We start from the raw sequence: 57542 nt of genomic DNA, 5'->3' as shown, positions 1-57542 counted from the left end.
CATTGCCGAGAATGGAATTTCGGCACCGAACGAGGCCCGATATGTTCCTGTGTGGACGCCTGAGGATGGAGGGTCATGTATCGATTTGATTGCTGAAAACATCACTGGAATTGTTTGGTCCGTGGGTTTTGAAAGCTCGTTTGACTGGATCGATTTGCCGATCTTCAACGGCAAAGGTTACCCGAATCATTATCGGGGTGTTAGCCGCGAACCGGGTGTTTATTTTCTCGGTTTGCCGTGGTTGCACACCTGGGGCTCGGGGCGTTTCTCGGGTATTGCGCGTGACTCTGAGTTCCTGCTTGAGCAAATTGAACAGCAGCTTCAAGCTGTGCTTGAAGGCGTCAATTAACCGCCCGATAAGCCTCAACAAACCGGCTCGGTTGCTTTTTGGGGCGGCCGGTTTTCATGTCAATGCACACCCATTGAGTGTGCCCTTGCATCACGGTGGCGTGGTCGCTTTCGCGCACAAACTGGTACTGGCGAGTCATGTCGGCTTTGCCTTCGTTGTGGCTGATCCAGGTGGCAATCCATAGCGTATCGCCTGCAAAGGTGGGGCGTTTGTATTCCAGGTGATGCTGGCGTGCCACACAGCCGTAGCCCGATTCTACAAAGTCTTGAAACGTTAGCCCAAGTTGCCTGGAATGCAGTGCCGCAATGGCCTGCATCCACACCAGGTAAATGGTGTTGTTGGTGTGCTCGAATTCGTCGAGATGTTCGGGTTGTACCGTGAGCTTACCGATGAATTGCGGGGTGCATGGCCACACGCTTTGTGGTGTGTCGCTGGTGGCGATGGTTTGGATATCGCTGGCTTTGAAAATGTTGGAGTTGGTCATAGGTCCTTGATTTTGCAACAATGGGGCGACGCCGCTTGACATTTCATTATTACTTTTGTTGGGCATATCGAAAGCGTATGTCGCTGATGGTGACAGGTCAATGAAACAAATCGCAGTTTTTACAAATTCGCGATACGGAGAATTTTTCAGAAACCCCAGCCCGACCCAATCCCCAACAACGTGGCTACACCAAGCGCCGCAAACATCGCTGCAGCAATTCGGTGCACCAGCTTCATCGGAATTTTTTCAGCCAGCTTGTCGCCAGCAAACACCGCAGGCACGTCGGCAATCAGCATGCCCAATGTAGTACCCGCAACTACCATAAGCACATCGTTGTAGTGTGCTGACATGGCCACGGTGGCTATTTGGGTTTTGTCGCCCATTTCCGCTAAAAAGAAGGTGATGAAGGTGGCACCGAACACACCCAGCTTGGTAGCCAGCTGAGTTTCTTCATCTTCGATTTTGTCAGGAATGAGTGTCCACACTGCCATGGCGATGAAGGATGCGCCAAGCACCCAACGCAGAACGGATTGATCCACATTGGCGGTGATCCAGCTACCCACCACGCCAGCCAGGCCGTGATTGATCAGTGTGGCCAAGGTAATGCCAATGATGATGGGAATTGGTTTTTTGAAACGTGTGGCCAACAGAAATGCGAGTAACTGGGTTTTGTCGCCAATTTCAGCGAGTGCAATTACACCGGTGGATACGAGAAGTGCCGAAGACATGACATAAGTTCCTGGGCCTGGAAAAACCAAATGACCACGCAGCTTCTCCAGGCCGATCTGGAAGCTGAGTAGTCAAAGGTCTTGCCAAGTTCTAGAACCGCTTACGCCATAGCCTGTAAATGATGATAGGCCAAGTGTGTTGACGTAAGCCTTTCCTTGCGGAAAGAGGCTACTCCCCAATGAGTGTCGCAATGATAGGACTTGGCATTTAAAAAATCAAGTCAATCGAGATTGGCCTCAAAGGGAAATCGACAAATCGTTCAAGGGGTGCAGCCCGAGAAATCTTGGTTTCAAGAGATCGTGAATAGTTGCTTCACTCACCTCACTTAACTTGCCTGGGTTCCATTTTGGCGATTTGTCTTTGTCCACCAGCAATGCCCGCACGCCCTCCGGAAAGTCTGGATGTACGCAGCAGCCCACGGAAGCCTGATACTCCAGCCGCAATACATCGGCCAGGTCTGCGCCTGCATGGCGCTTCATCAATTCAAATGAAAGCGCAGCCGAAGTGGGAGAGCCATGCGCATATGCTTGAGCAGCTTTGGCCAGCCAGGCCACCTCGTTCTGTTGCAGCGCGCGCAAGGACACGTCGATTTCAGCCAGTGTGTCATGGTTCATTACGGCATCAATTTCTTTGGCGTGTGTATGTAACAAAGGCGTGGGTGCCTTCACTTCAAACTGTTTCAGCAGGGCAGACAATTTTTCCTTGTCCGATTTCAGCTCACCCTGCCAGCTGGTGTTTTCAATGGCATGCAGTACATTTGAAAACTGCGCATGTTCTAGCACTGCATCGGCCCAATCCCCCATCAATGCATCGCCCGCGTTGACGATTGCGCCGGTCAGGGCCAAAAACAAACCCGTGCGCGCGGGCATGCGATGCAAGAACCAGGTGCCGGCCACATCCGGGTACAAACCAATGTGAATTTCCGGCATGGCAATGCGTGCATTGGGGCTGACTACGCGGTGGGAGGCACCCACCATCAAACCCACGCCACCACCCATCACAATGCCGTGTGCCCAACACAAAATGGGTTTGGGGTAGGTGTGTATGCGGTAGTCCAGCCGGTATTCACATTCGAAAAATGCCTCGGCTTCAGGCGGTACTACGCCTGCCCCTACGCGCTTGCTGGCGTGGTGCAAACTTACCACGTCTCCGCCCGCACAAAAGGCTTTGTCGCCTGCTGCACTCAGCACCACGCCAGCGATTGAATCGTCTTCCGCCCAGCTTTTTAATTGGGGGTCGAGCAGGTCGATCATGGGCAATGTGAGCGCATTCAAGGCTGCGGGGTTATTAAGCACGGCGTGGCCAAAACTGTGGCCGCTTGCGGTTGGGAAAGTGCCGAATGTGACAGGTGCTGACATAATGTGATTGGAATGTAAGGTGTAAACCGACTGCAAACAATACACCGATTCCAGGGACAAATAAAAAAAGCCCGGTGCTTTCACACCGGGCTTTTTCAGCTACCAAGTCAAATTAATGGTGCAGATCAAATCGATCGGCATTCATCACTTTGTTCCAGGCGGCCACGAAGTCGTTCACAAACTTCTTCTCGGCATCTGCACCGGCATACACTTCGCACAGTGCACGCAGTTGCGAGTTGGAACCGAAGCACATGTCGGCCAGGGTACCTGTCCACTTCACTTCGCCTGTCTTGCGATCACGGCCTTCCAAAACACCGTCGGCGCTGGTTGACTTGCTCCACTTGGTGCTCATGTCGAGCAAGTTGGTGAAGAAGTCAGTGGTCAATGCCTCTGGGCGCTTGGTGAACACGCCATGCTTGGCACCGCCCACGTTGGCGTTCATGGCACGCAAGCCACCCACCAACACGGTCATCTCAGGTGCGGTCAAGCCCAGCAAGCTGGCCTTGTCGATCAAACGCTCTGCCGCTGTGCCTTCCAAGCCTTTGCGGGCATAGTTGCGGAAACCATCTGCTGTGGGTTCCAGAACTTCGAAGGAATCGACATCGGTTTGATCTTGCGTTGCATCGGTGCGACCCAGCGCAACTGGCACAGTAATGCTGTGACCTGCTTTCTTCGCAGCCGCTTCAACACCGGCAGCACCTGCAATCACGATGAGGTCGGCAATTGAAATTTTCTTCCCATTGCCTGCATCATTGAATTGCTTTTGAATGCCTTCCAGTTGCTCCAGTACCTTGCTCAGTTCTGCAGGGTTGTTGGCTTCCCAGTTTTTCATGGGGGCCAGGCGAATGCGGGCACCGTTGGCGCCGCCACGCTTGTCGCTGTTGCGGTAAGTGGAAGCAGAAGCCCAAGCTGTACGTACCAATTGAGGAATGCTCAAGCCGCTGGCCAGTACTTTGGCTTTCAGGGCTGCAACATCAGCATCATCTGCATGCTTGTAATCGGCCGCGGGCACTGGGTCTTGCCAAATCAAATCTTCCGCAGGCACCAATGGGCCAATGTAACGGCTCTTTGGACCCATGTCGCGGTGCGTCAGCTTGAACCATGCACGGGCATAGGCGTCCGCAAACTCGTCAGGGTTGTTCAGGAAGTGACGAGAAACTTTCTCGTAATCCGGATCCATGCGAAGCGCCAGGTCGGCTGTGGTCATCATGGGTGCGTGGCTCTTGTTGGGGTCGTGTGCGTCCACAACAGTGCCTGCGCCTGCGCCACCCTTTGGTTTCCACTGGTGTGCACCGGCTGGGCTCTTCGTCAGTTCCCAATCGTATTTGAACAGGGTTTCAAGGTAACCCATGTCCCACTTGGTGGGGTTTGGTTTCCATGCGCCTTCAATACCGCTGGTGGTGGTGTCACCGCCCTTGCCAGAGCCATGCTTATTGATCCAGCCCAAACCTTGCTCTTCAATGGGTGCACCTTCGGGCGCTGGGCCGACCAGGGCCGGGTTGCCTGCACCGTGTGCCTTACCGAATGTGTGACCACCCGCGACCAGTGCCACTGTTTCATAGTCGTTCATGGCCATGCGGCCGAAAGTAGTGCGAATGTCGTGTGCTGAAAGCTTGGGGTCGGGGTTGCCGTCCGGACCTTCCGGGTTCACGTAAATCAAACCCATTTGTACAGCAGCCAAGGGGTTTTCAAGGTCACGCTTGCCGCTGTAGCGGCTGTTGGGCTTGTCGCTGGTGGCCAGCCACTCAGCTTCCGGGCCCCAATACACTTCCTCGGGCTCGTACACGTCTTTGCGGCCAAATGCGAAACCAAAGGTTTTGAAACCCATGGTGTCCATGCAGTAAGTACCGGCCAGGGTAATCAGGTCGGCCCATGACAATTGCTTGCCGTACTTCTGCTTGATTGGCCACAACAGTCGACGTGCCTTGTCCAGGTTGCCGTTGTCAGGCCAGCTGTTCAGTGGCGCAAAACGCTGCATGCCGGTGCCAGCACCGCCACGGCCGTCGGCGATACGGTAAGTACCAGCGGCGTGCCATGTCATGCGAACGAAGAATGGGCCATAGTGGCCATAATCGGCAGGCCACCACTCTTGGGAATTGGTGTACAGCGCTTCCAAGTCCTTCAGAAGGGCAGGCACATCGAGTTTCTTGACTTCTTCCACATAGTCGAAGTCTTCGCCCATGGGGTCAGTCAATGGGGAATTCTGGTTCAACAATTTAATGTTCAGTGCGTTGGGCCACCAGCTTGCGTTAGTGGGTGTGCCGGCAATCGCTGTTTTGGGACCATCGCCCGTGAATGGGCACTTTGCATCATTTGACATACATCTCTCCTTGGTTGCCGTTAATTATTAACTGCTGAATTCAGTGTAGGGTGCTAAATCCTATCAATCAAGTTGTTTTTATAAATTTACCCTATAGGCAGGGGCAATTGATATTTTTGACCTTCAGCATGTCTTTCATATTAATACCGGAAAAAAAGTTGGTCACTCCTCGTCGAAAGAGTCGTACTTCTCGCAAAGAAAGTCGATCAACGCACGCACCGCAGGCAGCATGCCCCGCCTGGAGGGGAATACCACATGAATGATTTCACGACGGGGCGACCAGTCGGGCAATAACTTCACCAGCTCGCCGCTGGCAACTTGCTTGGGCACCATGAGGTTAGGCAACTGAACCACGCCCACACCCGCCATGGCGCTGGCCCGCAAGGCCACCATGTCGGTGGTCACCAGCCGTGGTGAATGGGGTATCACGATTCGCTCACCACTGGCGTGGGTCAGGCACCATTCAAAACTGGTTTGTACCTGACCTTGGGTTTGCCCCAAACCCAGGCTTGGCCAGTCAATCAAATCGTTGGGGTTTGTGGGCAAGCCCTTTTTGTTGATCAAGCAGGGCGATGCCACCAAACACAGGCCACGGTCTGAGAGTACCTTGAGCACCAAGTCACTGCTGTCCAAAGGCAATGGGCGAACCCGTATGGCCAGGTCAACACCCTCGGCCACCACATCCACCCGCCTATTGCTGGCTTCCATGTGCACTGTGACTTGCGGATGTTTCACCAGAAATTCCGCCAGCATGTCGCCAATGTGTGCATGCAGCAATGCGATGGGACAAGTCATGCGGATCAGGCCACGTGGCTCGGAATGATTTTGTTCAATCAATTCCTGCGCACTTTCTGCCTCAATCAACATGGCCTTGCAGTGCTGGTAGTAAGTTTTTCCGATTTCTGTGATGTGCAGCTTGCGGGTGGAGCGATACAGCAGTTGCGTGTTTAGGCGCTTTTCAAGCTCGGCAATTCGGCGGCTAATTTTCGATTTCGGAACACCCAGTGCGCGTGCCGCAGCAGAGAAACCCTGGTGTTCAACCACTTTGGCAAAGTAGTACAGGTCGTTGAGATCCATGTGTATTTGCCCCTTATTGTTCCTCATGCAGAACGATCTGTTGAGTTTTTGCGTGCTTATCAATGATTGTTTGTTTCAATAGCATATTGCCATTATTAACTGTCAATGAGAAGGAAGACACCATGAGCAAGCCCTATGTTCGTCTTGATAAAAACGATGCTGCTGTGCTGTTGGTTGATCACCAGGCCGGTTTGCTGTCGCTGGTGCGGGATATCGATCCCGATCGTTTCAAAAACAATGTGTTGGCCTTGGCCGATTTGGCGAAATATTTCAACTTGCCCACCATTTTGACGACCAGTTTTGAGACTGGCCCAAACGGCCCTTTGGTGCCTGAGCTAAAAGAGATTTTTCCGGATGCGCCTTACATTGCACGCCCCGGACAGATCAATGCTTGGGACAACGAAGAATTCCTGGCTGCCGTGAAAGCAACCGGCAAAAAGCAACTGATTATTGCGGGTGTCGTGACCGAGGTGTGTGTTGCATTTCCAGCCTTGTCGGCCCTTGAAGAAGGTTATGAGGTGTTTGTGGTGACCGATGCATCGGGCACCTTCAATGAACTGACGCGCCATTCTGCCTGGGAAAGAATGAGCAATGCAGGCGCCCAGTTGATGACCTGGTTTGGCGTGGCCTGTGAATTGCACCGCGACTGGCGCAATGACATTGAAGGTTTGGGTGCCTTGTTCTCGAATCACATTCCCGATTATCGCAACCTGATTACCAGCTACACCGCGCTGACGAAATAAGTGCAAGGCGTTATGATTTTGACATGAACAAAATCAAGCGAATTGAACTTCGAAGCGCCGATTTGGGCGAAGGCATGTTGGTGAAACGTGCCTTGCCCAGTCGCCACCAGCGCATGGTGGGGGCATGGTGTTTTCTAGACCATGCTGGGCCTGTTAATTTTGCACCCGGCAAAGGCATGCATGTGGGTGCACACCCGCACACGGCCTTGCAAACCTTCACCTGGCTGATCGACGGCGAAGTGCTTCACAAAGACAGCTTGGGCAATGAACTGATTATTCGCCCAGGGCAGGTGAACCTGATGACCGCGGGGCGTGGCATTGTACACACCGAAGATTCGGTGGTGAATGGTGGCCGCCTGCATGCAGCACAGTTGTGGATCGCCTTGCCGCCAGAACTTGCAGATTGCGAACCCGATTTTGCCCATTATCCGGAACTGCCAATTTGGCATGTTGAGGATGTTCAATGCACCTTGCTGGCGGGCACCTTCAATGCATTCACTGCGCCCACGGCAGTGCGTTCGCCCATGTTGGGCATGGATTTGTTCAGTAAGCAGGGTGGCACAGTGAATCTGAGTTTGAACCGGGATTTTGAGTACGGATTTCTGACTTTGACAGGGCAGGTGAACGTGCAGGGCGAGACTTACACACCCGATGAGTTCGCCTATCTGGAACCTGGTTCAGAGAACCTTGAGATGACCCTGAGCACCGATGCGCGTGTCTTGTTGCTGGGCGGTGTGCCGTTTGAAACACCCGTGCAAATGTGGTGGAATTTTGTTGGCCACAGCAAGGAAGCCATTGCACAAGCTCAAAAAGATTGGGAGCAGGGCGATCCGCGTTTTGGCGACGTACTCGACGAATCAGCAAACACCGGTGTTGCTGCTCGACTGGCTGCACCAGCACTGCCCTGGAAATAGGGTTTTTAAAGCCATTTCAGGGTTATCCATAGGCCACGCTGACAGCTTGCATTTGGGCAGCCGTGTTGAAGTCGATTACAGTAGATGTATCGACTGACACGGAGTGCCCCATGGATTTTTCCCTGACCCCTGCATTGAAGTCACTTCAGGCCGAAGTGCGAACTTTCATCGCAGAACACATTATTCCCCTGGAAAAAGACCCTCGACAAACTGCGCACGGTCCCTCGGAGGAATTGCGGGAGGAATTGGTGGGCCTCGCCAGAAAAGCAGGGTTGCTGACCCCGCATGCCTCCACAGAATTGGGGGGACGTGGCTGGAGTCACATTGAAAAAGCAATCGCTTTTGAAGAGGCTGGTTATTCCACACTGGGTCCCACGGCCATGAACATTCATGCGCCTGATGAAGGCAATATTCACTTGCTGGAAGTGGTTGCCACGCCCGAACAAAAAGAACGCTGGCTCAAACCCATGGTGCAGGGAAAAATTCGCTCGTGTTTCGCCATGACCGAACCTGCACCCGGTGCGGGTGCCGACCCTTCCATGATGCAAACCACGGCTGTGAAAGACCGCGATCATTATGTGATCAATGGTGACAAGTGGTTTATCACTGGCGCTGAAGGGGCAAGTTTTGCAATCATCATGGCAAAAATGGAAGACGGCACAGCCACCATGTTTTTAAGCGACATGGATGCGCCCGGCATTGAGTATGTTCGCACCATGGATGCAATGGATGCGTGCTTCACGGGTGGACATGGCGTGTTGAGGTTCAACAATTTGCGCGTGCATGAAAGCAGTGTGCTGGGTGAAATCGGCAAGGGTTTTCGGTACGCCCAAGTGCGCTTGGCACCGGCGCGTTTAACGCACTGCATGCGCTGGCTGGGCCAGGCGCGCCGCACACACGACATTGCATTGAACTACGCCCGCAAACGGCAGGCCTTTGGTGTGCAGTTGGGTGCGCATGAAGGCGTCAGTTTTATGTTGGCTGACAACGAAATGGATTTGCACACGGCGCGTTTGCACATTTGGCACACCGCCTGGATGCTGGACCAAGGCGAGCGATGTAATTTTGAATCGAGCCGTGCGAAGGTGGTGTGTTCAGAGGCCGAGTGGCGGGTCGTGGATCGCAGCGTGCAAATTCTGGGTGGGCAGGGCGTCACAGGTGAAACCATCGTAAGCCGCATTTTTACCGACATGCGCGCATTTCGAATTTACGATGGCCCCAGTGAAGTGCACCGCTTCAGCATGGGCAAAAAACTGATTGCAGGCCTGGACAAAAAATAAGGAAAAACCATGAGCAACAATGATCTGTTTTCCATGCAAGGCAAATTGGTGCTGGTGACTGGTGCTTCGAGTGGCTTGGGAAAACACTTTGCACAGGTGCTTGCCGGTGCAGGGGCAACCGTGTTGTTGAGTGCGCGCAACGTTGAAAAACTGCAGCAAGTGTTGGATCAAATTCAGGCAGCCGGTGGCAAAGCGTATGCGGTGGCCATGGATGTCAGCAAATCGTCTTCAGTGAACACAGCCATGGCGAATATTGCTCAACAACATGGTGTGCCCGATGTGTTGATCAACAATGCCGGCCAGTCGATTGCCAAACCCATGTTGGAGCAAACCGAAGACGATTGGGACCAAATACTGGATACAAACCTGAAAGGTTGCTGGCTGGTGGGCACTGAATTTGCGCGCGCCTTGGCTGCTGCTGGTAAACCGGGCGCGATTGTGAACATTGCATCCATTTTAGGTGAGCGCGTGGGCGGTGCGGTGGGGCCCTATGCCATTTCAAAGGCCGGGTTGGTGCAGGCCACCAAGGCGATGGCGCTGGAACTGGCGCGGTACAGTATTCGTGTGAATGCAATCTTGCCCGGCTATGTGGCCACCGACATGAACAGCGACTTTCTGGCCAGTGAACTGGGCGACAAATTGCGCAAACGAATTCCGACACGGCAGTTTTGTGAACTCAGCGATTTGACTGGGCCGCTATTGCTGCTGGCCTCGAATGCAGGGGCGGGGATGACTGGCGCTTGCGTTGCAGTGGACCGGGGGCATTTGGTCAGCGCTTTGTAGGGCGCCATGCAATGAACGATATTCAAAAAAAATCTCTGGAAAAATATTTGACGCAGGCATTGCTCGCAGACAAGGTTGAAATCTTGCAAGCAGCATTGCTTTCCGGTGGTGCCGTACAAGAAAACTGGGCACTGGATTTGCAGGTCACTGGTGGTGTTCATGGAAGTACTCAAGGTGGCCGATTGAACACTGTATTGCGTTGCGATTCACCCACTGCAGGTGTGGCCATCAGCCACGGTCGTGCGCAGGAATTCGCTTTGTTGCAAACCGTGTTCAATGCAGGTGTAACCGTACCGCAACCCTTGTGTTTGTGCACCGACACTTCCGTGTTTGGGCGCCCGTTTTTTGTGATGCGCAGAATAGGCGGCACAGCGGCTGGCCATGTATTGGTGAAGAACACCACTTACGCACCTGATCGTGTTGAACTGGCTCATCGTTTGGGCAAAGAATTGGCGCGTATCCATTCGATCAGGCCGCCCCTGGAGGCACTGAGGTTTTTGCATGCTTACGCTGAATCGCCCGCGCAGTATCGGATCAATACCCATCGCGAGTTTCTGGATCAACACCACACCGCTTACCCGGCACTGGAATGGGGTTTGCGCTGGCTTGAGCGCCACGCGCCAGCACGCGACTTGATTACACTGGCTCATGGCGATTTTCGCACCGGCAACTACATGGTGGATGAACATGGGCTGACCGGTATTCTGGACTGGGAGTTTGCAGGTTGGAGCGATCCGCTGGAGGACGTTGGCTGGTTTTGTGCGAAATGCTGGCGCTTTGGGCAAGACGATTTACCGGCAGGCGGCATTGGTCTGCGCGAACATTTTTACCACGGTTATGAGGTCGAATCTGGTCGCACGATTGATCGAGATCAAATTCATTATTGGGAAGTGATGGCCCATGTGCGTTGGGCGGTGGTGGCCATTGAGCAGGCACAACGCTTTTGTTCCGGGCAAGAAAACTCCCTGTTGCTGGCTTTGACTGGCCACATTGTGCCGGAGCTGGAATGGGAAATTTTGAACATGACGGAGCACAACTGATGCGTGAACAACCCACTGGTGAATTGCTTTTGCAGTGCGCGCGCGAGCTGCTTAAGAGCAAAGTGTTGCCTATGTTGCAGGGCGATGCCAAGCGAGATGTGTTGATGGTGATGAATGCCATGTCGATTGCGCAGCGTGAGTTGCAGCAAGGCGCCGCACTTGAGGAAGAAGAGCAACGCGGATTGGCCGAAGTATTAGGTGAACCTGTATTCGATGTGGCCCGGGCAAACTGTGTATTGGCGGCCCGCATTCGTGCTGGTGTTGCAGACCCTCACAACCCAGAGCGTACTGAAGTACTGAGCCACTTGCGTGTTGTGGGTAAAAACCGTTTGCTGGCCAGCAACCCCAAAATACTGACGAGCCACAAAGTATGAGCACCTTGGTGTTGATGCGACATGGTCAGGCCTCGTTTGGGGCCGCGCGTTACGATGCTTTGTCGGAACTGGGACAAGCCCAGGCGCGAGCCACAGGGCTGTGGATGCGCAATCAAGGCATACATCCAAATGCGGTGTTGCACGGACCCCGACAAAGGCAGGCTGACACCGCAAACTTGTTGCTCAAGGAAAGCGGGTATCTAATTTCTGGCAAACAATCTGAGGCATTGGATGAGTTTGCCGAGGGTGAAGAAATTTTCAGTGCAGCAGAGCAATTGCTTGGGCGCAGTATGGCACTCGATTCGGGTCGGTCACGCCTTGAAGTGCTGCGTGATTACGATGCAACCTGCAGGGCCTGGGCCAATGGTGACGTGCGTATCCCGGGGCGATTAAGCCTTGGCGAATTTCGTGAACAGTTGCGCGATTGGTTAAGTTCGCACACACAGGCGCAACATGCCAACGGGCAGATTGAAGTGGTGGTCACATCTGCCGGATCTATTGCAGCACTGGTGTGCGAAGTGATGGGCTTGCCCGATGCAAGCTGGTACAGCCTGCTGCGTGTAATTCGAAATGCATCGCTCACCGAGGTACTGTATTCAAAAGGCAAAGTCAGCTTACTCAGTTTCAATGGTGTGAGTCACCTGCCACCGCAATTAAACACGTCCATGTAATTTAGCGGCAGTAAACACAGATCAGGCAGTTTGCTTGCCTCCTGCGGCATTTCCATGGCTCACCAGTTCCCGTGCAGGGCGCACTTCAATTGAGCCATAACGGGCGGGCGGAATTTTCTCGGCCAGCGCAATCGCTTCATTCAGGTCTTGGGCTTCCAGCATGTAAAAACCTGCGAGCTGTTCTTTGGTCTCTGCAAAGGGGCCATCAGTCGTGTGGGTCTTGCCATTTCGAACCCGCACGGTAGTGGCGGTATTGACCGGCAACAAAGGGCTACCTGTGATGAAGTGCCCCTTGTGGCTTAAATTTTCAACGCAGGCGATACACTCGTTGTTCAGTGCATCCCATTCCTGTTGCGACATGCTGTTCATGATGTTCTCGTCGTAATACACCAAGGCCAGATATTTCATATTCAATCTCCGTAGCGACAATCTTCGCGAAGTGATTCTTCAATCGGACGAATTTCGATCGTACCCAATCGCGCAGAGGGCCATTGCGATGCAATTCGCAAGGCCTCGTTGAAATCATGGGCTTCAATCAGAAAAATACCACCCAGTTGTTCCTTGGTTTCTACAAAGGGCCCGTCGGTTGTTACCAACCTTTGATTGCGCACCCGCACCAGCACACCATGGTTGGCGCTCTGAAGTGCATGGGTGGTAATCAAGTGGCCGCTTGCTTTCAAGGATTCCACATAACTCAATGTTTCCTGCCTCAAAGCCAGCCATTCTTCATGTGGCATGGCTTTGAACAGGGCCTCTTCCTCATGGGCAAGGCAAAGGTATTTCATGGCAGGTTGCCTCTCAAGGTTGGGCATCGAAAATGGCTTTACCGCTTTCAGGGTCGAATGGCGAAGAAAAATGCTCATGCACAATTTTCCATTCATTTTTTTCCTGACGCAGACACACGGTGGCACGCATCCAGCCAACGTTTTCATTGCCAAAGTCTTGAACCGAACCACAACGCGACAGGTAATGGCAGAAGGCCAGTTCGCCGCTGCTTTGAATGTTCAATTGATGAATTTCAAAGATGATGCCGCCACCGCACAACTGCATGCAGTATTTCCAGTGTTCTGCGTAATTGGCTTTGCCGACGATGTGCAGCACTTTGACTGCATCAAACGACACCACATTCTCGCTGTAGTGGCTCATGATTTTTTCCAAGTCTTCGTCGACGACTGCTTGCTGCCAGGTTTCCAGTACTGCCTTGATTGCGTTCATGGTTTCTCCTTTAGTTGGGGGTTTCATGAATTAGTCGAACGGCACTTTCTGAAATCGACATTGTTTGAAATTTTTTTTTAGATTAATTTTTCAGTCTGCCCAAGTCATCCAGACGTTGTTGTAAAAAGCGCTGCTCCGGCCCTTGTCGAGTCAGACGAAGTGCGTCTTGATAGGCATCACGGGCTTCCTTTACGTGGCCCATTCGCCTGTACAGGTCTGCGCGTGTGGCGTGGGCCAAGTGGTAGTCGTGCAGGTGGCCTTGCTCCATCAGCTCGTCGACCAGTGCCAAACCGGCTTGCGGGCCATCGCGCATGGCCACTGCCACGGCACGATTCAACGCAATAACCGGCGAATGGGTGTGCTCCAGCAGCGCATCGTAAAGGCCAACAATTTGTATCCAGTCTGTTTTTTCCGCGCTGGGGGCTTCCGCATGCACAGCACTGATTGCTGCCTGCAGCGTGTATGCGCCAAATCGGCGTGTGGCCAAGGCCTGCAACACCAACTGGCAGCCTTCGCGGATCTGGGCCTGATTCCAGAGTGTGCGGTTCTGGTCTGCCAGCAAGATCAGGTCACCATTGGGTGTGCAACGTGCTGCCTGGCGGGAGTCATTCAATAACATCAAGGCAAGCAGCCCAACAGCTTCGGGTTCTGGCAACAGTTGTACCAGCAGGCGCCCAAGGCGGATAGCTTCGCTGCAGAGTTCTTTGCGAATCAATGCTTCGCCGGTCGAGGCCGAGTAGCCTTCATTGAACACCAGATAGATCACATGCAGTACGGCATGCAGACGTTCTTGAAGCTGATCGGCTTGAGGCACTTCGTAGGGAATTTTGGCATCGCGAATTTTGGTTTTGGCGCGAACAATTCGTTGCGCCATGGTGGGTGTAGTGCTTAAAAATGCGCTGGCGACTTCTTCCGTGGAAAGCCCGCACACCTCCCGCAAGGTGAGCGCCAATTGGGCTTCAGGTGACAGGCTGGGGTGACAACAGGTGAAAATCAACCGCAAGCGATCGTCTTCAATGGTTTCGTCGGCGTAATCGGGTTCATGGTGTAGTTGCTCAGCGAGATCGTCGGCAACGTCTTCAAACGAGGTGTCGAATTTTGCACGGCGGCGGATTTGATCAATGGCTTTGAATCGGGCGGTGGACACCATCCAGGCCCGTGGGTTGGCTGGGATGCCGTCAACTTCCCACTGCTGTAATGCAATTGAAAATGCTTCGTGCATGGCTTCTTCAGCCACATCAAAATCGCCAAGCAGGCGAATGAGTGTAGCCAGAATTCGGCGGGACTCCTGTTGGTAAAAAGTATCTAGCCAAGGTCGCAGGGCAGTTCTCATGTACTTAAATTAACATTCGTTAATACAAATGATAATAGTTATCATTATAATTGGTGGATTGTCCATTCTCCGAAGTTTCTCATGATCTCCCAGAATCCCAAAGTCAGCTTCTTGGCTCTCGCAGTATTTTCAGCCCTGTCATCCAACGCATTCGCCCAAGCCAACGAGTTACCTGCAGTGCAGGTCAATGCCAGTGCCGATGCCTCAGCCGACGGACTTGCACCTGAATACGCAGGGGGCCAAGTGGCCACAGGCGGACGTGTGGGTTTGTTGGGCACGCAATCAAATATGGATTCGCCGTTTAACCTGACCAGCTACACCTCGAAGTTGATTCAAGACCAACAAGCATCCAGCGTTGGCGATGTGTTGTTGAACGATCCGGCAGTTCGCGTGGCGCGTGGTTTCGGTAATTTTCAGCAGGTGTACCTGGTGCGCGGCCTGCCCATTTTCTCGGACGACATGTCGTACAACGGATTGTATGGTCTGCTGCCCAGGCAATATCTGGCCGCAGAATTGATCGAACGCGTTGAAGTGCTGCGTGGCGCGAACGCGTTTTTGAATGGTGCAGCGCCCGGCGGCAGTGGCTTGGGTGGTGCGATCAATGTGGTGCCCAAGCGCGCGCCGAACTACGACATTAACCAGGCCACAGTGGGTGTGCAGAATGGTGGAGAAACTTACCTGGCTGGCGACTTTGCTCGCCGTTTCAACGATGGGTCTACCGGCATGCGGGCAACCATTGCCAGGCGCGATGGCGACACCAATGTTGAAGGAGAGTCGCGTGAACTTTCCTTGTTCGCAGTGGGCGCAGATTTTCGCAGTGACCATCTGCGAATCTCCGCAGATGTGGGCTATCAAGAGCACAAGCTTCAGGCTTCGCAGCCCAATATCACAATCGCCGCAGGCCTCGCCATTCCAACCACACCGCGTGCAGACCGCAGCATTGCGCAGCCCTGGACCTTCTCCAACGCAGAGGACACATTCGGCACTGTACGTGCTGAATATGATTTCAATGACACGGTGACTGGCTGGTTGGCCGGTGGTGCAAGGGAAAGCAACGAGGCCGGGAATTTTTCCAACCCCACCGTGGTGGATGAACAGGGGAATACCAACTCCTTGCGTTTTGCAAATGTTCGTGAAGACTCCGTGCAAACTGCCGAAGCAGGTTTGCGCTTTAAGTTCAACGCGGCTGGGGTAAAGCACACCGTGAGTACCACCGCTTCAGTGTTTGAACTTGAGTCAAAAAATGCTTTCGATTTTTCCAGCTTTACCGGTTTCTCGAACAATATTTACAATCCAACAGCAGTTCCCGAACCCGCATTGGGCGCATTCCCCAGTGGCAATTTCAACAATCCTTTGCTGACCGAGAAAACAGAAACTTCAAGCCTCGCTGTAGCAGACACCATGGCGTTTTTGAGTGAGCGATTGTTGCTGACCGTGGGGGCGCGCCACCAGCAAATTGAAGCCACCAGTTTTAATGGAAACACCGGTGAGCAAACCGCCAATTACTCTGAGAATGCCACCACACCGGTGGCGGGCGTGGTATTCAAACTTAGCCCCAAGTACTCGGTATATGCCAACTACATTGAAGGACTGGTGAAGGGTGACACCTCACCTGCCACTACTGGCGCAGGTGCACCTGTGGCCAATGCAGGAACTGTGTTCAAACCTTACATTACTGAGCAGGTTGAGCTGGGCGTGAAATATGACGGCGGCAGCGTGGGTGGTTCAGTGTCGGTGTTCCAAAGTGAAAAGCCCAACTACGGCATTGACAGTTCCAATACTTTTTCACAAGTAGGCGACCAAACCAATGAAGGCCTGGAACTCATGGCGTTTGGCAAAGCCAGCAAAACAGTCACCGTGCTTGGTGGCGTGAGTATTTTGAACACCGATGCTGATGGCCGCGATGCGATTGGCGCCCCTTCAACACAGGCCAACGTGGGGCTGGAATGGAGCCCGGCGCAGGTGCAGGGGCTTGCATTCGAGACAAGGGCAATTTACACCAGCAGTCAGTACGCTGATGCAGCCAATACACAAGAGGTGCCATCATGGACTCGCCTTGATTTGGGTGTCAGGTATGTGATGCCGGTGGGCAATGCGCAAGCGTTGACACTGCGAGCCCGTTTGGACAATGTGACTGATCGGAATTACTGGGCCTCTGCGGGTGGCTTCCCTGGTTCGGGTTACTTGACGATTGGCAACCCGCGTACCTTGACAGTGTCCGCTTCGCTGGATTTTTAACAGAGCATGTTGCGGCGCATGATTGACCATGCGCCGCGAATGGCTGATGATGTAACCGCTCAGTTACATCTGTGTTGCAGTACTTTTTCCCTTCACTGGAACACCGCCATGCTCACCCGCTTTCTGCTTGCCTCACTGGCCTTTGTTGGAACTGCGGCTTCCACGCCTGCACTTTCACAGGTCAAGGGACCGGAAATTCCGCCCAACCTCATCGGCAATGTCTCTCGCCAGCTTATGAAAGAGATGAAGCCATTGGACAAGCCACTGCACATCAAGATTTGCATTTTCGATATTTTGGGCAAGGCTGGGCCGGTGTTCAGCGTGGCGCAAGACATTGCTTTGGAAGCACGCAAGTGGAATGTGTTCGCCGAGTTGATTCCTCACACCAATGAAACGGTGGCCACCGAGTCCTTCAGGACAGGGCAATGCGAGGCGGTGGGCATTACCACCTTGCGTGCGCGTTTGTTCAATCAGTTCATGGGCAGCTTTGATGCAGTGGGTGCGCTGCCCTCTTACGATCATGTAAAAACTGCTTTGCAGGTTTTGATGGGTAACGACGCTTTGTACGACCTGTCAATTCAAGGCAAGTATCAGGTGGTTGGCATGGCCCCATTGGGTGCAGCGTATGTGATGGTGAACGACCGATCCATCGACTCGATTGAAAAGGCTGCGGGCAAGAAAGTGGCGGTGATGGATTGGGACAAAAGCCAGGCCAAAATGATTCAGCAATTGGGCGCACAGGCTGTGCCCAGCGATATTACCAACTTCGCGCAAAAATTTAATAACGGTGTAGTCGATGTTGTGGCTGCGCCCGCCGTGGCCTTTGCACCGCTCGAGTTGTACCGTGGCTTGGGCACCAAGGGTGGTGTGTACAAAATGCCGCTGTTGAACGTGACAGGTTCGGCCATTATCAACCGCACGCGCTTGGAGAAAGAAATTCCGGACCTCGATGAGCGTTTGAAAAAAATGCGCAAGTTTGGCTTGGGCTTTATTGATCAAGCGCTGGATGCTGTCAGGCTGATTGAGAAGCAGGTGCCTGCCAAATACTGGATGAACGTGACACCAGTGGATCAGGAAAAATACAATGTGATGATGCAGCAGGCGCGTGTGCAGTTGACGCAGGAAGGTGTATACGACAAACGTATGATGAGCCTGCTGAAAAAGGTGCGCTGCCACCACACACCCAGTGCTGCGGAATGCAGCACGAATGTGGAGTAAGGTGGCTTTTTATTGCCTCAGGTAGCTGGCCGCTTGACGCTGTGCAAGCAGCACCAAATTGCCTTGCGCAATTGATACATCAATCAGGTGAAGTCCCCAATTCGATCCGCCAATAAATTCACCGGGATAGTCGTCTGCGCGCGGATCGTCGGGGTCTGCCACGATACTCGCTTCAAGATAACTGACACCATTCGGCCCCACCTTGCATTCTCCTTTCACTTGCCCGGGCATGGAGTAGTAGGGGGTGGGAATGGTGAAGTTGCTGATTGGATTCGCGTAGGGGCCGCCAGGTCCACGTGGAATCAGTAACACACGAAATACCGGTGGCTGCTGGCGAGGCACAATCGGAAACAAATCTGCTTGTCCGCCTGCCAGTGCTGCGGGGTTTGTGCACAGCGCTTGTTGACCTTCTTCAGCGCTTAAACCAAAGCGTGGATCTTCAAGCTGAGGATCGTCTGCGCGGTAGGTCACATAGGCCACTACGCAGCCCAGTTGGTTGGCATTTCGACAAGCGGGTACCGTTTGAAACGATCCGCCCACATCGCGACCAGTGGGCACCAGTACATTGGTACCAGGAATGTGTGCGGAGATAAACCTGCTCAGCAAGGCGGGGCGGGTTTCAATTTCCTCGGCGATCAGCCTGCGCAAAATACCCGATCCCTGGGAGTGTCCTACCAAAATAAAACCGCGTCCATCGCTTTGGTTGGCAATGTATTCCTTGAAGGCATCGAGCACATCGGCATAGGCGACTTCGCCTGCGTTGGGTGCAATGTCAATGCCACCCAGGGCGCCCGTGAATGTAGTCAGTCCCAGTGCAGTCAGGGTGCGTTGGCGGTACACCGGTGCAAACTGGCGGCACACTTCGCCATAACGGCCAAATTGCAGTGCAGTGGTTTGTTGTTCTTGCAAGTCATCATTCAAGTCTGAGTTGCCCATCAGATCGATGCTGGTGGTTGGGTAGACGTAGAAACAATCCACTTGGGGCGCTGTGGCAGGTGCGTAGCTTAGTGTGGTAGCAGTGGCATCTGCAGCCACTGCAGTGCTGTCAAAATTGCCGTTGCACACGTTGCTGGTTCCCATCAAATCGGGGTGACACAACCAATTGCTGGTGCCTGTGTACAAAGTGCTTTGGTAGCCTGGGAACGGGTTGCTGGTATTGGCGGCACTCGCGCCTACTCGTGTGGCAGCACTGCTGGTGCTGCTTGAGTCTCCACCGCATGCGGACAGCAACAGCGATACAGTCGCAACGCTCAATAAAAATGGATGAATCACATTCTTCTCCCGTCACTGCAGGTGGCACCTGTAGCCGTTACATCAAACGCCTCGCTCACACCTTCAAATGGCTCGGGCGACCCCGCTGGTACGGCAACACCCCGGTGCTTGATTCGATATTTACCCGCAGGCGTGTTGGCCGGAATTTTCCATTCCGCCAAGGCGGAGGATACAAAGCCGGGCAATGGAATCGGGCTTAAGTACGGCGTGGGCTCGAAGGGCTGCCAGCGGAAAATCAGTTCGGGCGAACGGTCGTGGGTAAAACTTTCCCATTCACCGTTCGCATTCATTCGCTCCACTTCCACAATCGCCAGCCCACGGGTTTTCATGTTGCGCGGATGAGCGCTTTGAAATTGTGCGGTCACCGTGTTGCCGGCCGTCACCGTGGGTGTGGGTTGGGCCAATACATCGCCAAATGCGGCACTGGGGGCCTGATCAAACGGCACATAGGGTGGGCGGGGAATCGGGTTGCTGGTCACTGTGCGGGGTGGGCCGGCAGGCGGTTGATTTTGCTGGGCCAATGACAGGGCCAGCCTGCGGCTTTCCTGTTGCACGGCGGCCAGCGTCCAGGGTCCAAATTGCGTGGAGGCGCCCTCATATTGCTGAATGGAATATTCTTCACGCGTGGTGAGGTAATTGACAAAATCATTGCTCAGGCCACTGATGATCACTTGGTCAATGCCTTGTGGCTCCAACACTTCCAGCACAGTTTGACGAATGCGCCGCCCGGCCATGGTGGTAATTTCCCAAGGCAAGCCCAACACTGCCACATTGCCAATGGTGAACAACTGAAATGGCAGCACATTGTTGCTGAAGTTCAGGGGCGGGCCGAGTACAAACAGCACGGGTTTTTCAGCTTGGCAACTTAGGCTGGTGCCAGCGGGCACCGCGTCAAATGGAAGGTCATTCAGGTTGCACAGCACGGCGGTGGCCAATATTTCCGGTGGCAGTTTGCCTGCGGCCAGCGCAGCCAGGTCGCGGGTGAGGCGGGCCGGGTCGGTGCGGCCGTTGCAGCTCGCGCCTTCCACTGTGGGGCCAGGGCCGTCTTCAGCGCCTGCACCAAATGACACGCCCATGGCGGCGGTGCAGGTTTTTTTCACGGCGCTGTTCAGTGATTCTGGGTGGCGCAGTGAATTCAGCACCACGGGGTCTGTAATTTCCACTTCGTCCATCTTCACGTGGAATTGTGCAAAATTCACTCCACCACGCACCAACTGGTTGGCATCGCGGTACAGGGTCAGTGCGCGCGCCAGTTGCTTGCTGCCGTTGATTTCCACAGCCTTCAATTCATCGGTAGAGCCACCACGTTCCTCAAAAGGTTTGTCTTTGAAGAAAATATTGGGGCTGCTGTCACCTTCATCGGTTTGTGCAAATGCAGCCACGAAAGTGTCTTTCCCGGCCGGTGCCTCGTATTGTGTGCCCATCAATTTTTCAAAGGCCAATGCAGCCCAACCTTTGTTGTCTGAGGAAATCAATGGATTGGTGTTGCCTGTGGTGGTGGGGTGCACACCAAACCAGTTGATTTGCCCGATCGGTGTGCCATCGGCACGGCGCAGTTTCAGCAGTGCCATTTCCTTGTTCACATTTTGGCTTTCACCACGCTGGTTCAAATACTGATTGCGTTCTTCTTGCGGGTTTTGATCGTAGGCAATCGCAGAGCGATTCACATTGGCATTCAACAGTTCACCATTGTTGACCAACAGGCGACCTGGCTCTGGGTTGGCTTGCAGGTTGGCATGTGCACGTCGAATGGCTTCCACAATGCCGTCTACGATGAAGTTGTAAACCTCCTCGTCATGCCCCAAACGGAACGCGTTGAAGGCAGTGAAGTGCGCATAGCCACCGGGCCCGGCGTGGGTGTGGGTGGCGTTTAGCATGATGTTCTGCTCGTTGTAGAACGGTGCCAATTGAGCATCGGCTGCCACCTTGTTCAAAACCCCTTGGCGCACAGCATGGAAAATCATGCCGAGGTCGTTGACCACATACACCACGCGATTGCCGTTGCATGGTGAACCAATCACATACGCGCGGGAAAACTGGCGGGTGTGCAGGCCAAGGCTGGCGTGGGTGGGGCTTTCATAACCCATCATCACAGAACCCGCTGCGGGGCCAGTGATGTCGACAATGCCGGTGCCCATGGTAAACGCGGTGTTGTTTCTGCAAGTGCCACTGTTCAAGCCTGTGCTGGGTTGAATATTGCTGTTCGGTGTACTGGCTGGGGTCAGGGAGGGGCTGTCTTGCCCTTCACCGATCAACAGGTTTGGATCGCTTAGCGCACATTGCAAACCTGCGGTGTCAACAAACTCAGCGTTGCCGGGGTTTTCATTGGGGTTGGTGCGATTGTCGGTTTGGGTCAGATCGCTGCTTTCGCCAAGGCAGCCTGCCAAAGTGGCTGCGGCCAGCAAAACTGTGACAGCGCGAGTTGTGCGATGCAAATGGATGTTCATTGTGAATACTTGTTGTGTGTGTCTCCTTTGATTCTTACTGCTTCGTTGTTGGCACAGATTCAGGCCAGGGCTCCATGTGACGTACTGTGTCGTGTAACCGACACTAGTCACTTTTGAAGCCCTGAAGCGGGGGCGCTTAAAAAGTGTTGTTCACCAGTACTTCGTCCAGGCTGAGCTGGCCGGGCTTTGGCCAAGGCGCTTTGGTTCCTTTTCCAATGGCCACCATGGGGCCCATCACATGGTCAGCAGGCAAGTTGATCAACTTGGCCACCGCTTCAATGTCAAATCCGATCATCGGGCAGGAATCCAGGCCAATGCCTTTGGCGGCCAGCATCAGCGTTTGCATGGCCATGCCAATGGATCGTTGGGCTTCATCGCGCTGCAACCAATCGCGACCATCGTGGAAAGGTCCCATCCAGCCAACCAGCAAATCTGCGACTTCTTTTGGCGCCTGCACCCAATAGCGTGAAGGGTCTTTCTGCCAGGCTTTCATGTCGGCGGTCATGATGACCAGCAAGGATGAGTCCGTGATTTGGGTTTGGTCGTTGCCTAGTTTGCGCATTTCTGCACGCAGGACCTTGTCGCGTACCACCACGAAACGCCAATGCTGAATGTTGAAACTGGTCGGTGCCTGAATGGCGGCCTCGAACAGTTTTTTCTCATCGTCTGCGGAGATGATGTGCTCGGGATCAAATGCCTTGATGGCCCGGCGTTGATAAATTGCGTCAAATAATTCCATGTACTGCTCCTTGTGGACTGCTGTGCACCGCATAAAAAAAGCCGGAACCCTGGAGGGGGAACCGGCCAATAGTGTACAGGCTAAAAGGGAAAGTCGTTTATTTGGCCAAACGACGTGCCTGTGACACTGCGTAGCTGCCTGCCCGTGCTGCAAGCAAAGGATCATCCGATCCTTCGATACCGGTGGGCAATACCAGTGGGTTGAAGTTGATGCCGTCGCAAGCGGACTTGTCTGTCACTGCGGTTACTTTCAGGCGACCGGCCACTACTTTTTTACGGTCGTCAGGTCAGGCCACAGTGGCGTTGTCTGTGGGGTCTCCAGCTTCAGCCAGTTGCAGCACCATGTCGAATTCAACTGGAATTTGTGACACTCGGCCTTTCAGTTCATCTTCAAGAAACACCTTGGCGTGTGTGGCCAGTTTGTCTTCGGCAATGAATTCCTGGCCTGTCACGGGTACAAACATCCACTTTGCGAACTGGGTTTTGCCTGCTGCATTGGTGAACTTGAATGCGTTTGCGCTCCAGTAGTTCACTGCACCGTAGCTGGCAGGTACGCCAGTTTTGGCAACCCATTCCATTTGCGGTTTGAAGTCAGGGTACTTGGCGGCCGCCGCTGCTATCTTTGCAGGATCCGGTTTTTTAGTTGCAGGGTCTGGCTTGCGTGCCTCCAGGAAAGCAAGGAAACCGTCGGGTGTGGCAGCCGTGAAGAAGGGGGATGAAATGTTGGCCATCAGCCATTGCTCGCCATTCGGCAAGTCAAATTGGGCGGCCAGGCCGCGTACGCCTTTGCCGTTTTCAGGCGCATTGGGATTGCCGCCACCCACGGAGAAGCGCAGGGTAACCGGCACTGGTTTGCCAGAAAAAACAGACGCTTTGGAAACGGCCGAAGCTGCCTTGTTGCCTGTGAATGTGCCCGCTGCGCAAACGCCGCGAGCGCCTGACCGGCGCGAACCCGCATGCGTGCCAAACACACCTTCAAGGCCGTCCACCAAATTCACTGCGTTGGCCGGTTCGCTGGGAATTGCAGTCTGAGCGACCGCTGTTTGTGTGCCAAGGGCGGCCAGTGCCGCAACAACTGCCAAACCAATTGCTGTTCTCATTTCCTGCATCCTTCTTTTGATGGTCATCGATCTCGCAACCCACCCGGTGAGCCGGATGGTCTACGCTATAGATCGCTGACGCGAGAAGGAAGTTACAGTGTCACAAAAATATAATTTATTGGGTAGGCAGCAGGTTCTTGATCACTGACTCGGCTACGCGCTGATTCATGTAACGCGGTACCGCATAAGTAAAGCGGGCTTCTGCGATTGCAGACTTGGCCACAGCGGGAATGTCAGTTGCTTTCAAGGCAGCCAGCTGGGTTGGAATGCCAAACTTTTCATTCATGGTGCGAATACGGGCAATAAAGGCCCTGGCCAGGTGTACGTCGTCGGCACCTTTGTCACCAATGCCGCACGCGCGGGCCAGAATGGCCAGGCGGTCGGCACAGTTGGGCAGGGAATAGTCCAGCACATGGGGCATCACTATGGCATTGGCCAGGCCATGGGGCGTGTGGTACAAGGCACCAAATTTGTGAGCAATGCCATGCACATAACCCACTCCGGCTTGTGTGAAAGCAATGCCAGCCAGGTGCGATGCCCGAGCCATTTTCTGGCGAGCTTCCAGGTTGCTGCCGTCTGCAACAGCAGTTTCCAGGTGCTTCATGATCAGCTGGGTTGCTTCCAGGGCTTTTTCATTGGTTTTTCGGGTGGCATTGCGTGATACAAAGGCTTCCACAGCGTGGGTCAAGGCGTCCATGCCCGTGGCCGAGGTGATGTGCGCAGGCAAGCCGGTCATGAGCGATCCATCCAGCGCGGCGGCCGTGGGCAACAAGCGAATGTCCATGGCGGCTACTTTGCGTTTGTTTTCTGTGTCGCTGACCACGGCCGCAATGGTGACTTCTGCACCGGTACCAGCGGTAGTGGGTACGGCAAACAAGGGAATCATGCCCTTGTGCACCCGCAGCAAGCCGGTCAGTTTCAATACAGGCTTGTTGTTCTTGGCGCGGGCACCAATCATTTTGGCGGCATCAATGGGGCTTCCTCCGCCCACTGCCAAAATGGCCTGGCAGCCGTTTTCCATCAGCATGCGATAACCGGCTTCAATTTGCTCCACAGTGGGGTTGGGTTCCACGCCGTCATACACCACGTACTTCACGCCCTGGGTTTCAAGCTCAGCCTTCATTTTTTCAAGTACGCCAAGCTTGACCAACACAGCATCGGTCACGATCAATACATTGCGGTGGCCCGCGTCGGCCATGTGCCGAACCAAGTCCAGTGAGGAACCGGTGCCTTCGAACATGCGGGGCCACTTGAAGGGCATCAGTGCAGTGACCACTTTGAAAATGGCCATATAAATGCGTAACGCGAGCACTTCGAGTGCATGCAACATGCGGGTGTCTCCTAACTTTTATTGTGGGGTTAACAGTTGTTACTATGATTGTACAAAGAGTAGGCAGTGTAGAGGCAGAGGAAATATTCCACTTTTCTTGACGATCGGGAAAATTTCACGAGCCCTTTCGGTCAAGCTTGCCGCACTGTCAACAACAACATTCAAGAGACATTGTTCATGAAGCACCGCAGTACACCCTTGATTGCCGCCTTGGCCACCCTCAGTATTACGCAACCCGCACTGGCACAAACCGAAAACCTGGACACCTTCGTGGTCTCGGCCACCCGCGAAGCACGCGACCCGTTTGAGGTGCCAGCCTCGGTCGACAAGATCAACCAGAACACCCTGGAGAAAGCGGCCAGCTTTCAAGTGAATTTGTCGGAAACACTGACCCGTGTGCCGGGTTTGGTCATCAACAACCGCAATAATTTTGCGCAAGACCTGCAAATTTCAATTCGGGGCTTTGGGGCGCGGGCCACCTCGGGGGTGCGAGGCGTGCGTTTGTTTTCCGATGGCATACCCGCCACCATGCCGGATGGTTCCGGCCAAATTTCCCACTTCAGTTTGAGCTCAACCGAGTCAATAGAAGTGCTGCGCGGGCCGTTTTCATCCCTGTATGGCAATTCCTCGGGCGGCGTGATCTTGCTGACCACCGAGAACCCGCGCGTGGGCACTGAGCTGGAGGTGAACCAGATATTTGGAACCGACAGCACCCGCAGAAGCGGTATCAAGCTGAACAAGGGCAATGAGGAAGTGGGCATTGTGATTGATGCATCCACTTTCCGAACCGATGGATACCGCGACCACAGCAAAGCACGTCGAGACAATTTCAACAGCAAAATGGTGTGGAATTTAAGCAGCGACACCAGGCTGAGTTGGGTGGTGAATTATGTGGACATTCCACTGGCGCAAGACCCGGCTGGCTTGACCGCTGCCCAACTGGCCAGCAACCGCCGGCAGGCTGGCACCAACACGGTGGCCAACAACACCAATAAAACAGTGGAGCAAAGCCAAACAGGCATTGTGTTGGAGCACAAGTTCAGCCCCGGCACCAATATCACTTTCAGCCCTTATTACGGGGACAGGAAGATTCGCCAGGTGTTGGCCAGCACTGCGGTGATTGATTTGAAAAACGAGTACAGCGGCGCCGACCTGCGATTTGGGCACCAAACCAGCCTGCTTGGGAAACCCTTGTTTTTGAATGCGGGCTTGACCGTCGGTGAACTGGAGCAGGCTCGTTTGGGCTTTTTTGGTGCCAGCACCACACCCAACCGGGATGAGGCCAACACGGCCAGCCAGTTCGATCAGTACCTGCAGGCGGAGTATTTTTTCACCGATAAATTCAGCGTGCTGGGCGGGGTTCGAAATTCGTCCATCGAGATCGAATCCAATGATCAATTTTTGAGCAACGGCGACGGCAGTGGCAGCAAAAAGTACGATGAGGTCACCAGCAATGTGGGCTTCACCTACCGTTTGCAACCCAACATCAACACCTATATTTCATACGGTGAAGGATTCGAGACCCCCACCTTGCTTGAAACTGCGTATTTGTCAGTTGCACCACCTAGTCCAAACTTCAACTCCCAGCTTGAAGCCGCAAAAAGTGAGCAACTTGAAATTGGTGTTAAAGCCAAATTTGGTGGCACCTTGGTGAATGCAGCGCTGTACACGGTAGACACCGACAACGAGATCGTGGTGTTGGCTGCGAACGGTGGTGCCACCTCATTTCAGAACGCTGGCTCGACCAGTCGCGAAGGTGCGGAACTGGCCCTGCAGCATGCTTTCAACAGGCAATGGCAAGCCAATGCGGCGGTGAATTACATTCGTGCCACCTACGACACCTCGGTTAACAGCATTCAGGCCGGCAACAGCTTGCCCAGCATTCCGAAAAAAACCTTCTTCGGTGAGCTGGTCTACAAGCCTTCAAGCCTGTATGAGGCAGCCACAGAATTGCGGTATGTCGAAAAGCTGTTCGCCAACGATGCAAACGATGCCTTCGCCCCTTCCTACTCGGTGGTGAACCTGCGCGCCAGCAAGGACTGGCCTTTAAATGGTGGCTGGAATGTGCGCACCTATGCCCGTGTGGACAATGTGTTCGACAAGGAATACGTAGGGTCGGTGATTGTGAACCAGGGGGCAGGGCAGTTTTTCGAGCCTGCCAGCGAACGCCAGTTTTTATTGGGCGTTACCGTGGGTTTGAAGTGGAGGTAAGCACTCATGTGACTGTCAGGTAACTTTAGAGCGCCCACACCACTCCCCGTGACTTGGGCGCTGTTAGAATCTGACACACATAATTTTCACAATCAGGTTTTCCGCCATGTCCAACGCACTCAGTCTTCGTCGCATCAGCCGCATGTCCAGCAACGGCTGGGATCGCTTGTTCAAATCAGAATCCATGGTTCGCGCGGGTTTGCAGCCGTTTGAAATTGTTCACCAAAGCGGCATTCACAGCGTTCGCCATTACTTGCCCTTAACTGAAGAAAGCATCACCGTCGGTGACGACACGCTGCCAGTGAGCAAGAAGCGCAATCAAATTCCGCTTGTGCTGATCGCACCCCTGGCCGTGAACATGTATGTGTACGATTTGCTGCCCGAGCGCAGTTTTGTGCGCTACCTGATGGCGCAGGGCTTTGATGTGTACCTGATCGATTGGGGCAAGCCCACGCGCAAACAGGCAGGTTTAACCCTTGAGAATTACATCAAGGAATTTTTGCCCACGTGCCTGAATGCCGTGCGTGAACACAGTGGTTCCAAAAAGCTGAATCTGCAGGGCTGGAGTATGGGCGGTGGCATGGCCTTGGCTTACACGGCCTTGTTCAAAGACGAAAACATCAACAAAGTGGTCACCTATGGAACGCCCATCGATGGCCACGCCAACGGTGCCATCGGCCAACAATACAAACGCTTGGCGAACCTTCTGAAGTCGGCCCGAATCAATTTTAGAAAGGTGCCCGCCCAATTGCTGTACACGCCGGGCTGGGCCAACGTGATCGGTTTTAAATTGCTCGACCCTGTGGGTAGCCTGAAAGGTTACTGGAACCTGATTTCACAGTTGCACGACCGTGAGTTCGTGGCCCAGCATGCCAACCAGGCGGCATTTATTGACAGCCTGGAGGCCTACCCCGGGGGTGCATTGCGAGACTGGTTTGCGAGCATTTGGCTTGAAAATGAAACAGCGCACGGCCACTTCAAAGTGGGCAAGGCCGTGGCCAACTTCAAAGACATCACTTGCCCGGTGTTGGGTATTGCAGGCAAATCGGACAACCTGGCCAACGTGGCGTGCTGCAAGCCGATCACCAAGGTTGTTGGCTCGGAGAAGTCCGAATTCTTTATCGGCCCGGGCGGCCACATTGGCATCATGAGCGGCAAGGAATCGCCCAATACCATTTGGGCGAAAACCGTGAGCTGGCTAAATAGTTAACACTGTGCATCCACCTCCGCTTTTGGTTATAGTGAACTCACTCAGCACCAAAAGCAGTAGGAGGTGGCATGCTGAAATCCAGACGAAAAATTCTTCAGGCCAGCGCAGGCCTTGTGCTTGCAGGCCCCATGTTTGGTCAACGCCGTGCCTTGGCGCAAACACCTGCATGCGATGACAGCCCTACACCCCGTCAAATCGAAGGCCCGTATTACACCCCGCAAACTCCCCGGCGCAGCAACTTGATCGATGGTTTGCCCGGAGAAGTTCTGATATTTGAGGGCAGGGTATTGAGCACCGTATGCCAGCCCGTTCCCGATGCAATTGTCGATTTGTGGAGTTGCGATGCCCAAGGCGTTTACGACAACTCAGGTTTTAAACTGCGCGGGCATCAAATCACGGATGCACAGGGTAGGTTTCGTTTTCAAACTCTTGTGCCCGGGTCTTACGGCAATTCCAGTTTCAGGCGCACACCGCATTTTCATGTAAAGGTTCAGCCTCCGGCAAGCCCTTTGCTGACCACGCAACTTTATTTTCCAGATCATCCATTGAACCAGCGCGATAGTTTTTTCAATCCAGCCTTGCTGGTGAAGATTGAAAAAAAGGTGCAACAACCCAAGCTGGCCTTGTTTGACTTTGTAGTGCCTGTGCAGGCTGGGGGATAAGTTCAATGGCAGTACCCACACGAAGTTTGTTCGCCCTGTGCGCTGTGCTGGTGGCAGCCGCCTGTTCAACGCTGCCCGCTACGCGGCCGGCTGCGCAAGTTGCGCCAACCGTGTGGCTTATGGGCGAGGTTCATGATAATCCCCAAGCCCACCGGGCCCGTTACAACTTAATTGCCAGCAAAGTGAAAACAGGCTGGCGACCCGCCATAGCCATGGAACAGTTTGATCGCGAACACCAAGGCCTGTTGCGCACCGCGCAAGATGAATGTAAAACCGCTGCCTGCATTACCTCCAGGCCGTGGGTCGAAAAATGGCAGTGGGAGCTTTACGAACCGCTGATTCAACTGGCCTTGGACTATCAATTGCCTTTGCTGGCGGCCAATGTGTCGCGCGAAGATGCAAACCGGATTGTGAAGGGTGGCTATACCGCTGCCCTGGACCCTGACACGATTGCCCACTATGAATTAAATAAGCCTTTGCCAACGGCTCTGGCCGAACAGCACCGGCAAAACATTGTGGAAGGGCATTGCAATATGTTGCCGCTTCAGGTGGCCGAGAAGATGATCCCTGCGCAAGTGGCCCGAGATGTCTGGATGGCCAATGTAATCGAGCAGCAAGCCGAACAGCGCGATGTGGTTTTGATTGCGGGCAATGGCCATGTTCAAAAAGATGTCGGCGTGGTGCATTGGTTGCCCGTTACACTACAAGAAACAACAACCGTGTATGGTTTCATTGAGAATTCGCAGGCGGGTGGCTCTGAGCAATTCGATGTACTGGCGCAGGTGCCGGCACATCCCCGTGAAGACCCTTGCGAGGCATTCAAGGCCATGATGAAAAAATAAGCCACACTCAGGCAGGGGGCAAACAAGTGGGTAGTTCATTGCATTGGCGGTGCGCTGGCGCGCTCCTGCTTGGCGCAGCGGCGTGTTATTCACAACCATTGAAAGCCAATGGGTTCGAAGATTTCGATGATGCTGAATTGATTGATCACATCGCAGGCAGTGTTGCACGTGGCTACGGACGCATGTATGGCTACGGCGTCGATTTCAAACTCATCGGAAAAGAAACGCCACATCAGTCGCCCTTGCTGGTTCAATACAATGCGCCGCTGAAGCGATGTACTTTTTTTATCAGTACGCGCGATAAAACATGGCACAGCTTTGAGCAGTACCTGGAATTTTTTGAAGGTTTGCCCAAGCAAGTAGTCTATGAGGCCTTCTTCGCGCATGAATCAGGGCATTGTGTCCAGATGAATGAGCAAATCGATTTTGGTCCGGTGCGGCGCCGTCACCGTGAGGAACTGTATGCCGATGTGTTTGCCCTGTCGCATGTAGAACGTTATTACCCCAAGCATCGCAAAGCATTTCAAGAGGCGCAGTTGAAAATGCGCCGTGCTGCGTTGGGCATTCAAAACGAATATGACTTTTACAAAGAATTGCTGAAGTTGCATTACAGTCCTGGCCTTCAATCGGCATTGAAAGTGAAAAATCCGCAAGAAAGAGCGTACTCAATTGCCAAAGCGGTGGATCTGTTGTGATAGTTTGTTATCGTGATAAGTAATTAGGCTTAATCCCAAGGAAGCACAGGAGTAGTGAACATGGATCAAATGAAATTTGGCTTGGCAGAGAAAATCAAGGAAACAACCGTCAGTCGCCGGGGCTTTTTGCTCACTTCGCTGGCAGGCGGTTTTGCGGTGGCTTCAGAGCCTCTGTTTGCCCAAGCCATCAAAACAGACACACAGGGCATTACCGCCGGTGAAGTGAAAGTACCTGTAAAGGATGGACAAATTCCAGCCTACCGCGCCATGCCTGCCAAAGGTAAAAACTTTCCGGTCATTCTCGTGATTCAGGAAATTTTCGGTGTTCACGAGTACATTCAGGACATTTGCCGTCGCTTGGCCAAGCAAGGCTACTATGCAATTGCACCCGCGCTGTTCAGCCGCGAGGCCGATGTGTCCAACATGAGCCTTGATGCAATCTTGAAGGAGGTGGTGCCGGTGGTGCCCGATGCGCAAGTGATGACCGACATCGATTCCACGGTGGCTTTTGCCAAAGCCAGTGGCAAGGCCAACACTGCCCGCTTGGGGATCGTGGGCTACTGTTGGGGTGGGCGCACCGTGTGGCTCTATGCCAATCACAACCCTGCAGTTAAGGCAGGCGTGGCTTATTACGGCCTGCTGGCTGGCTTGAAAGGCCCCAACAAGCCGGCTGATCCGGTTGATGTGGCTGCAAACCTAAAAGTGCCAGTGCTGGGCCTGTATGCTGGTGAAGACAGTTTTGTGCCCGATGAAGTGGTCGACAAAATGCGCAACGAGTTGGGCAAAGGCAACAGTGCTTCTGAAATCGTGGTATTCCCTGCGGTAAACCATGGTTTTCATGCGGATTACCGACCCACTTATGACAGACGAGCGGCCACGTATGCCTGGAAACTGACTTTGGACTGGTTTAAAGAGCGTGGCGTGTAAACAAGGGTTCGGATGAGGGGGATTTGAGTCAAATTTGCTGAATTTATCCCGGATTGTCTTGGATTGACTTAGACAAAGATGACTCAATTCGCTCAAGCGTTTACACTTGAAGCACCCCAATCGTTTGGTTAAAACTCCAAAAACATGAAAACCGAGAATCCTTTAGCGCTAGACAACCAGCTTTGTTTCTCTTTGTATGCCACCTCCCTGGCAATTACCCAGGTTTACAAGCCGCTGCTGCAACCCTTGGGCCTCACCTTTCCACAGTATTTGGTCATGATGATTTTGTGGAAAGAAGACGGTGTCAGCTTGATCAATGTGGCTCGCCAACTGGGTCAACAGCCCGGTGCACTCACGCCAGTCATCAAACGCATGGCCGAACAGGGCCTTCTGACCCGCAACCGAAGCGCTGACGACGAAAGACAACTGCAAATTTATCTGACTGACGAAGGCAAACGGATTCGGGAACAGGCACTGGATGTTTATGCGTGTGTGGTTGAGCAATGTGGCATGACACCCATGGATATTCATCGATTGAAGTGCGAATTGGATGCTCTGCGCGAAAGGCTGTTGAAAGCCTGATTGCTTGTCCGTAATTAATTATTGCGATAACATTCCCAATCATTGATGTTTCTTATTGAAGTGTCTCTTCAAATAGTTATCGCGATAACTATTTGTTTGTTCATCCATCCAATCACAGGAGAAAACAATGCAAGTCGTGTACTCAACCAAAGCCACATCCACCGGCGGTCGTGAAGGGGGCTCAGCCACCGAAGACGGGCGCTTGAAAGTACAACTCAGTACCCCCAAAGAATTGGGTGGAGCAGGCGGTCCAGGCACCAATCCTGAGCAATTGTTTGCCGCGGGTTACTCGGCCTGCTTTATCGGAGCCATCAAGTTTGTAGCCGGGCAAGACAAAATCAGCTTGCCTTCCGAGCCTGAAATTACTGCCACAGTCGGTATTGGTGGCAACCCCAACGGTGTGGGTTTTGCAATCACTGTGGACATGAGCATCAAGCTGGAAGGCATGGACAAAGCCGCAGCCAACGCCTTGGTGGAAAAGGCGCACCAGGTGTGTCCGTACTCCAATGCAACCCGTAACAATGTGGATGTAAAGTTGACGGTGGTGTAAGCACCAAAAAGCCACAAAACCATTGATCAGCGGTGGGCTTTTGTAAGCAGCCCATCGCTTTTGTTTTTTTGCAGGGAAACATTGAATGCACAAGCACTATGCCAAACCCGCGTGGATGAACAATGCCAGGGGCGATGTACGCTGTGCAGGGTTCGAGTTGGAGTTTGCCGGGCTCGATTTGCAAACAGCAGCCAATGCAGTCGCGAAGGCTATCAACGGCGAGGTGATCAAAGACACCCAAGCCGAGTGCAGGGTAAGGCATCCGCAGTTTGGTGATTTCAAGATCGAACTGGATTGGAGTTTCGCCAAAAATATGGCACGCAAGCGGCTTGAAGAGCAGGGTGCAAGTGAAGATGCGGTACTGGCGCTGATGACCGACCTGGCTCGGCAAATTGTGCCTCTTGAGGTGGTCTGCCCACCTGTTCCAGTTGATCAACTCCAAGTGCTCGATGGCATGGTGAAGGCCTTGCAACAGGCCGGTGCCTTGGGTACTTCTGATTCACTGATTTACGCATTTGGTGTGCACATCAATACCGAATTACCTGCCCTGGATTCGAAAACACTGGTGCCCTATTTGCAGGCGTATTGCGTGTCGCAGTACTGGTTGATGAAGGCACATGACGTGGACACACTGCGTCGGTTAACGCCTTATATCGACACCTATCCCAAAAAGTACATCCAGGAGGTGATGACCTACACGGCAGATACACCTTTGCAACAAATCATTGACGATTATCTGGAATACAACCCGACCCGAAACCGGGGCATGGATTTGCTGCCTTTGTTCAAACAGATCGATGAAGCACGTGTGTTGGCTGCGGTTAAGGATGAGCGCGTGAACGCACGCCCCACCTTTCATTATCGTTTGCCGAATTGCGAGATTGAAAAGCCCCAATGGGAGCTTTCCCGAAGCTGGAATATTTGGTGTGTGGTGGAACACCTGGCTGCGGACCCGGTCACATTGAAGTCCATGTGTGAACAATGGACCGATTACAACGAGAACCTGATCAACTTGAAGGAAGAGCCTTGGCACCAGCAACTGGCGACCATTCACGAAAACCTGTTGTCGGTGTAACCGGCAACGCCAAGTGGTGGTCACCGTCGTGGTTCAGTATCCGGTTTGCGGTGTGGTTGGCCGGGGGCACAGCCCGGCGCATTAGCGTGAAGCACCCGTGGCCGATTTCGCAAATTGATGCCTTGATTGTGAGTGGTGGTGATGACATTCACCCCTCCCTGTATGGCGAGGAGGAAGCACCCAAGGCCCATTACGACCCCGATCGCGATGCCTTGGAGCAGGCGCACATTGCCTGGGCCTTAAAGCACCAAATGCCCATGCTGGGCATTTGTCGCGGCACCCAGTTGATCAATGTCAGTTTGGGCGGCAGCCTGCACATCGATATTCGCGCAAAGCGTAAATTAACCTCGAACAGGGGCACGGTGTTGCCACGTAAAACCGCCGCCTTGCGGGCCAGCAGTTGCTTGGCTTTGGTAACCCGCGCCAGCCGCTTGCGCATCAACAGCCTGCATCATCAGGCGATTGACCAACTGGGCGAAGGTGTTCAAATTGTAGCCCGCGACCTCGACGGCTTTGTACAAGGCATCGAGCCCACCGGCCCCTGCCACTGGCTGGGTGTGCAGTGGCACCCGGAATATTTGTTGTACCGCCCGCAGCATCGGCGCCTGTTCAAATGGCTTGTGCAACAATGCAAGCAAGCTTCCCTCCGCGTGTAACCCATGTCGTATCTTTTGCTGTTTGCCTCTGCTTTTTTGGCGGCCACCATTTTGCCCTTTTATTCCGAAGTGGTTCTGTTTGCCATGATTCGCGCTGGTGAACCCGCTGGTTTGTTGCTGGCCGTGGCCGCAGTGGGCAATACCCTGGGTTCGGTGGTGAACTGGGTGCTTGGGCGTTACCTTTTGCACTTCCAGCACAAAAAATGGTTTTACTTCAAGCCTGAGCAAATCGAGAAAATGCAGGCCTGGTTTCAGCGCTATGGGGTTTGGAGTTTATTGTTGGCCTGGATGCCCGTTGGAGGTGACCCGTTGACGCTGGTCGCCGGTATTATGCGAGTGAACCTGTGGCTGTTTATTGTGCTCGTCGGTATTGGAAAAACATTGCGTTATGTGGCGGTGATTTATTTTTCTGAAATGTCGGTGGCCTGGTTTTAATCAAATTCAAACAAGAAGGAAATGGTGTTGTCATGAACCCGAGTGATTTGCCCAACCTGGATGCCAACTGTTTCAAGCAGCCTGATCGTGACCTGCTGGGCGACAGCTTGTTGCACCCGCCACGGATTCTGATTTTGTATGGCTCGCTGCGTGCGCGTTCATTCAGCCGTTTGGCAGCCGAGGAAGCTGGGCGCTTGCTAACCTTGATGGGGGCAGAGGTTCGGTTTTTTAACCCGGAAGGTTTGCCTTTGGTGGATGAGGCGAATGAGCAACACCCCAAAGTGCAAGAACTTCGTGAGTTGGCAGATTGGTCGGAGGGCCAGGTGTGGAGCTCGCCCGAGCGCCACGGTGCCATGACAGGCGTGATGAAAACACAAATCGACTGGTTGCCCCTGACTGGTGGCGCCAAGCGGCCCACACAGGGCAAAACCCTGGCTGTGATGCAGGTGTGCGGTGGTTCGCAATCGTTTAATGTGGTGAACCAGTTGCGCGTGTTGGGCCGATGGATGCGCATGATCACCATTCCCAATCAATCTTCGATTGCCAAAGCATTCATGGAGTTTGATGAGAACAACCGCATGAAGCCCTCGCCGTATTACAACCGCTTGGTGGATGTGATGGAAGAGCTCATGAAATTCACCTTGCTGACGCGCGGGCATGCGCAATACCTGGTTGATCGCTATTCCGAGCGTGTAGAGTCTGCGGAGGAGTTGTCCAAACGTGTGAACCAGCGCAGCATTTAATTTTGAATAGGTAGGCGAAACACTGTGTTGAAAACATTGACCTGTTTTGTTTTACTGATCAGCCTGGGCGCAGCCCATGCAGGCAGCGCTACAGTTGCCGCTGCAGCCACTTTGCGCTACGCGCTGGACGAAATTTCCCCCCAATTTACCAAAGCCACCGGGCACAGCTTGAAGGTGGCGTATGGTTCGTCGGGCAACTTTTATAGCCAGATTAAACAGGGCGCGCCGTTTGATGTGTTTTTGTCTGCCGACATGGTTTTTCCCCACAAGCTGGTGGATGAAAAACTGGCTGCATCGCCGGTATTGCCCTATTCTGAGGGGCGTTTGGTGTTGTTGCTGCCGCGTAAAACTCGTTTGAAACCCGATGGCTCTTTGGCAGACCTGGCCGCTGCGCTGAAGGACGGTCGCTTGAGCAAGCTGGCCATTGCCAACCCCACCGTGGCACCTTATGGCATGCGTGCGCAAGAAGCGCTGATGAATGCTGATTTGTGGGCAAAGGTAAAGCCACGCTTGGTGATGGGTGAAAACATAGGGCAGGCTACGCAGTTCGTGGCATCAGGTGCAGCACAGGCCGGGCTGGTGGCGTTGTCGCTAGCCCTTGCACCCGAGTTGGCCGTACGCACCCAATATGCCCTTGTGCCCCGTGAATGGCATCAACCCTTGGTGCAAGGCATGGTATTGATTCGCCCCGATAACCCGGCTGCAAAGGCATTTGCGGATTTCATGAACACGGCACCTGCTCGCGCGGTGCTCAAGAAATACGGCTATGACGAGGTACTTGGGCGATGATGGATTGGTCTGCGTTTTCGCTGTCCATTCAATTGGCACTGGGTACCTTGTTGGTGTTGTTGCCGGTGGGTTTGCTGGCTGGGCGCTGGTTGGCGCGCACTCCGTTCAAAGGGCGCACATGGATTGAGGCTGCCATTTTGCTGCCTCTGGTGCTGCCACCCACGGTGATGGGTTACTACCTGTTGTTGGCGGTGGGGGGTGGTTCGCCTGTGGGGCAGTGGCTTCAAAACACCTGGGGCATTTCGCTCACTTTCAATTTTGCTGGCCTGTTGCTCGCTTCCGTGTTGTTCAATATTCCTTTCATGCTGCAACCCATTCAGCGCGCATTCGAATCCATTCCCCACAACTTGAACGAGGCTGCACAGGTGAGTGGTTTAAGCACCTGGGCCGTTTTCACCAAGGTGGAATTGCCTTTGGCCTGGCCCGGTATTTTGTCAGCCATGGTGCTGACCTTTGTACATACCTTGGGCGAGTTTGGTGTGGTGCTGATGATAGGCGGCAGCATTCCTGGTGAAACCCGAACCTTGGCCATTTCAATTTACGACAGCGTGCAAAGTTTTGACTTGAATGCTGCCAACACCATGTCGCTGGCCCTGTTGATGTTCTCGCTGGTGGCGGTGGCCACTTCGCTGTTGTTGTCTGGCCGAAAAAGGCGCAAGCCATGAGCGTCACTACGAACAGGCCAAGTGAATTGCTGGTCGACATCGAGCAGCAAAAACCCATGCCCCTGCGCGCAAATTTTTCTTGCGAGGCCGGGCAATTGCTCGCCTTGGTGGGGCCATCGGGGGCGGGCAAATCGTCCATATTGCGTGTACTGGCGGGCTTGATGAAACCAGCGAGTGGTCGCATCGAAGTGGGCGGGCAGGTGTGGCTCGACACGCAGAAGGGTGTTTTCCAAACACCCCAGCAGCGTCGGGTAGGTTTGGTCTTTCAAAATTACGCCCTGATGCCTCACCTAAGCGCTGCTGCCAACGTGGCGCTGGCCTTGCAACACTTGCCCAAGGGTGAACAAATTATTGAAGCGGTGCAGTGGCTCAAGCGCGTGCGCCTGACTTCCGATGAAGCCATGCGCAAACCAGCACAATTGTCGGGCGGGCAACAGCAACGCGTCGCGCTGGCCCGCGCCCTGGCGCGTCAGCCCCAGTTGTTGTTGCTGGATGAGCCTTTTTCTGCGGTGGATCAAATGAACCGTGAAGGCCTTTACCGCTTGTTGGCCGAACTGCGGGCTGATCTGAATATTCCAATTGTGCTTGTAACACACGACCTGAATGAAGCCCGTATGCTGTGCGACAAACTGGTGGTGCTGGACCAAGGTCAGGTGCTACAGGAGGGCCCAGCCTTTGATGTGCACCGAAGACCCCGCAATTCCAGGGTGGCTGACCTGGTGGGCATTCAAAACCGGTTTCACGGGGCATGGCTTGGGCCTGGCCAGGAAGCCGGCGTGGGGCATTTGCAATGGACCCGTGCGCTGGATACCCAGCAGGCAACTCTTTCCAACAGCTATCAGCTTCGGGTGAAAGACAAAGGCAAGATTCCGCCTGGTTTCCCGGTGAACTGGGTGGTGCATGCCGACGGCCTGGCCTTGAAGCCGGCAGCATACAATTTGCAGCGAGAGGGTTTTGTGGTGTTGCCTGTGCATGTTCAAGCGCACCGTGACCTGGGTGAACTCAGCTTGATCGATTTGGCCTTGGATGTGGCGCCGTTCGAGACGCTGAAGATGGCTGTGTCGGGGGCGCAGCGTTTGGGCCTGAAAAAGGGCGAGCCCTGTGTGGTGGAAATGGATTTGGGATTAATCCACATCATGCCGAAAAAACACCGACAGTAATAAACTGCAACTGTGATTAGGTAAAGTGCGAAATAAAGTAAGTAACTGATTTACAAGGTGAATCTGAAAGTGTTGGCTTGAAGTATGAAGGTTTGGAGACAATTCAAACTTACAATACAAAATGAGCAAAACACTTCAGTCCGCGCTGGCGCTCAGCACGCTTGCGCTTCTTGCCGGTTGCCTGGGTGGCAATGATTCCAGCATTCTGGCTGGGGGTGATGGCCCCACGGTCACCAACCCCAACGAAGAAACACCAGTCGAACTGGAGCCGGGGGATGGCATTCGCGTTTTGTCCAATCGAGCCGACCTGATCAGCGACGGCAATGCCCTGGTTGAAATTACGGCCGAAGACCCTGCCAATTTGCAGAATGTGAAAGTGATGCTGGGCTCCGTGGATGTAAGCGACCAGTTTGCGCTGCGCGAAAATGGCCGTTACATGGGTCGCATTCAGGGCTTGGCCTTGGGTGAAAACCGCATCATGGCAGTGTTGAAAAACACAGGCCGAATTGTGACCACCATCACCAACCACCCCAACGGTGGGCCGGTGTTCTCCGGGCCGCAAGTGCAACCGTGGACCTGCACCAACGAGGGCACCATGGATGCCCAGTGCAATCAGCCGGCCGTGTTCAGTTTTTCATATCTGCCCGCCAACAAGCTGCAACACGTACTCACCAATTCGAATTTCCAGGAACAGGAATTTGCACCCACCTTCTTGCCTTACGATCCTGAAAACCCGCCGCCCGCCAGTGAAATTGCAACGACCACAACCGACAACGGTGTGACTGTGCCCTTTATAGTCCGCACCGAACGGGGTGTGCAAAACCGCGACCGTTATCAAATCCGCACACTGTTCAACCCGGCCGAGGATTGGCAACCGTGGAAGCCTCAACCACAGTGGAATGGCAAAGTACTGATTCACCATGGTGGCAATGTGGGCGTCACCTATGGCCCAGGCAACCCGCCCAATGGCGACATTTCGGGTACAGCACCGGACGGCGCCGAGTTTTTGCTCGGTGACAGCATTACTGTGGCTTTGGGGCGCGGCTTTATTGCCACTTCCACGGCCCTGGCCAATTTGGGTCACAACGTGAATTTGGTGACTGCCGCTGAATCGTTGATGATGGTGAAGGAACGGATTGTTGAGCAGTATGGCGAAATTCGTTACACCATGGGCACAGGTTGCTCGGGTGGAGCCATTGCCCAGCAACACATTGCCAATGCCTACCCTGGTATTTACCAAGGCATCATCGTGCAGTGTTCGTACCCCGATGTGTGGACCACAGCCACGCAGTTTGCTGATTACAACTTGTTGAATTCTTACTTTGGCAATCGCTACCCAGGTGTGAATGAAGCAGAAAATGCCAATCAGTTTCCCAACTTCAATCAAAACTTTTTGCCCTATGTGCAATGGAGCCCGGTTTACGGCCATTTGCCTGTTAACCCGGTGCTGTCTGACAACGCCTTTTTCCCCAAAGCCTACCCATACGCACAAAATTGCCGTGGCTTGAATGGCGCGGCCATGCCCTATGACCCTGTGAATAATCCGGGTGGTTTGCGCTGTGGTTTGATCGATTACATGAGCACGCAGTTTGGCTTTAGAACGCCAGATGTATGGAGTGCCAACGAGAAAAAGATTGGTCGAGGTTTTGGTGGTATTCCGCTGGACAACGTGGGCGTTCAATATGGCCTGGGTGCTTTGAAGCAAGGCACCATTACCGCCAATCAGTTCCTGGATTTGAACCGCAACATTGGTGGTTTTGATGTGGACATTCAACGCGTGGCTAACCGCACAGTGGCTGACCCCTTGGCTTTGGCCAATTCCTACAAAACAGGCGCGGTGAACACGGCCGAACACCTCAGCAATATTCCGATTATTGACTTGCGGGGCCCCGATCCCGGCATTGCACACGATGCCTTCCACAGCTGGCAAATGCGCGCCCGCCTGAATGCCACACAGGGGCACTTTGACAACCATGTGATCTGGTTTGGGCAATTGGTGTTGGCGGGTGATTCTACCTACAGCACCGAAGCCTTGCTGGTGATGGACCGCTGGTTGAGCCAGATTGAGGCCGATGAAAGCAACAAACCTTTGCCTGAAAAAGTGGTGGCCAACAAACCGCGTGCAGCCCGCGACAAATGTTTGTCAGCGCAAAGCATTTATGCTGACGATGGTCCCTTTGTCCCCATGAGCGGCAACCTGCTTTATCCGGACCCGGTGTTGCCCATGGCCAACTCGAGCAGTATTCCAAAGCCACCCCCAGAGGCGGGTCAAATTTTTGATCAACTCAGCAATCAGGTGTGTGGTCTGGACTTCTCGGCTTTTGACCCCACGGGCATGTCGGGCCAACTCACCGGCCCCATTGCGGAGTTGCAACACGTGTTGGTGCAAACCCGTTTTGGCACGCCGCGCACAGTGGCGGGTGACGACATTCGTACCTTGACCAACAAATGTGTACTGAAACCGGTGGATGCAGCCGATTATGCGGGTGCAGTTTCAATTACTGATTCAGCCGCTTTTGTAGCCCAGGTGAAGGAAATTTTCCCACAAGGCGTGTGCGACTACAGCAAGCCTGGTGTGGGCACGCAGGCAACGCAAACCTGGTTGCGTTATGGCACTGCCACCGAGAAGTTGATCGGAGGAACACCCTTGCCAGTCAAGCCCGCCAATTCAAGGCAGGGTTGGTCAGCATCTGCTTTTAGGAATGTTAATTCACAGTAATTAATCATTTATCAATTGAACGAACAGAGGGGGCTTTACCACGGTAATGCCTCCTTCTTTTTTTTCCGGATCGGGCACACTGGGGGTGTTAAATCCAGTGAATCCGTTCCCCTTGAACTCTGAAAAAATAACTCCCGACGTGTTGGAGCACAGCCCCGTTGGCTTGATGCAGGTTGATCATGCCGGGCGAATTCTCTCCCTGAATTCATATTGCGCCGATATCTTCGGTTACTCCGTGGCCGAGTTGCTGGATCAGCCCTTTGAAAAGCTGTTGCCGCCTGAGTTGAGAAGGGGGCATTCCAGCCTGTTTCAGGAATTCATGCAGTCGTCCAAGGGGCGCATGATGGGGCAGGGCACCGGGCAAAAATACTTCCCCGCCCATCACAAAGCGGGCCATGAAATTTCCGTGCAAATTGGTTTGAACGTGAATCGAGAAGGTGCAAGGCCTGTGGTAATTCTGGCCGTTGTGGACGTGACTGACAAAGCCAGGTTGCTGAATGAACTCAAGCATGGCAACGAGCGCCTGCGTCACAAAACCAAAGAATTGATGCAAGTGGTGCGCCAGCAGAACCACTTTTTGAATGTGGTCAGCCACGAGCTGCGCACCCCTTTGAACAATTCTCTTGAAATGTTGAACCAGCTGTCGGCCACACAACTGGATGAGGACCAGGCTGAGTTGTTTCAAGACCTGGACAAAGCCAATATTGATGTCACCCGCAGCGTAAAAATGCTGATGGATTACGCCGATAGTATGTTGGGCGAGTTGCAACTGGAAGAAGAGGAATTTGACTTGCGCGCGCTTTGGCTGGACCGCTTGAGATTGGTGCAGCGTGCGCACCCCGGTCAAATCCACTTGCTGCAATTGCGTGAGGAATTCGATTTTGACCCTTTGGTGCTGGGCGACAAAATACGCATTGGTCGAATGATGCATGGTTTGATCGACAATGCCATGAAGTTTTCTGATGCCCACCAGATCAAGGTGCACATTGCATTCAAGGCCGAGCCTTGTGCTGAGCTTTATTTTGAGGTCAGTGACGATGGAATTGGTATGTCCGATTCACTGATTCAATCGATTGGCCAGCCATTTGCCAATCAATCGGTGCGCCGCACCCGTGGGGGCGGTGGCATGGGGGTGGGTTTTTACCTTACTCACAAATATCTTGAAATGATGGGCGGGCAGTTCTCATTGACAAGCCGGCAGGGCGAAGGCACATGCAGCAGTATTCAACTGCCACTTAAGTTGATGGGCCGGGCCAGTGCACAAGCGGTCTCTGCCGACAGTGCAGGGGGCGATTTGCCTTTGAGTAATTTGCGGCTTTTGCTGGTGGAAGACGACCCCACTGTGGCGAAAATCAATGCCATTCGACTTCGCAAACTGGGTGCCCATGTGGTGGTGGCTGGCAATGGTCAAGTGGCCGTTGAAATGCTTCAGGACAAAAGCGTGGACATTGCCGCAATCCTGATGGACTTGCACATGCCCGTGATGGATGGTTTCAGCGCAACGCGCCACATTCGGGACATGGTTGAGTATGTAAAAATTCCAATTGTGGCGGTGACTGCGGGTTCGCGTTTGGCTGAATATGCACGTGCCATGGCAGCAGGCATTGATGCCTTTTATTCCAAACCCTTTGAGCCCAATGTATTGATTCAATACTTCAAGGCGCGTGGTGTGATTCGCTAGTACAATGTAATTTTATTACTTCGGGTTTAACCCGGCGTGTGCATGAATTTACTTGATCGAATCCGCATGGAACTGGACCAGTTTTCCAGTGCTGAACAGGCAGTGGCACAGTTGGTGTTGAAAGACCCCAGTGGTTTTCAAAAAATGCCTGTGACTGAACTGGCCAAACGTGCGGGTGTCAGCAGCCCGTCGGTGGTGCGGTTTTGCCGCTCGCTGGGTTACGAAGGCTTAAGTGACTTCAAGTTGAAACTGGCCGCCAGTTTGAATGCAGGTGTGCCGTTCATTCACCAGTCGGTGAAAGCTGGCGACAGCGGTGAAACCCTGATTCAAAAAGTACTCGACAATGCCATTCACACTCTGCGCACTTTTCGAAACACAGCCCCAGCCAAACCCATCGACAAAGCCACGCAACTGCTTGCAAAAACAATTGCCAAAAAAGGCCGGCTTGTTTTCTATGGGGTGGGCAATTCAGGCTTTGTGGCGCTGGATGCCGAGCACAAGTTTTTTAGAATGGGTTGCACTGCGCATGCCTACTCCGATGGGCATTTGCAAATTATGGCTGCATCCATGTTGAACAAGGGCGATTGCCTCATCATTATTTCAAATTCGGGCCGCAGTCAGGATTTGCTCGACGCCACGCAAATTGCACGTGCAGCCGGTGCAAGTACCATTGCAATTACGGCGTCGGGTTCGCCTTTGGCACAGGCAGTGCAGGTGCATATTCCAGCCGACCACGGTGAGTACTATGAGCAGTACAGCCCCATGGTGTCGCGTTTGTTGCACCTGTGCGTGGTGGATGTACTGGCCACGCAAGTGGCCTTGCAACTGGGCGATTCAGTTCAGAAAAACATGGCACGCTTGAAGAAGAACCTGATCGACAGCCGTTACACCAAATAAGCCGGATTGGCGAAATTTTCTGACAGCGCTTTGAAGCCTGTTTCACAGGCAATCAGGCTGGTGTTTTCGAAACCTGGCTTGTTGGGAAACTTCTCATCAGCCTGGGCTGAGCACACCAGCAACACATTGCCCTGTGCGCCGCCAAAGCAGGGCATGGTGGGCTTGGCCAAGGGCAGTTCAATGCTTTCAATGAATTCGCCGTGCTCGCTAAAGCGGTCCAGCCGGTAGCCCTCCAGAATGGCAACCCAGTAGCTGCCATCGGCAGAAAAGCAAGCGCCATCCGGTCGAGCAGTGCCTTCTGTGTATTGCTTGATCAATTGCCGATTGCTCAACTCACCGGTCTCGATCGAATAATCAAATCGCCAAATGCATTTGTGCCGTGTGTCGCTCAGAAAAACCGAGTCCCCCAGGGGCGAAAAGGCAAGGCCATTGCCCACGATCAAATCGTTTATCTTCAGCTTGGCTTGTCCCGCCTCAATGCAATACAGGGCGGCAGTGGCCGGGCTGCGGGCATCAACCAGTGTGGATATCCAGATTCGGCCCGCCTGGTCGGCGCGGCCGTCGTTGAAGCGGTGCTTGCTCGAATCGAAAGGAGCATTCAATTTCAGGGTGCAGGTGTCGCCCTCAATCAGCCAGCCACCTTGTCTGCCCAGTGCCACCCAAGTGTTTTTAGTCTCAGTGGGCAACACACAGCCTATTTCATCTGGCAAATGCAAGGTGCTTAATAACGTGGTGTTGTCCAATGCTGTGTTCAGCACATCGCTTTGATTCAAGCGGTACAGGGTACGCGTGTTGATGTCTACCCAAGCCCAGCCACCATGCGCATACCGAGGGCTTTCGGCCAGGCTGCAGGCAGGCAGTGGCAGGGCTTGCCAATTCATCATGGCGCTGAATTTTTCAGGAAATGGTTGATCAGGTGTGCGGTCACCGGGTTCTCTGCCGGGGTGTGGCCGGGTGGCACGCTGTGTTCCAGTTGCTCTGCAATGCCCTTGCCCAATTCAACGCCCCACTGGTCAAAGGGATTGATGTTTTGCATGGCAGCCAGCGCTGCGGTGCGGTGTTCCCAAAGGCACAACAGTGCGCCAAGCGAGTAGGGCGTTAGCGAATCGAGAAACACCATTTGAACCGGACGGTGCCCAGGACACGATTTGAAATTGGTGGCTGTGTTGCTGAGCTCCTCGGGTGAGTTCAAGCGACCCACCGAGAAAGCTTCAGACTGCGCCAAGGCATGCGAGAGCAACACTTGATGGGATTGGACTTCATCATGGTCGGGTTGTACCACTGCGATCAATTCAACCGAACTGGCAATTTTGCTTTGGTGCAGCATCTGGAAAAAAGCATGTTGCCCATTGGTGCCCACATCGCCCCACAAAATCGGGCAGGCGGGCTTGTCGAGCAACTCGCCTTGGTTGTTCACGCCTTTGCCCAGCGATTCCATCCACAGTTGTTGAAGGTAGGGCACCAACTGGCTCAGGCGGGAATCGTAAGGGCTTAACATCAGCGATGCGGCACCGTGTTCCAGGTTGTACAGGTCGCTTAGCGCAAGAAGTGTGGGAATGCACTGGCTGGCCTTGCTTTGCAATACATGACCGTCCATCAAGGCGGCGCCTTCAAGCAGTTCATTGAACACCGGGTTGCCGTGCACCATGCGCACACCAATCGATACGGGGCCCCACAGTGAATATCTACCGCCCACTGTTTCACTGAATTCAAACACCCGGTCCGCTGCCACGCCCAACTCGATTGCTTTGTTGGGTTTGCAGGTTGCGGCCACCAGCGCCTTGGGGCGGTACGCTGGCCCCGCAGCATCCAGCCACTTGAAAATATGCTGTGCGTTGTGCAAGGTTTCACGGGTTGAAAATGATTTGCTGGCAATCACGACCAAAGTGGTTTTCGGGTTCAGTGAGGCCAGCGCGGCTTTCATTTCATGGAAGTCCACATTGGCGGCAAACCGAATGTTCAGTGCGGGTGCTGCACCCAAATCCAGTTTGCTGAACACATCATTCAACAGCCGGGGGCCGAGGTCTGATCCACCAATGCCCAAATGCAACACGCTGTCGTAGCGTTCTCCGTCGGGCGTGGTGTAGCGGCCCGAGCGCACCTGGTCAACAAAGGTTTCCATTTGCTGTTGCACTTGCCTGGTCAGCGCCAATTCATCGCGACCATTCACCACCAGCGAAACTGGTGAATGGTAGGCCTGCATGTTGCAGGCTGCTCGCAAGGCCCAATGGCCGGCAGGTCGGTGTTCTGTGCCATTGACCACTTCACCGCTGAACATGCGTTGAATGAAGGTGGACAAATGTTGATGTGCCTGTGTTTTTTCAAAGTTCAACACATGGCTGGCGCTGTAAAGCTGCCGATCCAGATTGATGTGAACAGGGCCAAGACTGCGGGATAGATAACCTGGGTTCAAAGCAGATGTGTTCATGAATATGGCAATAAAAAAAGGCGTTGAATAATCGCTTCAACGCCCAGTTTCGCATGACTTCAAGAAAGTGTGTTTACTCTGCCCACAAATTTGAATCAGGGTGTGCTTTGGGGTTCAGTCATGAAGCCCAGTTTCTCGACGCCTGCACGTTGTGCAGCGGCCATGACTTGCACCACTTTTTCATACTCCACCGCTTTGTCGCCCTGAATTCGCAACTCGGGCTGTTTCTCTTGCTGCGCCACAGCCTGCAAGCGAAGCTCCAGGTTCTCAAAAGTCAGTGTTTCATCGTTCCACATCAGGCTGCCGTCGCGTTGCACGGTGAGTGTGACCACATCGGGTTTCACCTCCGTGGGTTGCTGGCTGGCCTGCGGCAAATCAACTTTCACCGAATGCGTAATCACCGGCACGGTGATGATGAAAATAATCAGCAGCACCAACATCACGTCCACCAGCGGCGTCATGTTGATTTCACTCATTTCCTGCTGATCGTCGTAAGAATTGAACGACATGGCTTACGCCTCCTTTTTCAAGGGCATGGTGCGCACTGCAGAGTCTTTCTGCATGGGTGAGCCGGTCAGGAAATAGGCATGCAACTGGCGTGCAAATCGGTTCAGCTTGCTCAGCAATCCTTTGTTGGCGCGGGTCAGTGCGTTGTAGCCCAACACGGCCGGAATGGCCACTGCCAGGCCAAATGCAGTCATGATCAAGGCCTCGCCCACCGGGCCGGCTACTTTGTCGATACTGGCCTGGCCTGAAACACCAATGCCCACCAGCGCATGGTAAATGCCCCACACCGTACCGAACAGGCCAACAAACGGGGCTGTAGAACCCACGGAAGCCAAAATGGACAGACCAGATTGCAGCTTTTCAGCGGCTTCATCCATGGCGCCGCGCAGCGCTTCGCTGAGCCAGTCGGCCAGGCTGATTTGCCCGTGCAGGTCGTCTTTGTTTGTGCTGTGATGGTTCACCGCCGCCTGGCCCTCGATCGCCATGTGGTGAAACGGGTTGCCGGTGTCTTTGCCCAGCACCTGAAGACCTTCTGCAAAGCTGTGGGTGTGCCAGAACTTGTCGACTGCGCCCACATTTTTACGCAGGCGATACAGACGAATGCTGCGGGTGATGATGACGTACCAGGACGCAATCGACATGATCAACAGCAGCAGTGCCACGCTTTTGATGACCCAGTCACCTTGGGCCCACATGGCGGCCATACCGTAAGGGTTGTTTTCCATTTCAATAAACCTCGCTTAAATTCAATGTTCTCAGTTATTCAATACGAAAGAAACCGGTTGTACATACCAAAACGGAATTGGTTTGTCGCCACGCTTGGCGGGCACGTACTTCCAGGTTTTCACAGCCTGAAGGGCTGCGTTGTCCAGTCGCGGAAAGCCGCTTGACCGGTTCAATTTGATTTCTCCCACGCTGCCATCGGGAAGAATGTACACATCCAGCATCACCCGGCCCTGCTCACCCAGCCTGCGTGACAAGGCTGGATATTGGGGTGCCGGGTTGTTCAGGTGCGCGGCGTCCGTGCGTGGCGGCGTTACAGGTGCTGGTGCCTCGGGTGCCGGCGTGGCCTGTTGAACAGGCGGCGATGGCGGCGCGGGTGGGGTTGGGGCCGCTTGCTGTACCGGTTCCTGCGCCACTTCACGCACGGGCTCAGGCTTTGGTGTTGGCTTGGGTGTCGGTTTGGCGACAGGCTTTGGCGTGGGCACGGGTTTTGGTTCCGGCTTGGGCGGAGGTGGTACAGGCTTGGGTGGCGGTGGTGCAGGCTCTGGTTCAGGCGCCACCAATACACCCACCACGCTGGGTGGCGTAATAACTGGTTCGCTGATGCTGAGTTGTTGCGCCGCCCAAACCAAACCCAGCACGTGCAACAGCACCACACCTGCGAAGGTGACGGTGTTGCTGATTGTTTGCGTGTTGTTGCTCAAAGGAGCACTCATTGGAACGGACATGGTGTTCAACGTTGTGTTCATTGAGTCAATTGCTTCGATCTTGCTTGCTGACTATTGAATCAGCAAGCAATTTTCATGCACTCCAATTTTGTGAATGAGAATTAATATCAAAAAGAGTGTAGCAGATCTTCACGATTAAAATTCAACCGACAGGCTCACATTGACTGTTCTTGGTGTGCTGGTGCCCACGCGCACTGCACCGAATGAGTCGGTGGTGGTGCCTGCCTGTGCAAAGTTGTACTCTTCATCGGTGATATTTTTCAGGTTCAGCTGCACTTTCCAGCCGTCCGCCTTGTAATACGCCAAGGCGTCCAGTTGCGCCCAGCCATCGTATTTGGCCCGGTTTTCTGTAGATACAAACGAACCGGTTTGGGCAAACACGCCAAGCCCCAGCCCCAAGCCCTTGTATTGGCCGCGCTGCACTTCATACACGCCGAACAAATTACCAGAATGTTCGGGAATGCCGGGCAGGGCATTGCCTTCCTGGCCAGCCAAAGAAGGATCAACCGCCACGAGTTGGTTGTCCAGATAAGCGTAACCGGCAACCACGCGGAAAGAGTCATTGACCTTGCCGATTGCTTGAATGTCAAAGCCCAGGGTTTGGGTTTCGCCCAGGTTGGTGGACCATTGTTCCCCTGCTGGCAAACCAGACGACGCCGGGTCGGTAACGGCCACATCGGTTTTGCGCAAATCAAAAATTGCGGCGGTAATATCCAGCTGCTTGTTCAACAACTGTTTTTTGATACCCAATTCATACTGCTCGGTGCGTTCCGGGTCCAGCGGTGCACCGCCAATGCCGTTGCCCGTTGCGGGGTTAAAGCCTGTGGCAGTGGTTGGGGTAAAACCTTTGGCCCAACTGCCGTAGTACGACAAGGTGTTGGTGGCCTTGTACACCAGCCCGAATCGGGGGGATACATCGTCGCTGTCCACATTGGCCTGGCGATCTTCAAATTGGGTGCTGCGCAAACCGGCCAGCAGGTTCCATTTCTCGCCAATTGAAATCAGGTCTTGAATCACCAAACCTTGTTGGCGCGCACTGCTTCCGCCTTGGGTGAATGGGCCAACGACCACACCCCCAGGTGGAATGCCGCTGTATTGCCCGGTATTGACGTTGTAAGTAATTTGGGTGCCCGATGCAGAAATGGTGTTGTTTACAATGCGTTCATAGTCGCCTTGTAACAGGAATTTGTGGCCGATGGTTTGCCCAAACAATGTGCCGCCATCGAGTTGCCACTGGTACTTCAGCACCATGCTGTCGCTTTCGCCCTGGCCACCCTGTTGCGAAGCACGAATGGCCACATCGCCATTGTCTGCAACCACTTGCATATTGGGGCCAAGTGCTCTCGGGCTGGAGTCAAACAGGGTTTTGTCGACGCGGGTGCGTGAATAGTTGGCAGTGACCGACGAGCCATTGTCAAAGAAGTGTTCGGCCAGCAAGGCGAATCGATTGTAGTCGCTTTCGGTGTTTTCGTTCCAGCCGGGAATGCCATAGAACTGGGTGCCGTTCAGGCGACCGCTGTAGGAATAGCCCGTGGCATTGTTGCCGTCGAGTACCTGGCCACGGTCTTGGGTGTAAGTGTCGGTGATGTATTCGTATTGCGCTGTAACCAGTGTTTGTGGACTCAGCTTCCAGGTCAACGAGGGTGCCACAAGCTGTCGATCCCGGACCGTGAAGTCACGGTGACTACCGCTGTCCTCGGACGACACAATGAGTCGGTAGGCAAACGTATCGCTCAGTGGTCCGGTGAAATCGGCTTCTACGCGGTAATAGTCGTCGCTGCCCGCAATTACTTCGGCGGCCCGGTACTCGGTGAATTTTGGTTTTTTGGTGACATAGTTGATGACACCGCCTGGTTCGCCCTGACCATACAAAATTGATGCAGGGCCTTTCAAGATGTCGTAGCGCTCAATATTGGCGGTTTCTGTGGTGGCAATGTTGGTGGCGTTGAACACGTTGTTGATGCGTGCACCGTCTTTGTAAAGTGATTGGGACGCATCGAAACCGCGAATCGAGAATTTCTCCTCGCCACCATTGCCCTGTTTGAATTTGGTGACACCGGCTACGTTGCGCAATGCATCTTCAACGTTGTTAACCTGCTGGTCTTCCAGAATGTCGATGGGAATGCTGATGGTGGTCAGCGGTGTGCTCATCGGGTCGGCTTCAAAGCCCAAGGCTGTGTTGGTGGTCGGTTCTTTGTAAACCCGCTCAAACCCGGTGACCTGCACTTCTTGAAGTGTAGTCGCCTCATTTTGTTGAGTACTTTGTGACCATGCAGCCGGGTGACAACCTACAGCTGCGCCAATCGCCACGACCAGCGCGCGTTTTTTCATGACAGCAATCCTTTGAAATAAAAGATGCACTGGCTTGCGGCGGCTGGCTGGTGCGGGAGGGTCTTTCTGAGCGAGGAAGGCCTACCGGTGAGGATGCCAACTGTTGCGAAGAAGGAGATTGATCGGTAGGCCCACGACAATCTCACTCGGAAAGATAGAAACGAGAAGTGTTCTCATTATTATTTGGCTTTTCGATTTTGGCAAGTACTTTTTTAAGAAGCGCACCAGAAAAGGGTTTCGGCTGCCTTGGCCCGCGTTGTACACTGTGACTTGAGTTGATTTTTGAATGCAAGGGAGAGGAACAATGAAAGGTTCGAGCAAAGTAATTGCGGCACTGAATGCGCAATTGAAGAATGAATTGACTGCGATTAACCAGTATTTCCTGCATTCGCGCATTTTCGGCAATTGGGGCCTGGATGTACTGAAGAAAAAGGAATATGAGGAATCCATCGGTGAAATGAAGCACGCCGATTTGCTGATTGAACGCGTGCTGATGCTGGATGGCCTGCCCAATCTGCAAGACCTGGGCAAGTTGATGATTGGCGAAAATACACGCGAGATTCTGGAAAGCGACTTGAAAATGGAAAGTGCAGCCCAAGTGACGATCAAAGATGGCATCAAGGCGTCGGAAGACGAGCGCGATTATGTTTCTCGCGACATTCTGAAAGAAATTCTGGAAGACACCGAAGAACACATCGATTGGCTGGAAACCCAGCTGAGCCTGATTGACAGGGTAGGTTTGCAGAATTACGAGCAATCCATGATGGGTGTTTCAGAGTAAATGTTCTAACGATTTTCGAATTGTGTTGAAAAAATACTTGATTGTAGTAATGCGAATCATTATTATTACTTTCAAGTTCAACGCAATTTGAGGTCAACCGTGATCGTCTGCATTTGTGCCAACGTAAGCGACCGTACCATTTCTGAAGCCGTGCGAAGCGGTTGTGGTTCAGTGGACGACATCACCATGAAAACGGGTGCATGTTCGGGCTGCGGCCAGTGCCGCATGCACTGCCAAAGTGAAATTGATGCGCACAACACGCTGATTCAAGTCAGTGAAATGAGCCAGCAAACAGTTTAGCAAAGCACTTGGTGGAGCACCTGGCTCCCCTGCCTACAATCCAAATTTCAGTATTCTTGCGGCTGGTCTGCTCACGCTGGGGCCATCCGGGCCTTGTTCAGGGCTTGAGCCCGGTAACTCCGCCAATCTTCTTTTCGCAATATTCCGAGGCAACACAGTGCCTGCGTCGTGGCGACACTTGTCGAAATAATCCAGCCATGGTTGAACCTTAGCGTTGGCCTGTGTTTGTCCTCCACATTGTTCTACAAACTCCTGGTCGGTTCGTCTGGCTTTGTAATCGGCCAGGCAGTCCGCCAACATTCCTGTCTGCAGGCCATGAATGGTATGCGGATTGAATTGGTACTTCAGAAAACCCGGGGTGCTGGAATGGACAATGTCAATTTTCAGGTCGGGCGCATTGTCGCGCGGCATGTGCAACACATGCGCAAAATTCGCGTCGCGTTTCAAATTCAGTCCGCCCAGTGTTTCTGTGTTCGCAAGCTCTACGCGACGAATCGCAGTGTCATTGACAACCACATCTAGATCATGAGGCATTGGCAATGCACACGTGGCGTTGGGGTGTTCAAGTGCATGAAGGTGCATGCTGGCGCTACCCACCAAAGTGTAGTTACCGCGACCGCCCAGCAGGGTGTCCAGAGCGTGAATTAGCTTGTTTGCATCGATGCCGGGCAGCGCGCTTTCAAGGGCAGTTGTAATGAGGGGGTTCAGCAGCAAATTTTGAGTGCGATCGGGAGAGTGACAAAGCGAAGAGGAAATAAGGGGAAATGAAGACGATGCTTCCATGTTGATCGACCGCAGTTGAATTGATTGTGTAACTTTATTGGAGAGAAGGGTTCAATATTTAACGCGTTTTGATGGCAGTGGTTATTTTTACATGCAAAATTTAATGATAATAGAAACAATTATCAATAACTAAAGATAGTCATGTTTAATCCTGTCCACAGCAAATATTCCATCAATTTCAAACTCGCACCGGTTGATTGTCTCGCGAGGGCGGTTGCTCTCGCTTGCTTGTCTTTTAGCGGGGTTTCAGTAGCACAGACCCTGGCACCCGTCACTGTCCAATCCGACTGGTTGGGTCCACCCACCGAGGAAAGTGTGAAAGCCTACACAGGTGCGCGCACGGTGCTTGAGAAAGAAGATCTTGAGGAACGTGGTGCTTTGAACCTGGAAGATGCCTTGCGCCGTGTGCCGGGTGTTCAAGTACTGGACGAAACCGGCACCGGAATTTTGCCCAACATTGGTGTGCGTGGTTTGAACCCTTTGCGCAGCGAACGTTTGCAAATTTTGGTGGATGGTTACCCGATTGCCATTGGCCCTTACACCAACGTGGGCCTGTCGCTATTTCCCGTTACATTGCCCAGCCTTGAAGCTGTAGATTTGGTGCGGGGTGGTGCTGCCGTGCATTACGGGCCGAACAACGTGGGCGGTGTGCTGAATTTGGTGACCAAGCCCATTCCCACGAAAACCAGCCAGACCTTCCGCGAGCGCCTTCAAATTTCCGAAGAAACTGGCAACATGCTGACCGACACTTACTACCGAATTGGTGGTTTTGTGCGTGAAGACCTTGGCTTGCAATTTCAGGCCAACATTGTGGATGGCAAGGGCCAGCGTGATCGTTCAGACACCGAAGTGCGTAACTTCATTGTGGATGGCGAGTACTACCTGAACCCCAACAACGATTTCAAAGCGCAGTTGCAGTATTACGAAGTGAAGGCTGAATTGCCTGGTGCCTTAAGCCCAGCTGCCTATGATCAAAACCCAAACCAGTCGCAAAAGCCTTTTGATGCGTACGACGCAGACATGTGGCGCGGCACTTTTACCTGGAATCATTCGTTTTCCGACGATTTCAAGCTGACATGGCGCAATTTTGCGCACCAAGCAAATCGCACGTTCTTCTTCAGCCAGTCAGCCACTTTCTCGGATGACCCAGCACAAACGCCAGCGTTTGTTCTCGATTCCCCACGCGTGTTCAGTGTGCATGGCACGGAACCAAGGTTCACCAAGCAGATAGCCAACCACACAGTGATTGCAGGTGCGCGTTTTGTTGAAGAAGATGTGCGCTTTGATGTAAGCCGCACCACGCTTGCAACAGGGGCAGTGAATCCGTTCCGCCGCTGGGACTTTACCACCAAGGCGATGGCTTACTACGTCAGCGACACCATTGCATTGATGGACGATCGTTTGAAAGTAACGCCGGGCATTCGTTATGAAGATGTTGAAACCCGCTACCGTGATTTGAATACCGGTACCGAGTTTCAGAACAATCCCGATGAATGGTTGCCTGGCTTGACTGTGGGTTACCAGGCCACGAAAGATGTGTTCGTATTTACCAATGCGCAGCGTTCATTGGTGCCGGTGCAAACGGCACAGGTGACGCGCGGTGGTGATGTGGGCAATGAAACCGCCGAGAACTACGAAATCGGTTCACGCTGGCAGATCAACCCGCAAGCCAATATTGCGGCAACGCTGTTCCGGGTGGATTACAAAGACCAGATCGTTTTCGATACAGGCGCATTCCGCAACCTGGGGGAAACACGCCAAGAAGGCGTTGAGCTGGAAGGTCGCTGGAACCTGAACAGCCAAACTGAACTGGGAATGAGTTATACCTATCTGGATACGGAGCAATTGTCGGGCGCTGATCAAGGCAAGGAACTTCGCAATGCACCCACGCACCATTTGGGGTTGGATGCGGTGTACAAGTTTGGCAATTGGACGGCCAACGCAAATGCCCTGTATGTTTCTGAAAGCTTCAGTGATTCAGCCAACACACAGGTTGAAACTGCCAACGGCAGTGCTGGTGAATTGCCCGCCTACACTTTGGTGAACATGCGCGTGGGGCGTGATTTCCCGATTGGGCAAGGCAAAAACATGAATCTTGGTTTTGGGATCAATAACCTGTTTGACGAACAGTACTTCTTCCGGGGTGTGGACGTAAGCACAACCGGTCGCGTACCCGCACCTGGGCGTATGTTGCTGGTAGAAATGCAGCTTGATTTCTAATCGCTTGATGCAAGGTCCAAAAGCCGGTGGGGAAGCAATTCGTCACCGGCTTTTTTTATTACTGGCCGCGTTGTTTGTCCACTTCGACAGACGCAACACCACTGGCCGTGTTGCCCCAGCTTCGGCGAATGTAAGTGACCACCGCTGCAATGTCGTTGTTGCTCAGTTCTACACGATAAGGTGGCATGCCATGTGGGTAGGGCGCAGCTTGTGTGCTGGGTGAAAACCCGCCGTTGAGCACCATGCGAATGGCATTGACCGGGTTGGGCGCAATCACATTGACATTGCCCGCCAAGGCCGGGAACTGATTGGCTTTCCCTTCTCCTTGCTTGCCATGACATTCCGCGCAGGTGTTGGTGTAAATGTTTTCGCCCCGCTGCATCAGTGGCAGCAAGGTACGTTGCCCAAGGCCTGTCGATTCTTTTTCTGAAGGGGCTTGTGCCGGCAGGCTTTTAAGGTACACCGCCATGGCTTGTATATCGGCGGCCGTGGCAAATTGCAGACTGTGCGCCACCACTTCGGCCATGGGGCCGTATGTTGCGGCATGCCGGTTAACTCCGCTTTGCAAGTACTGGGCAATGTCGCTTTCACTCCATTTGCCCAGACCGTGCAGGGAGTGATTGTTCAGCGCTGGTGCAAACCAGTCCAGTACCGGAATGGTGGCACCGCTTAAATTCAGTTTGTCTTTCAATCCACCCAAAGTGTTCCGTGGTGTGTGGCAAGCCGCGCAATGTCCTGGGCCGTTGATCAGGTAGGCCCCTCGATTCCACAGTGCTGTTTGCGTGGTATCAGGTTTGAATTCGCCCTCAGTAAAGTACAGTGCTCGCCACACGGCCAGAAGTGGGCGCTGGTTGAAGGGAAACTGCAAGGAAGGCTTGGGTGTTTTTTGAGCAATCGCGGGCAGGCGCTTTAAGTAAGCGAATAAGTCATCGACTTCAGCCCGGCTCATTTTGGTGTAGTCGGTGTAGGGAAATGCCGGGTAAAGGTAGTCGCCATTTTTCGAGACACCACTGTGCATGGCTTTGTAAAAATCATCTGCAGTCCAGCTGCCCAATCCGTGCTCGGCATTGGGGGTTAAGTTGGTGCTGTAAATTTTGCCGAAAGGTGTTTCGATGGCGCGGCCACCAGCATAAGGCTTTTTGGGATTGGCTGTGTGACAACCGGCACAATTGCCCAAACGCGCCAAATAGGCGCCGCGTTTTTCTTGCGCTGACAGCACATTCAATGCGATCGGCTCTGGCGATACATTGTTGTTACCGGGCACTGCTGTGGTGGTGTGTGTGCCGCATTTCAAAGGAAACTGAATACTGTTGGCCGGTGCGGCTTTTGGGTTTTCAGGTACTGGCTGTGCGGCCAAATAAGCTGTTGCTGTATTCAATTGCTCGGGGCTGAGTGCTTTCACCAGTGCGTGCATGCAATCGGGGTCGGCGGCTTGGCGCTGCCCGTTGCGCCATTTGCCCAGTTGCGCGTTCAGGTAATCGCGTGGCAAACCCAGCAAGCCTGGTGTATAGGGCTCAACTCCGGTCAGTGCTTGTCCGTGGCAGGCCGCGCAGGCGGGAATTTTTTTTGATGCAACACCGTCGAATACCAAACGTTTGCCTTGCTCAAGTTCTGCGGCTGAGGCTGTACTTTTTACGGGTGCAGGGTAGGGTGGATTTTGCGCAGCAAAGTATCTCGCCATTTGCTGCAAATAATCATTCGACAGATGTTGCACAATGCCGTTCATGGCGGCATGTTGGCGGCCACCATCGCGAAATGCGATCAGCTGGTTGTACAGGTAGCCTTCCGGTTTGCCGGCAATGCGCGGGTAATAACCTTCGGCGCTGGCCCGGCCCTCGGCACCATGACAGGCCACACAAGCCTGAACACGGTTGGCCATGTCGACTGTGGTGGGTGTTGTATTGCTTTGTGCGTTTGTTGCAAAGCTGGCCAGCAGCAAGAGGGCGGTGGTGGCAAAACGGGTGGTCATGACTACAGCTCGTGTTGAATGTGGGGCAATTATACGCCTACAACACAAGCGACCGCTTAACTTGACCGGGCGAGCACCCATGCCAAAACAACGGCCAGTGCCGCCGTTGCCATGACCCACACCACCAATCCAAAAGCTATTCCTTGCATGAAGCTGAGTGTGATTGCGCTTAGCAGCAAGGCGAGCAGGCCAGCGGTGCGGCGTGCCCCCACTGAACGTAAGCCAATCGCATTACAACGTCCAGCCCAACGGCGATGACGAAAATGCGCCTGTTGTGAAAGTGCGATCAACAGCAAACCTGAAAACAGAAGCGAAAAAGCCAGCGCAACTTGTAGGGTTAGGTGCATTCAAAAGCCTCGTTGGGAGTGACTATTTTGCAAGCGGTGTATGTGCCCATTGCAACCATGAGAAGCAAACCCATGTCGATGGCCAGTGAATTCATGTCCCCTTGATCAAGGGCGGCTGCGAACATGCCACCTGTGTTGATTTGATTGAGCAGCCAAGCCAGCGCACACAGGGCTGTGAACACAACCGTGGGTTGAAACCACTGGCTGCTGCGGTGCGCGGCTGTCTGGTTTTCCAGCCGTTTGAATCGGACGGCGTTGACAAAAGCCCAGATTATCGTGAGCACCCACACGCCATAAAACACCCATGTTTCGGTGGTTGCGCGGTTAGGAAGTTGGTTGGGAAGAAGCTGATTTGCCACAAGATACGCGGCAGTGGCAATCAACATACCGATGGTACCGCCCACGGTCAGGGCTTGAACCACTGTGAAGCCTGGTAGTTTTTTCTTGTGGTGTTGAACACGGCGAGACTCGAGCCAAAACAAAAAACCAGTGTGAATCATGACGCAACCCAACAAGCCACCCACCACGTACAGCACTCGAAGTGCAGTGTGGTCAAACTGAATGAAGTGCAGGCCGTTGATCCAGTGCGTGAAGCCCTTGATGGGTTTGGGCTCGTGTGCATGCAGCAGTTCACCGGTGTGCAACAGCATGGTGTCAGCATGTGTGCTCATGCTGATGCTGCGCTCGGGAAACACCCGGCGAATTTCAAGTGTGGCGTTGCTGTCACCCAAGTTTCGAATATTGATTGAATCAGCACGCGCGGTTTCACCCAGGGCTTGGCTCCAGGCAATTTCCCGCGCTTGAACCAAAGCCGGTACGCTTTTCAGTGCAGCGAGTTGTTGCTCGGCGTCTTCAACAAAACCACTGGGGGGCATGTTCAAAAAACCACTCATGGCTTTCTGCGAGGCGGCTT

56 protein-coding genes and 1 riboswitch (2 of these 57 only partly in view) are annotated in these 57542 nt (G+C 53.5%); of the genes, 31 read left to right on the top strand and 25 right to left on the bottom strand.

Annotated features, from left to right (window positions below):
- Window positions 1–349, top strand: the final stretch of a protein-coding gene (locus B4C79_RS05020) for an MSMEG_0569 family flavin-dependent oxidoreductase (protein WP_291742952.1). 923 nt of this gene lie to the left of the window's left edge; the window shows 349 of its 1272 coding nt (coding positions 924–1272); the start codon falls outside the window, past its left edge; it ends in the stop codon at window positions 347–349.
- On the opposite strand, the gene B4C79_RS05015 is transcribed toward B4C79_RS05020, so the two are convergent.
- From B4C79_RS05015 to B4C79_RS04995, 5 genes are all read right to left on the bottom strand, one after another.
- On the bottom strand, window positions 342–833 hold the full coding sequence (locus B4C79_RS05015; protein ID WP_291742949.1) for an acyl-CoA thioesterase: 492 nt from the start codon (window positions 831–833) through the stop codon (window positions 342–344). The two genes, B4C79_RS05020 and B4C79_RS05015, sit on opposite strands and share 8 nt — an antisense overlap.
- Window positions 834–979: 146 nt before the next feature.
- Window positions 980–1561, bottom strand: a complete 582-nt coding sequence (locus B4C79_RS05010; protein ID WP_291742946.1) for a TMEM165/GDT1 family protein — start codon at window positions 1559–1561, stop codon at window positions 980–982.
- Window positions 1562–1566: 5 nt separating this feature from the next.
- Window positions 1567–1751, bottom strand: a riboswitch (yybP-ykoY riboswitch).
- A gap of 47 nt (window positions 1752–1798) precedes the next feature.
- Window positions 1799–2920 carry an enoyl-CoA hydratase/isomerase family protein gene (locus B4C79_RS05005; protein WP_171097977.1) on the bottom strand — a complete coding sequence of 374 codons (1122 nt, stop codon included), beginning with the start codon at window positions 2918–2920 and terminating at the stop codon, window positions 1799–1801.
- A gap of 112 nt (window positions 2921–3032) precedes the next feature.
- Window positions 3033–5240: a catalase/peroxidase HPI gene (gene katG / locus B4C79_RS05000; RefSeq protein WP_171097979.1), complete on the bottom strand. Its 2208-nt coding sequence runs from the start codon at window positions 5238–5240 to the stop codon at window positions 3033–3035.
- A gap of 162 nt (window positions 5241–5402) precedes the next feature.
- The gene (locus tag B4C79_RS04995) at window positions 5403–6317 is read right to left on the bottom strand and encodes a LysR family transcriptional regulator (RefSeq protein WP_171097981.1); all 915 of its coding nucleotides are present in this window, start codon (window positions 6315–6317) and stop codon (window positions 5403–5405) included.
- Window positions 6318–6439: 122 nt separating this feature from the next.
- Here B4C79_RS04995 and ycaC point away from each other — a divergent pair, with 122 nt between their 5' ends.
- From ycaC to B4C79_RS04960, 7 genes are all read left to right on the top strand, one after another.
- Complete coding sequence (gene ycaC, locus B4C79_RS04990; protein ID WP_171097983.1) at window positions 6440–7060, top strand: isochorismate family cysteine hydrolase YcaC; 621 nt, start codon at window positions 6440–6442, stop codon at window positions 7058–7060.
- A gap of 23 nt (window positions 7061–7083) precedes the next feature.
- On the top strand, window positions 7084–7974 hold the full coding sequence (locus B4C79_RS04985) for a pirin family protein (RefSeq protein ID WP_291742935.1): 891 nt from the start codon (window positions 7084–7086) through the stop codon (window positions 7972–7974).
- Window positions 7975–8084: 110 nt separating this feature from the next.
- The gene (locus B4C79_RS04980; RefSeq protein WP_291742932.1) at window positions 8085–9254 is read left to right on the top strand and encodes an acyl-CoA dehydrogenase family protein; all 1170 of its coding nucleotides are present in this window, start codon (window positions 8085–8087) and stop codon (window positions 9252–9254) included.
- Between the two features lie 9 nt (window positions 9255–9263).
- Complete coding sequence (locus B4C79_RS04975) at window positions 9264–10037, top strand: SDR family NAD(P)-dependent oxidoreductase (protein ID WP_291742929.1); 774 nt, start codon at window positions 9264–9266, stop codon at window positions 10035–10037.
- Window positions 10038–10048: 11 nt separating this feature from the next.
- Window positions 10049–11077 (top strand): phosphotransferase family protein, encoded by a 1029-nt coding sequence (locus tag B4C79_RS04970; RefSeq protein WP_291742926.1) that lies wholly within the window; start codon window positions 10049–10051, stop codon window positions 11075–11077.
- The gene (locus B4C79_RS04965) at window positions 11044–11451 is read left to right on the top strand and encodes a DUF6285 domain-containing protein (protein WP_291751814.1); all 408 of its coding nucleotides are present in this window, start codon (window positions 11044–11046) and stop codon (window positions 11449–11451) included. Before B4C79_RS04970 ends, B4C79_RS04965 begins: the two co-directional genes overlap by 34 nt.
- Window positions 11448–12122 carry a histidine phosphatase family protein gene (locus B4C79_RS04960; protein WP_291751812.1) on the top strand — a complete coding sequence of 225 codons (675 nt, stop codon included), beginning with the start codon at window positions 11448–11450 and terminating at the stop codon, window positions 12120–12122. The genes B4C79_RS04965 and B4C79_RS04960 overlap by 4 nt, the downstream gene beginning before the upstream one ends.
- Before the next feature lie 21 nt (window positions 12123–12143).
- Here B4C79_RS04960 and B4C79_RS04955 read toward each other — a convergent pair whose 3' ends face one another.
- From B4C79_RS04955 to B4C79_RS04940, 4 genes are all read right to left on the bottom strand, one after another.
- Entirely contained in the window at window positions 12144–12530 is a 387-nt protein-coding gene (locus tag B4C79_RS04955; protein WP_171097994.1) for a YciI family protein, read from the bottom strand.
- A 2-nt stretch (window positions 12531–12532) separates the two neighbouring features.
- A complete protein-coding gene (locus tag B4C79_RS04950; RefSeq protein WP_240605677.1) occupies window positions 12533–12985 on the bottom strand; it encodes a YciI family protein in 453 nt (150 codons plus the stop codon).
- Window positions 12921–13337: a YybH family protein gene (locus B4C79_RS04945; protein ID WP_291739635.1), complete on the bottom strand. Its 417-nt coding sequence runs from the start codon at window positions 13335–13337 to the stop codon at window positions 12921–12923. The genes B4C79_RS04950 and B4C79_RS04945 overlap by 65 nt, the downstream gene beginning before the upstream one ends.
- Window positions 13338–13419: 82 nt before the next feature.
- On the bottom strand, window positions 13420–14670 hold the full coding sequence (locus tag B4C79_RS04940) for an RNA polymerase sigma factor (RefSeq protein ID WP_291739637.1): 1251 nt from the start codon (window positions 14668–14670) through the stop codon (window positions 13420–13422).
- Between the two features lie 81 nt (window positions 14671–14751).
- On the opposite strand from B4C79_RS04940, the gene B4C79_RS04935 reads away from it, so the two are divergent.
- Together B4C79_RS04935 and B4C79_RS04930 are read left to right on the top strand one after the other, a co-directional pair.
- Window positions 14752–16908 (top strand): TonB-dependent receptor, encoded by a 2157-nt coding sequence (locus tag B4C79_RS04935; protein ID WP_291739638.1) that lies wholly within the window; start codon window positions 14752–14754, stop codon window positions 16906–16908.
- A 108-nt stretch (window positions 16909–17016) separates the two neighbouring features.
- Complete coding sequence (locus tag B4C79_RS04930) at window positions 17017–18126, top strand: putative solute-binding protein (protein ID WP_291762264.1); 1110 nt, start codon at window positions 17017–17019, stop codon at window positions 18124–18126.
- Window positions 18127–18135: 9 nt separating this feature from the next.
- Here the strand turns inward: B4C79_RS04930 and B4C79_RS04925 are convergent, their stop codons facing one another.
- The 6 genes from B4C79_RS04925 to B4C79_RS04900 form a co-directional block, all read right to left on the bottom strand.
- Window positions 18136–19398: a DUF3089 domain-containing protein gene (locus B4C79_RS04925; protein WP_291739642.1), complete on the bottom strand. Its 1263-nt coding sequence runs from the start codon at window positions 19396–19398 to the stop codon at window positions 18136–18138.
- Window positions 19395–21845, bottom strand: coding sequence for a neutral/alkaline non-lysosomal ceramidase N-terminal domain-containing protein (locus B4C79_RS04920; protein ID WP_291762261.1), 2451 nt, complete (start codon window positions 21843–21845; stop codon window positions 19395–19397). The genes B4C79_RS04925 and B4C79_RS04920 overlap by 4 nt, the downstream gene beginning before the upstream one ends.
- A 136-nt stretch (window positions 21846–21981) precedes the next feature.
- A complete protein-coding gene (locus B4C79_RS04915) occupies window positions 21982–22584 on the bottom strand; it encodes a nitroreductase family protein (protein ID WP_171098005.1) in 603 nt (200 codons plus the stop codon).
- A 97-nt stretch (window positions 22585–22681) separates the two neighbouring features.
- The gene (locus tag B4C79_RS04910; RefSeq protein ID WP_291739647.1) at window positions 22682–22822 is read right to left on the bottom strand and encodes a hypothetical protein; all 141 of its coding nucleotides are present in this window, start codon (window positions 22820–22822) and stop codon (window positions 22682–22684) included.
- Between the two features lie 48 nt (window positions 22823–22870).
- A complete protein-coding gene (locus B4C79_RS04905; RefSeq protein WP_291751807.1) occupies window positions 22871–23683 on the bottom strand; it encodes a catalase in 813 nt (270 codons plus the stop codon).
- A gap of 115 nt (window positions 23684–23798) precedes the next feature.
- Window positions 23799–25013 carry an iron-containing alcohol dehydrogenase gene (locus tag B4C79_RS04900; RefSeq protein ID WP_171098009.1) on the bottom strand — a complete coding sequence of 405 codons (1215 nt, stop codon included), beginning with the start codon at window positions 25011–25013 and terminating at the stop codon, window positions 23799–23801.
- A 177-nt stretch (window positions 25014–25190) separates the two neighbouring features.
- On the opposite strand from B4C79_RS04900, the gene B4C79_RS04895 reads away from it, so the two are divergent.
- From B4C79_RS04895 to B4C79_RS04810, 18 genes are all read left to right on the top strand, one after another.
- Window positions 25191–27224 carry a TonB-dependent receptor family protein gene (locus B4C79_RS04895; protein WP_291739423.1) on the top strand — a complete coding sequence of 678 codons (2034 nt, stop codon included), beginning with the start codon at window positions 25191–25193 and terminating at the stop codon, window positions 27222–27224.
- Between the two features lie 106 nt (window positions 27225–27330).
- The gene (locus tag B4C79_RS04890; protein ID WP_291739424.1) at window positions 27331–28434 is read left to right on the top strand and encodes an alpha/beta fold hydrolase; all 1104 of its coding nucleotides are present in this window, start codon (window positions 27331–27333) and stop codon (window positions 28432–28434) included.
- 68 nt (window positions 28435–28502) lie between these two features.
- Window positions 28503–29096: an intradiol ring-cleavage dioxygenase gene (locus B4C79_RS04885; RefSeq protein WP_291739425.1), complete on the top strand. Its 594-nt coding sequence runs from the start codon at window positions 28503–28505 to the stop codon at window positions 29094–29096.
- A 5-nt stretch (window positions 29097–29101) separates the two neighbouring features.
- Window positions 29102–29938 carry a ChaN family lipoprotein gene (locus B4C79_RS04880; RefSeq protein ID WP_171098021.1) on the top strand — a complete coding sequence of 279 codons (837 nt, stop codon included), beginning with the start codon at window positions 29102–29104 and terminating at the stop codon, window positions 29936–29938.
- A 26-nt stretch (window positions 29939–29964) separates the two neighbouring features.
- A complete protein-coding gene (locus B4C79_RS04875; protein WP_171098023.1) occupies window positions 29965–30633 on the top strand; it encodes a hypothetical protein in 669 nt (222 codons plus the stop codon).
- A 60-nt stretch (window positions 30634–30693) separates the two neighbouring features.
- Window positions 30694–31560: a dienelactone hydrolase family protein gene (locus tag B4C79_RS04870; RefSeq protein WP_291739441.1), complete on the top strand. Its 867-nt coding sequence runs from the start codon at window positions 30694–30696 to the stop codon at window positions 31558–31560.
- 144 nt (window positions 31561–31704) lie between these two features.
- Window positions 31705–32142, top strand: coding sequence for a MarR family winged helix-turn-helix transcriptional regulator (locus B4C79_RS04865; protein ID WP_291739442.1), 438 nt, complete (start codon window positions 31705–31707; stop codon window positions 32140–32142).
- 127 nt (window positions 32143–32269) lie between these two features.
- Window positions 32270–32692 (top strand): organic hydroperoxide resistance protein, encoded by a 423-nt coding sequence (locus B4C79_RS04860; protein WP_171098030.1) that lies wholly within the window; start codon window positions 32270–32272, stop codon window positions 32690–32692.
- An 85-nt stretch (window positions 32693–32777) separates the two neighbouring features.
- The gene (locus tag B4C79_RS04855) at window positions 32778–33767 is read left to right on the top strand and encodes an amidoligase family protein (RefSeq protein WP_171098032.1); all 990 of its coding nucleotides are present in this window, start codon (window positions 32778–32780) and stop codon (window positions 33765–33767) included.
- Entirely contained in the window at window positions 33719–34423 is a 705-nt protein-coding gene (locus B4C79_RS04850; RefSeq protein WP_291739443.1) for a gamma-glutamyl-gamma-aminobutyrate hydrolase family protein, read from the top strand. The genes B4C79_RS04855 and B4C79_RS04850 overlap by 49 nt, the downstream gene beginning before the upstream one ends.
- 3 nt (window positions 34424–34426) lie before the next feature.
- Window positions 34427–34858 (top strand): YqaA family protein, encoded by a 432-nt coding sequence (locus tag B4C79_RS04845; protein ID WP_105028453.1) that lies wholly within the window; start codon window positions 34427–34429, stop codon window positions 34856–34858.
- 32 nt (window positions 34859–34890) lie between these two features.
- On the top strand, window positions 34891–35601 hold the full coding sequence (arsH, locus tag B4C79_RS04840) for an arsenical resistance protein ArsH (protein WP_171098034.1): 711 nt from the start codon (window positions 34891–34893) through the stop codon (window positions 35599–35601).
- Between the two features lie 24 nt (window positions 35602–35625).
- Window positions 35626–36390, top strand: coding sequence for a molybdate ABC transporter substrate-binding protein (gene modA, locus B4C79_RS04835; protein ID WP_291739444.1), 765 nt, complete (start codon window positions 35626–35628; stop codon window positions 36388–36390).
- Window positions 36387–37055: a molybdate ABC transporter permease subunit gene (modB, locus tag B4C79_RS04830; protein ID WP_341714677.1), complete on the top strand. Its 669-nt coding sequence runs from the start codon at window positions 36387–36389 to the stop codon at window positions 37053–37055. The genes modA and modB overlap by 4 nt, the downstream gene beginning before the upstream one ends.
- Window positions 37052–38215 (top strand): ABC transporter ATP-binding protein, encoded by a 1164-nt coding sequence (locus tag B4C79_RS04825; protein ID WP_105028457.1) that lies wholly within the window; start codon window positions 37052–37054, stop codon window positions 38213–38215. Before modB ends, B4C79_RS04825 begins: the two co-directional genes overlap by 4 nt.
- A gap of 121 nt (window positions 38216–38336) precedes the next feature.
- On the top strand, window positions 38337–40934 hold the full coding sequence (locus tag B4C79_RS04820) for a DUF6351 family protein (protein WP_291751803.1): 2598 nt from the start codon (window positions 38337–38339) through the stop codon (window positions 40932–40934).
- A gap of 46 nt (window positions 40935–40980) precedes the next feature.
- The gene (locus B4C79_RS04815; RefSeq protein ID WP_291743246.1) at window positions 40981–42615 is read left to right on the top strand and encodes an ATP-binding protein; all 1635 of its coding nucleotides are present in this window, start codon (window positions 40981–40983) and stop codon (window positions 42613–42615) included.
- 42 nt (window positions 42616–42657) lie between these two features.
- Window positions 42658–43512 (top strand): MurR/RpiR family transcriptional regulator, encoded by an 855-nt coding sequence (locus B4C79_RS04810; protein WP_171098042.1) that lies wholly within the window; start codon window positions 42658–42660, stop codon window positions 43510–43512.
- Here the strand turns inward: B4C79_RS04810 and B4C79_RS04805 are convergent.
- The 6 genes from B4C79_RS04805 to B4C79_RS04780 all read right to left on the bottom strand — a co-directional run bounded on the left by B4C79_RS04805 (window position 43500) and on the right by B4C79_RS04780 (window position 50229).
- Complete coding sequence (locus B4C79_RS04805; RefSeq protein ID WP_291743249.1) at window positions 43500–44396, bottom strand: SMP-30/gluconolactonase/LRE family protein; 897 nt, start codon at window positions 44394–44396, stop codon at window positions 43500–43502. The two genes, B4C79_RS04810 and B4C79_RS04805, sit on opposite strands and share 13 nt — an antisense overlap.
- Window positions 44393–45940 (bottom strand): glucose-6-phosphate isomerase, encoded by a 1548-nt coding sequence (locus B4C79_RS04800; RefSeq protein ID WP_171098046.1) that lies wholly within the window; start codon window positions 45938–45940, stop codon window positions 44393–44395. The genes B4C79_RS04805 and B4C79_RS04800 overlap by 4 nt, the downstream gene beginning before the upstream one ends.
- Window positions 45941–46035: 95 nt before the next feature.
- Entirely contained in the window at window positions 46036–46449 is a 414-nt protein-coding gene (locus B4C79_RS04795; RefSeq protein ID WP_171098048.1) for an ExbD/TolR family protein, read from the bottom strand.
- A 3-nt stretch (window positions 46450–46452) separates the two neighbouring features.
- Window positions 46453–47172 carry a MotA/TolQ/ExbB proton channel family protein gene (locus B4C79_RS04790; RefSeq protein ID WP_138517671.1) on the bottom strand — a complete coding sequence of 240 codons (720 nt, stop codon included), beginning with the start codon at window positions 47170–47172 and terminating at the stop codon, window positions 46453–46455.
- 30 nt (window positions 47173–47202) lie between these two features.
- Window positions 47203–47919, bottom strand: coding sequence for an energy transducer TonB (locus B4C79_RS04785; RefSeq protein ID WP_291751800.1), 717 nt, complete (start codon window positions 47917–47919; stop codon window positions 47203–47205).
- A gap of 114 nt (window positions 47920–48033) precedes the next feature.
- Complete coding sequence (locus B4C79_RS04780; RefSeq protein ID WP_291751798.1) at window positions 48034–50229, bottom strand: TonB-dependent siderophore receptor; 2196 nt, start codon at window positions 50227–50229, stop codon at window positions 48034–48036.
- Between the two features lie 304 nt (window positions 50230–50533).
- On the opposite strand from B4C79_RS04780, the gene bfr reads away from it, so the two are divergent.
- Both bfr and B4C79_RS04770 read left to right on the top strand, forming a co-directional pair.
- On the top strand, window positions 50534–51010 hold the full coding sequence (gene bfr, locus B4C79_RS04775) for a bacterioferritin (protein WP_105028468.1): 477 nt from the start codon (window positions 50534–50536) through the stop codon (window positions 51008–51010).
- Between the two features lie 99 nt (window positions 51011–51109).
- On the top strand, window positions 51110–51310 hold the full coding sequence (locus tag B4C79_RS04770; RefSeq protein ID WP_008251330.1) for a (2Fe-2S)-binding protein: 201 nt from the start codon (window positions 51110–51112) through the stop codon (window positions 51308–51310).
- A gap of 33 nt (window positions 51311–51343) precedes the next feature.
- On the opposite strand, the gene B4C79_RS04765 is transcribed toward B4C79_RS04770, so the two are convergent.
- Complete coding sequence (locus B4C79_RS04765; RefSeq protein WP_291742018.1) at window positions 51344–52093, bottom strand: hypothetical protein; 750 nt, start codon at window positions 52091–52093, stop codon at window positions 51344–51346.
- Window positions 52094–52408: 315 nt separating this feature from the next.
- On the opposite strand from B4C79_RS04765, the gene B4C79_RS04760 reads away from it, so the two are divergent.
- Entirely contained in the window at window positions 52409–54313 is a 1905-nt protein-coding gene (locus tag B4C79_RS04760; RefSeq protein ID WP_291751796.1) for a TonB-dependent receptor family protein, read from the top strand.
- A 58-nt stretch (window positions 54314–54371) separates the two neighbouring features.
- Here the strand turns inward: B4C79_RS04760 and B4C79_RS04755 are convergent, their stop codons facing one another.
- The 3 genes in view from B4C79_RS04755 to B4C79_RS04745 are tightly spaced (at most 56 nt apart) and all read right to left on the bottom strand, a layout consistent with a single transcriptional unit that may run on beyond the window.
- Window positions 54372–56282, bottom strand: a complete 1911-nt coding sequence (locus B4C79_RS04755) for a c-type cytochrome (RefSeq protein WP_171098057.1) — start codon at window positions 56280–56282, stop codon at window positions 54372–54374.
- A 56-nt stretch (window positions 56283–56338) separates the two neighbouring features.
- A complete protein-coding gene (locus B4C79_RS04750; protein WP_008251360.1) occupies window positions 56339–56629 on the bottom strand; it encodes a DUF3325 family protein in 291 nt (96 codons plus the stop codon).
- Window positions 56620–57542 carry the 3' portion of a PepSY-associated TM helix domain-containing protein gene (locus tag B4C79_RS04745; protein WP_291742034.1) on the bottom strand. Its footprint extends 694 nt past the window's final position, so 923 of the gene's 1617 nt are visible here — the last part of the coding sequence; its start codon lies beyond the right edge, outside the window — the gene reads right to left on this strand; its stop codon occupies window positions 56620–56622. Before B4C79_RS04745 ends, B4C79_RS04750 begins: the two co-directional genes overlap by 10 nt.

Source organism: Limnobacter sp. UBA7229 (assembly GCF_002473065.1).
GTDB lineage: Bacteria > Pseudomonadota > Gammaproteobacteria > Burkholderiales > Burkholderiaceae_B > Limnobacter > Limnobacter profundi.
The sequence above is the reverse complement of the archived record's forward strand: the minus strand, read 5'-3'. Positions and strand labels throughout refer to the sequence as shown.

Coding starts and splice junctions, on each gene's coding strand:
- B4C79_RS05015 (WP_291742949.1), bottom strand. CDS start 833: ATGACCAACTCCAACATTTTCAAAGCCAGCGATATCCAAACCATCGCC.
- B4C79_RS05010 (WP_291742946.1), bottom strand. CDS start 1,561: ATGTCTTCGGCACTTCTCGTATCCACCGGTGTAATTGCACTCGCTGAA.
- B4C79_RS05005 (WP_171097977.1), bottom strand. CDS start 2,920: ATGTCAGCACCTGTCACATTCGGCACTTTCCCAACCGCAAGCGGCCAC.
- katG (WP_171097979.1), bottom strand. CDS start 5,240: ATGTCAAATGATGCAAAGTGCCCATTCACGGGCGATGGTCCCAAAACA.
- B4C79_RS04995 (WP_171097981.1), bottom strand. CDS start 6,317: ATGGATCTCAACGACCTGTACTACTTTGCCAAAGTGGTTGAACACCAG.
- ycaC (WP_171097983.1), top strand. CDS start 6,440: ATGAGCAAGCCCTATGTTCGTCTTGATAAAAACGATGCTGCTGTGCTG.
- B4C79_RS04985 (WP_291742935.1), top strand. CDS start 7,084: ATGAACAAAATCAAGCGAATTGAACTTCGAAGCGCCGATTTGGGCGAA.
- B4C79_RS04980 (WP_291742932.1), top strand. CDS start 8,085: ATGGATTTTTCCCTGACCCCTGCATTGAAGTCACTTCAGGCCGAAGTG.
- B4C79_RS04975 (WP_291742929.1), top strand. CDS start 9,264: ATGAGCAACAATGATCTGTTTTCCATGCAAGGCAAATTGGTGCTGGTG.
- B4C79_RS04970 (WP_291742926.1), top strand. CDS start 10,049: ATGAACGATATTCAAAAAAAATCTCTGGAAAAATATTTGACGCAGGCA.
- B4C79_RS04965 (WP_291751814.1), top strand. CDS start 11,044: ATGGGAAATTTTGAACATGACGGAGCACAACTGATGCGTGAACAACCC.
- B4C79_RS04960 (WP_291751812.1), top strand. CDS start 11,448: ATGAGCACCTTGGTGTTGATGCGACATGGTCAGGCCTCGTTTGGGGCC.
- B4C79_RS04955 (WP_171097994.1), bottom strand. CDS start 12,530: ATGAAATATCTGGCCTTGGTGTATTACGACGAGAACATCATGAACAGC.
- B4C79_RS04950 (WP_240605677.1), bottom strand. CDS start 12,985: ATGAGCATTTTTCTTCGCCATTCGACCCTGAAAGCGGTAAAGCCATTT.
- B4C79_RS04945 (WP_291739635.1), bottom strand. CDS start 13,337: ATGAACGCAATCAAGGCAGTACTGGAAACCTGGCAGCAAGCAGTCGTC.
- B4C79_RS04940 (WP_291739637.1), bottom strand. CDS start 14,670: ATGAGAACTGCCCTGCGACCTTGGCTAGATACTTTTTACCAACAGGAG.
- B4C79_RS04935 (WP_291739638.1), top strand. CDS start 14,752: ATGATCTCCCAGAATCCCAAAGTCAGCTTCTTGGCTCTCGCAGTATTT.
- B4C79_RS04930 (WP_291762264.1), top strand. CDS start 17,017: ATGCTCACCCGCTTTCTGCTTGCCTCACTGGCCTTTGTTGGAACTGCG.
- B4C79_RS04920 (WP_291762261.1), bottom strand. CDS start 21,845: ATGAACATCCATTTGCATCGCACAACTCGCGCTGTCACAGTTTTGCTG.
- B4C79_RS04915 (WP_171098005.1), bottom strand. CDS start 22,584: ATGGAATTATTTGACGCAATTTATCAACGCCGGGCCATCAAGGCATTT.
- B4C79_RS04905 (WP_291751807.1), bottom strand. CDS start 23,683: ATGAGAACAGCAATTGGTTTGGCAGTTGTTGCGGCACTGGCCGCCCTT.
- B4C79_RS04900 (WP_171098009.1), bottom strand. CDS start 25,013: ATGTTGCATGCACTCGAAGTGCTCGCGTTACGCATTTATATGGCCATT.
- B4C79_RS04895 (WP_291739423.1), top strand. CDS start 25,191: ATGAAGCACCGCAGTACACCCTTGATTGCCGCCTTGGCCACCCTCAGT.
- B4C79_RS04890 (WP_291739424.1), top strand. CDS start 27,331: ATGTCCAACGCACTCAGTCTTCGTCGCATCAGCCGCATGTCCAGCAAC.
- B4C79_RS04885 (WP_291739425.1), top strand. CDS start 28,503: ATGCTGAAATCCAGACGAAAAATTCTTCAGGCCAGCGCAGGCCTTGTG.
- B4C79_RS04880 (WP_171098021.1), top strand. CDS start 29,102: ATGGCAGTACCCACACGAAGTTTGTTCGCCCTGTGCGCTGTGCTGGTG.
- B4C79_RS04870 (WP_291739441.1), top strand. CDS start 30,694: ATGGATCAAATGAAATTTGGCTTGGCAGAGAAAATCAAGGAAACAACC.
- B4C79_RS04865 (WP_291739442.1), top strand. CDS start 31,705: ATGAAAACCGAGAATCCTTTAGCGCTAGACAACCAGCTTTGTTTCTCT.
- B4C79_RS04860 (WP_171098030.1), top strand. CDS start 32,270: ATGCAAGTCGTGTACTCAACCAAAGCCACATCCACCGGCGGTCGTGAA.
- B4C79_RS04855 (WP_171098032.1), top strand. CDS start 32,778: ATGCACAAGCACTATGCCAAACCCGCGTGGATGAACAATGCCAGGGGC.
- B4C79_RS04845 (WP_105028453.1), top strand. CDS start 34,427: ATGTCGTATCTTTTGCTGTTTGCCTCTGCTTTTTTGGCGGCCACCATT.
- arsH (WP_171098034.1), top strand. CDS start 34,891: ATGAACCCGAGTGATTTGCCCAACCTGGATGCCAACTGTTTCAAGCAG.
- modB (WP_341714677.1), top strand. CDS start 36,387: ATGATGGATTGGTCTGCGTTTTCGCTGTCCATTCAATTGGCACTGGGT.
- B4C79_RS04825 (WP_105028457.1), top strand. CDS start 37,052: ATGAGCGTCACTACGAACAGGCCAAGTGAATTGCTGGTCGACATCGAG.
- B4C79_RS04820 (WP_291751803.1), top strand. CDS start 38,337: ATGAGCAAAACACTTCAGTCCGCGCTGGCGCTCAGCACGCTTGCGCTT.
- B4C79_RS04815 (WP_291743246.1), top strand. CDS start 40,981: ATGCCTCCTTCTTTTTTTTCCGGATCGGGCACACTGGGGGTGTTAAAT.
- B4C79_RS04810 (WP_171098042.1), top strand. CDS start 42,658: ATGAATTTACTTGATCGAATCCGCATGGAACTGGACCAGTTTTCCAGT.
- B4C79_RS04805 (WP_291743249.1), bottom strand. CDS start 44,396: ATGATGAATTGGCAAGCCCTGCCACTGCCTGCCTGCAGCCTGGCCGAA.
- B4C79_RS04800 (WP_171098046.1), bottom strand. CDS start 45,940: ATGAACACATCTGCTTTGAACCCAGGTTATCTATCCCGCAGTCTTGGC.
- B4C79_RS04795 (WP_171098048.1), bottom strand. CDS start 46,449: ATGTCGTTCAATTCTTACGACGATCAGCAGGAAATGAGTGAAATCAAC.
- B4C79_RS04790 (WP_138517671.1), bottom strand. CDS start 47,172: ATGGAAAACAACCCTTACGGTATGGCCGCCATGTGGGCCCAAGGTGAC.
- B4C79_RS04785 (WP_291751800.1), bottom strand. CDS start 47,919: ATGAACACAACGTTGAACACCATGTCCGTTCCAATGAGTGCTCCTTTG.
- B4C79_RS04780 (WP_291751798.1), bottom strand. CDS start 50,229: ATGAAAAAACGCGCGCTGGTCGTGGCGATTGGCGCAGCTGTAGGTTGT.
- bfr (WP_105028468.1), top strand. CDS start 50,534: ATGAAAGGTTCGAGCAAAGTAATTGCGGCACTGAATGCGCAATTGAAG.
- B4C79_RS04765 (WP_291742018.1), bottom strand. CDS start 52,093: ATGGAAGCATCGTCTTCATTTCCCCTTATTTCCTCTTCGCTTTGTCAC.
- B4C79_RS04755 (WP_171098057.1), bottom strand. CDS start 56,282: ATGACCACCCGTTTTGCCACCACCGCCCTCTTGCTGCTGGCCAGCTTT.
- B4C79_RS04750 (WP_008251360.1), bottom strand. CDS start 56,629: ATGCACCTAACCCTACAAGTTGCGCTGGCTTTTTCGCTTCTGTTTTCA.